Here is a 57,345-nt window from a genome sequence, read left to right as displayed (position 1 = left end):
CTCGATCATGGCGGGATCTGGACGCGCAGCTGAGCTGGGTATCCTGTTCAAAGGCGGGGAGCATCTGGAGACGGCTCACCACCTGGATACGATCGTCCTCGACAAAACAGGGACCGTAACCAAAGGCGAGCCAGAACTGACAGACGTCATTGCGATTGATATCGAAGAACAAGAGCTGCTCTCTTTGGTCGGTGCGGCTGAGAAAAATTCCGAGCACCCGTTGGCTCAAGCCATCGTTCGCGGTATTGCGGATAAAGGAATCACTCTGTCCGATACAGCTTCATTTGAAGCCATTCCTGGTTTCGGTATCCGGGCAACCGTCTCTGGCAAAGAAGTACTCGTCGGTACTCGTCGCTTGCTGGAAAAACATCAAATTTCGTACCAAGCAGTGTCTGATACCATGCTGGCACTGGAGCGCTCCGGTAAAACGGCGATGCTCGCAGTCGTCGAAGGCAAGCTCGCTGGCTTGATTGCCGTAGCGGATACGATCAAACCAACCTCCAAGCAAGCTGTTCAGCGCATGAAAGCAATGGGATTGACTGTAATCATGATGACCGGTGACAACCGTCAAACTGCCGAGGCCATTGCCCGTGAAGCAGGAATCGATCACGTCATCGCAGAAGTCCTGCCTGAAGGCAAAGCCGCAGAAGTGAAAAAACTGCAAGCACAAGGAAAAAAAGTCGCGATGGTCGGCGATGGTATCAACGATGCACCAGCACTCGCTACCGCTGACGTCGGTATGGCAATCGGTACAGGTACAGATGTGGCTATGGAAGCAGCAGATATTACGCTGATGCGTGGCGAACTGACCAGTGTCGCAGACGCCATCGAGATGAGCAAACGCACCATCCGCAACATCAAGCAAAACCTGTTCTGGGCATTGGCCTACAACACCTTGGGCATCCCGATTGCCGCCATCGGCTTCCTCGCTCCATGGCTTGCCGGTGCCGCAATGGCCTTCAGCTCCGTATCCGTTGTACTCAACGCACTAAGACTGCAACGAGTGAAGCTGTAACAACAGTAACAAGCGGCTTTGTCCGCCTTACCTATACAACATAAAATGTAAGGAGAGATTGATCATGACAAATATCACATTGAACGTAGAAGGTATGTCTTGCAACAAATGCGTAGCCCGCATCGAGAACACATTGAAAGATCTGGGTGCAGAAGGCAAAGTAAACCTGGCTGAAAAAAAGGTTGAGGTTTCCTACAACGAGAGCAACTTGACTCTCGATGCAGTAAAAGAAGCAATCGAAGACCAAGGCTACGACGTCGTTTAATCGTCGTACCTTTGAAAAAGCTCCTGCCTGATTCATTGAGGCGGGAGCTTTTTTCAATTGTGATTGGAGTAGCTGTAGTGGAGGGGAAGAAGCCCATTTCCAGTCTACGCTTCGGCCTACGCCCCGCAAGGGGGGGAGACTGTTCGCTCCGAATTGAACGGCGGGAGCGATTCAAAACTGAAAACGTTACAACGTTTTTGTATGTGATAAAAGCTGAAAACCCCCGCCATTCATTTCTCCGCTAGGTAGGGCTCCAGAGGCGCTAGGACTGGAAATGTTCTTCTTCCCAAGCAGCTTTTTACTACATTTTGAAAGCAGCATTCAAGCTGTCTTTTAAAAAGTATGTAGAAACACAACAGCTCGTAGAGGAAACAGGAGAAATAAGCGAAGATCTTTGGACACACCTACCGAGGCGTAGTGAAAAAAAGAGAAACTGCTTTTAGCGTCCACCTCTGAGGCGCATCCTGAACAGTCAACTTTGGACGCGGTTTCGCTTTTTTTCACGGAGCCGGGCACCCCCTGCTCCCTCGCAGGGGTTCCAAGAATCTGAGCGTTTTCTCCTGTTTCCTCCCCACCACAACAGCGAGTATAGCGCACTAATCTTTCAATCGAATAAGCAACCAACAGCTAATTCAATCCGACTTATAAAGAAAGCCGTAATCCGGTTAAAACCGTGCTAAACGAATGTTCACAATAACTGGAAGCGAGCGTATAATTCAAATCACAATCACGATTCAATAGGAAACAACACATACGGCCTAGTTCCGAGATTCTCGGAAGCGGGGGAACCAATCTTTTGGGGTTAATCCTGAGTGATCAGGAGGGATGAGGAAATGTCTTCTCTGCCATCCTACCCGTCAGCTAACCTCGTCGGCCAAAGCAGGGAAGGTCATGGATGGATAAAGTCTAGGCATATAATGCGCAACAAGGGGATTCCTTGCGGGCGTGTGATAGGCCGATGCAGGCTTTTTCTTTGGGACCTTTGTTCTGGAGAAAAAGGATGGATCGGCCTATTTTTTTATGAAAATACCGACGAGCAGCTTACGCCGATACAGTCGTGAAGGAAATGCTGTGGATCGCTGGGAGGCAGTTGGTACGACATAAACCGCTGACAATCGAAATCAGGAAGACAGAGTACAGGGAGTCCCGAAAATGGACGCCAGGTATTACGTAAGCCTGCGGATTTTCAACACGAGTAAAAATCAAGCGTGCCTTGGTTTTGCTGGGGTGTGGAAACTTCGCGGGCTTTTTACATTTACGAAAAAACGAAGGATGAGGGATACCATGCCCAAAATGAAAGTCCATCAACTGACAAAAGTGTTCGGTAAGCAGCCCGAGCTGGCCTTGAAGCTGCTGGCGGAAGGACGTACAAAAGAACAAATTTACAAGCAAACGGGCCAGTCTATCGGGGTAAATCAGGTCAGCTTTGAAGTCGAGGAAGGTGAAGTCTTCGTCATCATGGGCCTGTCCGGCAGTGGCAAATCCACCTTAATCCGACTGTGTAATCGACTGATTGACCCAACGAGCGGAAGCATCGAGATCGATGGGGAAGAGATCGTGGACATGAAGGCGACAGCTTTGCGCGAGGTGCGGAGGAGGAAGCTCGGGATGGTTTTCCAAAATTTTGCCCTGTTTCCGCAGCGGACGGTACGGGAAAACGTGGAGTTTGGTTTGGAGATTCAACAAGTACCACCAGGGCTCCGGCAAGAAAAAGCACGGGAAGCGCTCGCGCTCGTTGGATTAACCGAGTGGGAAAATGCGTACCCGGATCAATTGAGCGGAGGGATGCGCCAGCGGGTCGGATTGGCGCGGGCGTTGGCTAATAATCCAGATATTCTCTTGATGGACGAAGCATTCAGTGCACTGGACCCGCTCATTCGAAAAGACATGCAGGATGAACTGCTGGAGCTTCAGATGACGATGAAAAAGACGATTCTGTTCATTACACATGACTTGCACGAGGCGTTGCGGCTGGGCGATCGGATTGCCTTTATGAAAGACGGGCAGATCATTCAGATCGGCCGCCCGGAAGAAATCATGGCAGACCCAGCGGATGAATTCGTGCGGAAGTTCGTGGAGGATGCCGACCTGTCCAGGGTCCTCGTTGCTGAAAATGTGATGAAACGGGCAGAAGCAATCACTCCTGACAAAGGGGCGCGAGTGGCGCTGCAACTCATGATGGATAACGGCGTGTCCAGCTTGTACGTCGTGGACAAAAAGCGCACACTACTCGGCTTGATTACGGCGTATGACGTTTCACTCGCGATCGGTACGGGAGATTCGCTGGAGACGATCATGAAAACCGACCTCCCTACCGTTTCACCTGACGCACGTCTGCACAGTTTGTTCCCGATGATGGCAGATCTGCACGTCCCGATTGCTGTAGTGGGCGAGCAGAAGCGTTTGTTGGGTGTCATCGTAAAAGGAGCGGTGTTAGGCGGGCTGGTAGGCAAAGTCAATGTCCAAGAGCACCAGAGAGCAGAGGTGATGAGTGATGGACGTCGTGCCTAAGCTGCCAATTGGCGAATGGATGGAAGGGTTCGTGGAGGTGCTGGGCCAGTACAAAGGGGTATTGTTTGATCCAGTGTCTATCGTCATTTCCACGATGGTGACTTACTGTTCCACGGTTTTGGCAGAGATACCTTCGCTGATTCTCATCTTGCTGCTAGGGGCCTCTGCGTGGGTTTTTGCAGGGAGAGCGTCCATGGTCTTTACGGTTATCGGATTTTCTCTCATCCACAACTTGGGGTACTGGGATGAAACGATGGAGACATTGGGACTCGTCCTCACTGCCACCATGATTTCGATCGTCATCGGGATTCCGGTGGGCATTCTTTGCGCGAGACACGATACGTTTCGCAATCTGGTCACACCAGTACTGGATTTGATGCAGACGATGCCAGCGTTCGTTTATTTGATTCCCGCGATCTTTTTCTTCGGCTTGGGCGAGGTGCCGGGAGTCATTGCCTCCGTTATTTTTGCTTTGCCGCCAATCGTGCGTCTCACGAACTTAGGCATACGTCAGGTCCCAGCGGAAATGGAGGAAGCGGCGGACGCCTTTGGCGCAACTGGGTGGCAAAAGCTCGTGAAAGTACAACTGCCGTATGCGAAATCGACGATCTTGGCGGGAGTTAATCAGTGCATCATGCTCGCCCTGTCGATGGTGGTCATAGCGGCTATGATCGGGGCGAAAGGCTTGGGTGCAGACGTATATCGTGCCGTTTCGCAAGTGGATATAGGAAGAGGATTCGAGGCGGGGCTGTCCATCGTGATCATCGCTATCGTCTTGGATCGGCTTACTCAACATGCAGGAAAAAAGGAGAGAAATACATGATGAACAAAACGGTTCCAGCTTTACTGGCAGTGATGATGGGAGCGACAGCTTGGCTCGCAGGCTGCTCCAGTCAAAACACAAACACACAAATACCGACAGCAACGATGATTGGTCCTATCCCTTCCGAGACGTCGGACAACGCGCTAGGAGAAAAGCTCGACTACAAAATCATCGGAATCGACGCAGGAGCAGGCTCGATGGTGAAGACAGAGGAAGTCATGAACCTGTATGGCTTGGATAAATGGCAGCTTGTCGAAGGCTCAGATGCAGCGATGACAGCAGCTTTGATCAAGGCGTACGAAGCAAAGGAACCGATTATCATTACAGGCTGGACGCCGCATTGGATGTTTAAAAAGATGGATTTGAAATACTTGGCAGACCCGAAGAACGGCTTTGGCGGAGCGGAACAAATCCATACCATTGTGCGCAAAGGGCTGAAAGAGGATCAGCCTGCTGCCTATCAATTTCTGGATAAGTTCTGGTGGGAGCCAGCCGATATGGAGTCAGTCATGGTCCAAATGATTGACGGAAAAGATCCGGAAGTGGCCGCTGCGGAATGGGTAAAAAACAACGAAGCCAAAGTAGCGAAATGGGTAGAGGGCATCCAGCCTGTCCAAAAAGAGAAGCTGACTCTCGCTTATGTAGCATGGGATTCCGAGATTGCCAGCACGCACGTCGTAGAGCATGTGCTGGAGCAGAAGCTGGGGTATGAAGTCGAATTGAGTCAGGTGCAGACTGGACCGATGTGGGCAGGAGTGGCCATTGGGGATGTAGATGGGATGGTTGCGGCTTGGCTGCCGTCTACAGATACGAGCTATTTGAAAAAATTTGGTGGGCAAATCGAGGATTTGGGCCCGAATCTCGACGGAACCAAAATCGGACTCGTGGTTCCTTCGTACATGAACATCTCGTCCATTGAGGATCTCCAATAAGGAAGGGGAGGCGCTGCTATGAAGCATTATCTCGTAATTGGCAAGGGGGAAGCATTCACTTCTTTTGTCCGGACACTATGCTGCGACAGTTTGCCTGCTTTTTGGGGAAGGAATCCCGGTGCCTTTTCATTGACAGCGGGGCCTGGAGACAAGACGATTCAGCGTTTTTTGCCCATCTCATTTGACGAGTGCTACCGCGATCAGGAATCCTTGCTGCTCTACCATTCCGTCTACATCTTTCCCGATGAGTGGGCGGAGGGACGTGACTTGCTGACACTGTTCAAGCAGCTAGGCACCTGCCGGATTTTTGTGATGACGCAGGAGCATCGGAACGCGATGTTATACAAGGCGCTTGGGGCGAATCACGTCATCGTGAGTCAGCCCGGGTATAAAGGCTACGGTTGGTTGGCTGAACAGATGAGTGGGTAAGAGAGGAATAGAAATGGCTCCGCCTGCAAATGAGGCGGAGCCTTGTTTTCGTGAAATTAGCCCAACATTTTTTCGAAGTCCTTGTCCAATACATAAACTTCGATTCGTTCACCCATTTTCGTGCTGATGTCGCTATGACTCGATAGTACCTTGCAGCTTGTCAGCTTTTCTACGATTTCTTCTGATTCTTCACTGTACATCTCACGGAGAACCTCGCGCATTTCTTTTACGATGCGGCGACCTTTATCGTGACTGGACAGATGCTTTTCTTCGACGGTGAGAACACCCTTGAATCTGACAATGACCATATCACCGACGATGTAGGTCTTCGCTTCCTGTGGACCTCGTCCAATCAGATCGCGCTGAAATTTTATGAATGCTTCGCTGATTTCGGCTTCCAGCTTTTTTTTGTTAGAGATGGCCAAACGCCATACCTCCCATAATTTATCATTGTGCCTAATATTACTCAGCAGTCTTGGGGCTGTCAAACAAATAGGCTGATAATGTGAAAACGCGAGAGAATCGATGAAATATCATGATCGGATAAGGCCTGATAGGTTTAAATCGCTTACACGGATAAAGAATGCAGAAATCGTGTGAAAAAGACTGAAATAGGACATTAACATCCGATTATGCCGGACGTATAATGAGACTCGTAACCAACAATTGCAAATATGGCCAAATCCCGAGGCACTCGGGAACGGAGGACCCAATCAGTAGGGGTTAATCCCACGAATGAATCGTGGGAGGGATGAGAAACTCTTTCGCCATCCTACCCGTCAGCTAACTTCGTCGGCTAAAGCGAGGGAGGTCTAAAGACCGCCTGTTTGAGGAGGCCTTTTTGTTATCCTTATGGGACGACAAAGGTTGACTCGAAACGTAATGCAGGTCTTTTCGTTTTGCTCAAAAACGGTCAATGACCGTTGTTACTTACAAGTAAATAGCTGTTTTTTTGAAAAAGGAAACGGGAGACAAAACGCAAAGAAGGCAACTTCAAGTCGGCTGGGCGTTAGGTAGACCAATGAGTACTTTTTCTCCGATACAAAGGATCGTTTTATTTGCCGCGGAAGCGGGCGACTTCGTTCGTCTGTTCATCTTCAGCTCGGTCAAATACGGCGGTCTTTCGGGGAAATCGTAAGCATTGGTCTATTTTTTATCCCAAATGGCAGGTTTTCTTCAAAAAAGAAATCTTGTACAGGGGATAGCGAGAGAGACGAGTCGGCCAGACTTCACGGAATAGTTAGTACGACAAAAAAGGAGGGACATTGCATGGACGTGGTTTCCATACTGCTCTTGGCGCTTTCATTCGGTGTATTTTTTGCACTCATCAAGTTTTGTGACGCCGTGGTAAGAGAACAGGGAGGGAAAGAGAAATGATCTGGTTGCTGCTGATTGTGGCAGGGCTTGCGTTGTACCTGTGCCACGCATTGATTTACCCGGAAAAATACTAGGGGTTACCCGAATCATTCGTTTATTTGGAACCATTTTTTAGAGGGAGTAGGAGGAACTGTCGTGGACTTTATACAAATAGCGTTGGTTTTGGTGGTGCTTTTCGTGCTCGCCATACCAATGGGAAAATATTTGGCACGCTCCTTTTCGCTGGAGACGACCCGATTGGACCGTGTTTTTGGTGGGTTGGAAAAAGCGATATACAAGCTGTCTGGCATTCGCGTAGCAGATATGACCTGGAAGCAGTACGCAATGGCTGTTCTGGTCAGCAACATTTCAATGGTAGCTATTGCGTATCTCTTGCTTCGTTTGCAAGGGATGCTGCCCGGAAACCCAAGCGGTATTGCAGCGATGGAGCCGTTGCTTTCCTTTAACACGGCTGTCAGCTTTTTGACGAATACGAATCTTCAGCATTACAGCGGGGAGAGCGGATTGTCGTATCTATCGCAGATGCTGGTCATTATTTACCTGATGTTTACGACGCCAGCGACAGGGATCGCGGTCGTGATGGCCTTCATGCGAGGGCTGACCGGACAGCGCAGCATCGGTAACTACTACGTAGACTTGGTGCGTGCTCACACACGGGTGTTGATTCCACTGGCGATTGTCGTGACACTGCTCTTGGTATCCCAAGGCGTGCCGCAGACGATGGAGCCGACGGCAACAGCGACAACCATTAGCGGAACGGAGCAACAAATAGCTCGCGGTCCGGTTGCTTCACTCGTATCGATTAAGCATTTGGGAACAAACGGAGGCGGATTCTTTGGGGTAAACTCTTCACATCCATTTGAAAACCCAACACCGCTAACAAACGTGATCGAAATTTTGTCGATGTTCTTGATCCCAGCGGCACTGCCATTCGCATTCGGCTTCATGGCGAAGAGCCGCAAGCAAGGCTGGGTTATTTTTGGAGCGATGTTCGTGATGTTCCTGGCGTTCCTCATTACGGCGTATGCCAATGAAGTAAGCGGCAACCCGGCGCTGGAGCGGGCTGGCCTGTCACAACAAATGGGCAGCATGGAAGGAAAAGAAGTCCGTTTTGGTATCGCACAAAGCGCCTTGTTCACTGCCGTGACAACAGCGGCAACAACAGGAACCGTGAACAACATGCACGATACATTGACTCCACTTGGCGGCTTGGTTCCGCTCGGTGAAATGATGCTCAACTGCGTATTCGGCGGAGATGGCGTCGGGACGATTAACATTTTGATGTATGCGATTTTGGCTGTATTCTTGGCGGGCTTGATGGTAGGGCGTACGCCTGAATTCCTTGGCCGCAAGATCGAAGGAAAAGAGATGAAGCTGATCGCCATCGCGATTCTCGTTCATCCCCTGATTATTTTGGCGCCAACCGCTATTGCATTGGCGACAGAAATGGGTTCGTCTGCAGTGTCGAACCCAGGTTTCCACGGTATTTCACAAGTGCTGTACGAGTACACTTCTTCGGCAGCCAACAACGGTTCTGGTTTTGAAGGATTGGGCGACAACACGCCATTCTGGAACATTTCTACCGGACTCGTCATGCTGTTCGGTCGATACGTCTCGATCATTACGATGCTGGCGGTAGCAGGCTCCTTGCTCGCAAAAACGCCGGTACCGGAAACGATGGGTACACTGCGCACAGACAATAGTGTATTCACCGTGATTTTGATTGCGACTGTGGTGATCGTAGGCGCACTGACATTCCTGCCTGTGCTTGCGCTCGGCCCAATCGCCGAGTGGCTAACGATCCGTTAAAAGAGGAAGTTCAAAAGCCGACTTTTTGAACAACGAATGAAAAATGAATACTAGAGGCAAAGGAGTAATTTTCCATGAGTAGAACGCGCACGGTTGCGCTTCCTAAAGATTTGTACCAGAGGGCCTTTGTCGAGTCTTTCAAAAAACTGGACCCGCGTGTAATGATGAAAAATCCAGTCATGTTCGTGGTAGAGATCGGGTTCTTCATTACGCTTCTCCTGACGTTTGTACCCCATTTGTTTGGGGGAGCTTCGGACCCGTTTTACAACGGGGTCGTCAGCTTTATCCTGTTCGTGACGATTTTGTTCGCCAACTTCGCAGAAGCCTTGGCGGAAGGTCGCGGCAAAGCACAGGCAGAGAGCTTGAAAAAAACGAAGCAGGACACGCAAGCAAAAAAAATGGGGAAAGATGGTCGCATTCAGGTTGTCAGTTCCACAGAATTGCGAAAAGGCGATCTTGTTATAGTGGAAGCGGGCGAGCTGATTCCATCTGACGGGGAAATCGTCGAGGGTGTCGCCTCTGTGGACGAATCAGCAATTACGGGTGAATCTGCTCCGGTCATTAAAGAAGCAGGTGGCGATTTCAGCTCTGTCACAGGAGGTACGCGTGTAGTCAGTGACCGCATCCGCGTCCGTGTGACGACTGATCCCGGCGAATCGTTTTTGGATCGCATGATTTCGTTGGTAGAAGGTGCGAAGAGACAGAAGACTCCGAATGAAATCGCGTTGAATACGCTGTTGGTCAGCTTGACGTTGATTTTCCTGATCGTCTGCACGACCTTGCAGCCGATAGCCAACTATGTAAATGCAGCCATTCCGGTTGCGACACTGATTGCTTTGCTCGTCTGCTTGATTCCAACCACCATTGGCGGACTCTTGTCAGCGATTGGGATTGCGGGTATGGACCGGGTCACACAGTTTAACGTCATCGCCATGTCTGGTAAAGCCGTTGAGGCATCCGGTGACATCAACACCATTATTTTGGATAAAACGGGAACGATCACGCATGGTAACCGGATGGCTGCCGAGTTTGTCACCGTAGGCAACAGCAAGAGCACGGAATTGAACCGAGTAGCTGCACAAAGCTCGGTCCATGACGAAACACCGGAAGGACGCTCTGTTGTAGAGCTGGCGAAAAAACAAGGTCTGGCACCTGCTGAACTCGAATTGCCCGGTTCCGAAGGCGTGGAGTTCCGCGCTGAAACAAGAATGAGCGGGACGAATCTGACAAGCGGCGTCCTCATCCGCAAAGGGGCCGTCGACGCCATCAAAAAATACGTGATAGAGCAAGGGGGCAACATCCCTACTGATCTGGATGAAAAAGCAAACCGGATTGCAACGGCGGGCGGCACGCCATTGGCTGTAGTAGAAGGCAATACGATTCTCGGTTTGATTTACTTGAAAGATACCGTAAAGCCAGGGATGCGCGAACGCTTTGAAGAGCTGCGCCGCATGGGAATTCGTACGGTCATGTGCACGGGAGATAACCCGCTCACAGCAGCGACGATTGCCCGCGAAGCAGGTGTGGACGATTTCGTAGCCGAAGCCAAGCCGGAAGATAAGATTGCGCTGATCCGCAAAGAACAAGCGGCAGGCAAGCTGGTCGCCATGACAGGTGACGGTACGAATGACGCGCCAGCTCTCGCACAAGCCGATGTTGGTTTGGCGATGAATACGGGTACAGTAGCGGCGAAGGAAGCAGCGAACATGGTCGATCTGGATTCTGACCCGACCAAAATCATCGAGGTCGTGGCGATTGGCAAGCAGCTTTTGATGACACGCGGTGCATTGACGACGTTCAGTATCGCCAATGACGTAGCAAAATACTTCGCGATCATTCCTGCGATGTTCATGCTGGCGATCCCACAAATGAGTGCGCTCAACATCATGAGCCTTGCTACACCGCAAAGTGCGATTTTGTCCGCGTTGATCTTCAATGCGATCATCATCCCGATCCTGATTCCGTTGGCGATGAAAGGTGTAAAATACACGCCAATGAGCGCGACAAAGCTGCTTAGCCGCAACCTGGTGATTTATGGCTTGGGAGGAATTATTGTTCCGTTCGTGGGCATCAAGCTGATTGATTTGATTTTGACCGGATTGAATTTGATTTAATTTATATTGAAAAAAGAAAGCTCAGGTGAACCGATATGATATTGAAAAATTTGCGTCTCAGCCTCGTTTTGCTGCTGATTTGCGGTATTGCCTACCCGCTGGCGATGACAGGGGTTGCACAGGTTGTCATGCCTGCACAAGCAAGTGGTAGTCTCATCACCGATGCGAGTGGCAAGGTGGTTGGCTCCGAGCTGATTGGGCAGACCTTCACCGATCCGAAGTACTTCTGGGGACGCATTTCTTCTATTGATAATAATGCGTCAGGCTCTGGCTCGAATAACTACGCGCCATCCAACCCGGCCCTGATCGAACGTACGCAAAAGGATATCGCCGCATTTCTGGCAGCGAATCCTGGCGTGAAGCAGGAAGACATCCCGGCTGATTTGCTGACTAACTCCGCTTCCGGTCTAGACCCGCATATCTCTCCAAAGGCTGCCCAGATTCAAGTAGAGCGTGTAGCCAAGGCGCGCAATCTCGAGCCGGCACAACTACAGGCTCTGATTGAAGCGAATACAGAGGGAAGAAGCTTGGGTGTATTCGGAGAGCCGCGTGTCAATGTAGTGAAGCTGAATTTGGCTTTGGACGAATTGAAGAGGTAAAGATAGAAGGAGGGCTGCGAGATGGTAGAGCAGTTTCGGCGAAAGTCCCCGGATGAAATCTTGCAGTCCATCTCCAGAATGCACCGGGGCAGGCTGAAAATCATTCTGGGGGCAGTCAGTGGTTCAGGGAAAACCTATCACCTGCTAATGGAAGGGCAGACGCTTAAGAAAAAAGGGATTGATGTGGTCGTAGCTGGCTCAGGTGAGGCCACTCATCCCAAGCTGGCGCAAAAGCGGGAGGGCTTGGAACAAATCCAGCCAATCATCTGGTATTCCCTCGGGGAAGCGAGACATGATCTGGACGTTGCAGCCATTATCGAACGAGATCCGGAAGTCGTGCTCGTAGACGGTTTGGCTCATCGCAATCGTCCAGATGCCCCTCGTCCAACCAGGCTCGACGATGTTCAGTACTTGCTAAACCACAATATTAGTGTGATTGCGACGGTCAACATTTACGAATTGGCCGGGATGAAAGAGATGGCGGAGCGACTGACGAAGGCAGAAGTGCGGATTGACCAGTGTGTCCCTGAGGATACGCTTGCCATGGCTGACGAGGTGAAATTGCTCGACGTCACGCCAGAAGCCATTCTGAAACGGCTGCAAGAAGACGATCGCAACCCGACTCGAACCAAACACCCATTGTTTCGCAGAGACAATCTGCATATGCTACGAGAACTCGCTCTTCGGTTCGTAGCTACGGGCGTAAACGAGGATTTGGAGGATTATCGGGAGAAGCACGGCATGGTGGGGGCTTCAGGCGCCACAGAGAAGGTACTGGTTTCTGCCCAGTATCATTGGAACGGCTCAATATTGGTTCGTCGCGGACAACAGGTTGCCAAGAGGCTCGGCGGAGAGCTTTTGGTCGTCTGTTTTCTCCCTTTATCTAAGAAGCTGACGAAGGAAGAAGCGACTTTTAAGAGATCCATCGGAAAGCTCGTGGACAAAGTCGGAGGTACCTTTGAAGAGCAGATGCTTGCACGTGAAAAGGACGTGGCAAACGAGCTCGTCGCTTATGCGATGGAGAATAATGTGACCCGAATCGTCATGGGGCAGTCCAAGCGTACGCGCTGGGAAGAGATATGGTACGGCTCCATCGTCCATAAGATTCTTCGACAAACGAGAAATATCGATATCTTGATCGTGGCGGATCGTTCCGAGCGGGACGGTGAGCGCGTCATGCCGACCAAGCGAGAACAGGCGGTAACGGCCAATCCGTACCGACGACTCTCCGATGAGGAGATGCAGCAGGAAATCGGGAAAATCAAGCGCGGGACGTTAAAAGTATATGTAGGAGCCGCACCTGGTGTCGGCAAGACGTACACGATGCTGAGGGAAGGCAACGAGCTCGCCGAAAATGGCATCGACGTGGTGATTGGGCTTTTGGAAACGCATGGACGAAAAGAAACCATTGAGCAGGTAGGGGGACTTCCTCTGATCCCGCGCAAGCGCATCCCGTACAAAAACGTGACCCTGGAAGAAATGGACACGGACGAAATTATCCGGCGAAATCCGGAGGTCGTACTGGTGGATGAGCTGGCACATACGAATGTACCAGGGAGTGCCTATGAGAAGCGATACCACGATGTCGAGAAGATTTTGGCTGCGGGTATTTCCGTCATATCCACGATGAATATACAGCACCTCGAGAGCTTAAACGACAGCGTCGAGCAAATCACGGGAATCCGTGTGCGAGAGACGGTGCCGGACCATATTCTGCATCAGGCAGATGAGGTAGAGCTGATCGATATTTCACCCAAAGCACTGCGTCAACGGATGCGGGAGGGCAATATTTACGCGATGGAAAAGGTGGAGCAATCACTGACCAACTTTTTCAAAACAGGGAATTTGATCGCGTTAAGAGAATTGGCCTTGCGTGAAGTGGCGGACGACGTCGACGAACGCTTGGAGGCGTGGGAGCGACGAACGCTGCGCGGGCCTTGGCGGCAGCAGGAAGTCATTTTTGTCTGTGTGAATTTGCGGGCAGACAGTGAACGTTTGATTCGCCGAGGGTTTCGAATTGCCTATCGGTTGAAGGCGTCCTGGCATGTAGCTTACGTGCAGGATCATCCGTCGCTGACAGAAGAGGAAGAGACACAGCTGGCGAAGCTGAAGGCACTAACAGAGCGGCTCGGAGGTCGTTTCGAACGATACGAAGCCCCTTCCAGACGCAAGGTTTTCACCAAGCTGGTTTGGCATATGAACGAAAAAGGAACGACGCAGGTCGTCATCGGGCAGTCGGCGCGAACCCGCTGGAAGGAAATTCTCGAGGGTTCGGTCATTCAGCGTTTATTGCGGGAGGTTCGACACATGGATGTGCTGGTCGTGGCCGATCACGCACCCGAGATGATGTGAGGGAGGGTAATGATGGGCACAGAAAAAGAAGGGCAATGGGACCAAAGCGTGGCAGACGCCTATAGCCGTTTGGAGTGCCTGATACTAGAGCCAACTACGGAGGCAGATTTGTTTTCCAGGCTGATACGGGTCTACCTGGAGGAAGAAGAGGTGCGCATACGGCAAAAGCTAAAGCGCAAATCCTCACAGCGAATCTCTCGCGTCATGCATGAGCGGGTGGGTGAGTTTTTGTCAGGACAGTTGGCCGGGCTTTCGTTTCAAGTGATCGACGGTCTCTTGTTTATAAAGAGGGAGGAACAGTTAGTCGCGGCACTCAAATGCATTCCTGATCTCGGCAGCTACGATACGCCGTCCTGGAATGCGACACTTGCTCGTTTTGCCAAGCAGTATCAAAAACGGTTCAAGCTGGCGCCAGAGAAGCTGTTGTTCGTTGTATGCTCGCTCGCAAAAAGCTTGGATGCAGCTCATGCCAAGGCGTTGACCGGAATTGACGTGTGGTGTGGCGCGGCGCTAACAACTCCAGCCTATCGCGATGCGCTGCAAGTGTACGTCAACAAATATGTGGAAGTCATGGACGCGCTCCCGCAGCCTGTGAACCAAGTGTATTTCTTAAGTGCAGACGTTCATCCGAATGCACTTGCTTGCCAATTGCTGCGAGGGGAGAAAGCATCTTTGCCAGATGGCTGGCTGCGACCGTCCGTCAGTGATCTCATCCAATTATTGCAAGCTAAGCCGTGATATACTTGTAAGGACATTCATACCATGAATTCCTTGGGAGGGACTTTTTATCGACGTGAAAGTGGCTGGAATTCCGCATTTCACAGGGGCGTACGTCTCTGGTACAGAGCTTGCTCCAGATGCTTTGCGAAACGCAGGATTGATTGAGCGATTGCAGCAGTTTGGCTTGGGCGTGCAAGATGTAGGAAATCTGCATCTTCCCGATGATTTGCCTCGCCATAATATTCCACCTGTTCGTAATTGGCCGGCTCCGCGTATGTTTTGGGATTTGCTGCAAAAGGACGCGCAAGAGTGGCTCGATACAGACGACTTTGTTTTGATGCTCGGTGGAGACTGTAGCTTAGTCGTTGCAACGGCACAGGCTCATCAGGCTCGGTATCAGGAAAAAGCGTATCTGCTCGTGATTGATGGTCATCTCGATGCTGTAGTTCCATCGGCTTCTCGCTGTATTGGGGCAGCAGGGATGGGATTGTGGTTTTTGCTTCAGGATCGCGGACAATGGATCGAACCAAGTGGCTGGGATGCAGAGCGAATCCGACTTGTCGGCTGCCAGCAAATGCCTGCGGAGACGTTTGGCGTAGAAGTCATGACCTTGGCTCAGCTCACAGAAGAAAGCATTGTGGAACGAGTTTCTCATACGCTCCAATCGATCCCGCCTGATGCCAAAATCCTCGTTCATTTCGACGTAGATATCATGCACAAAGACGCGATGCCAGCGGCTTATTCTCCAAGTGAGATTGGATTGTCGCTGTCCGAAGCGGAGGCATTGCTTGCGACTGTTCTGCGAGATTCGCGGGTGACCAGTCTGGAAGTGACAGAGTTTTCAGGGGCGAGGGATACAACTGGCGAATATGCACGGAGACTGGCAGAGCTGCTCGCCCGGGCACTATCTGTACGTGTTTAAAGCCCTTCCATCTATGAAATAAATTCGATAACGAGTGAGCTCGGCAGTCCTGATTTCGTTCAGGCTGTCGAGCTCTTTTTTTGGGGCTTTCTTAGTTTTAAGAGGTAGCAAAGCTGGTGAGAAGAAAAAGCACAGGACTCGCAGACCTTGACAACGCCTACCCAGTCGGAACTTTAAAAAGAGGACCACGCTTGTCGAACACTTCTTCCCTGAGAAACGTCCGCCCGTAGGGTGGCTTTGGCTTGACGGTCCTCTTTTTAAAGTGGAGACGGACAGTCAATTCCCCACGCTGGCGTGTCAGAGTCGAAGAGAACTGTGCTTTTTCTTCTCCTCCACTATGTTGACTCAACCCCCAAGCTATAAGCCTTGAATCACTCTTTTGACAGGAAAAAAAGTTTTTTTAAAAATAAGGAGAAAGGATTTCCCAGCCCAATCGTATTAGTTGTGAATCAACCAAAATGGAAGCTGCGCAGCATTCCCCACTGGCTGATCGGTGATAGATGGAGGAGTAGTAAAAATGCCGGACGATCGGGAATTGATCGAGCAAATCCAAGCTGGCAATCATCAGTTGTACAGTCAGATTATCGACAGGTACAAGGGCAAGATCGTTACCTACTTGTACAAAATGATCGGTAACATGCCGGATGCACAGGATTTGGCTCAAGACGTGTTTACCAAAACCTTTTACCAATTGAAAGACTATCGGCCTGAGCACAAGTTTTCTTCATGGCTGTATCGAATCGCGAGCAATCATTGTCTCGATGAAATGCGAAGACGCAAAAGGACAGAGCAGACCGCAATCGTGGAAGAGCAGATCATTGATCCGGTGACACCAGAAGCCGCCCTGTTAAAAAAGGAACGGGACGCCCAGCTGGAACGTAGTATCATGCTGCTAGATGAGGAGTATCGCGAGGTGTTCGTCCTGCACTACTTGCAGCGTCTGTCTTATCGGGAAATCAGGGAGCGACTGTCTCTTACCCAGAGCGCTGTTCAAATGCGACTGTTCCGTGCTCGTAAAGAGATGAAGAAAAGCCTGACGAAAACGATGGGAGGGGGAGATGTTTATGACATGCTTCATGTTTAATCAATGGAAGCTATATGCCAATGGCGAGCTCTCCCTTCCGAAAGCAAAGGATTGGAGCAGCACGCAGAATACTGCCCACAATGTCAAAGAAAGCTGCAAGAGTGGGTAGATCACATGCTGGAAGAGGAAATTTCCGCCTATCCGGAAGTTCCTGTACCCGATACGTTTACGGACGAGGTCATGAGTAAACTGTTCGAAGCAGCTCCCGCACGTATGGCACGGAAGCACTCCTCCCTAACCAGAAGACAAAGGGGTTGGGATATTGTGAAGAAGACAGGAATAGTAGTAGCAGGACTTACGGCATTGGTGGTAACAGGAACCGTTGTATCGCCAACGTTTGCGAATTATGTGAATAGCTTGTTCCAGATTGAGAAGGATGCGGATAATGGCATGAAAAATGCTGTGGATAAAGGTTTTGTCCAAAAGCTGGAGAAAAAAGTAACCGATCAAGGGATTACGTTTGAAGCAAAAGAGGTAATGGCTGACTCGATGAGAATCGCGGTTATCTATGATTTGTACGACCAAAGTGGCAAGCAAATCAGTAAAAACGATCACTTCTTGGATGCGGATCTAATCGATTCAACGGGGAAAAATTGGTTGGAGGAAGAGGGGCCAAGTTGGGGAGCTTACGGAAAGTATTTTATCGCAGAGCAACCCTTAAACACTATCTTTGAATCCGTCGAAGCTACTCCAAATCAGTTGACCTTAAAATTAGAACTGACCGAAATCGCTGGGAAAAGTGGAAAATGGTCATTGGAAATTCCGATCGACATGAAGAAAGCCAAGGAAGCGACCAAAACCGTTGTTTTCCAGGATACAGCTTTTCATTCACCACTGGGCATGGAGATTGAACTGGAAAAAATCGAATTTTCTCCTAGTGCAACCCGTGTCATGCTAGAGACAACACTTGCAAAATCAGCTTATATAGAAGTTGAACGGGAACGAGAAGAGGTAACTTTAGAAGGAGAGAAAACGAAAATAACGGAAAAATACAATGACCCCATTTTATCGGGAGACGATATTGCGTTCGAAATTACAAACGAAAAAGGCGATGTCGTAGCTGCTTGGGATAAGACGTTGTTGGATGAGGGGATTTCGAAGGAGAAGAATGTTCTTACGTTATCTGGAATGGTCGGCAAGTCGCTAGGCGACTATGGGATGAAGTGGTGGCATACGTTTGGCCCAATACACGGTGAACAAAAGTTAAAGCTTCAGCTCCAAAAAATTTATGAGACAAAACGAGCTTCTTCTAAATTCGATCTCGCTCCAACAGAACTAAGCAAGAAAGCAGCAACCTTCAAAGATGAATCAGACAGTACCTTTATGTTTTCCTCCTTTTCATTGGAGTCCGGTAGTGGCGATAAGCCAGGTATGGCTGTCTTGACAGTAGAAGGCACATTGGGAAAAGGTGTAGTCGAAGCCAGCTCTTGGAGTGTAAAGGATGAAAATGGTCAGAGCTATCCGGCCCGTTTGAAAACAAATAGCACCAGAGACAAAGATGGACGAGTGCACGTCAAAGGTAAGCTGGAAATTCTTCGTATGGAAAAACAACCGAAAAATCTCTCGGTAACCTATAAGGAATATGCAGTGGAGCACGATGTAAATTGGGAAGTACCGATTGAAATCAAATAGATGAAAGACAGACAGGGGAAGAGGCTGACAGAAGCCTCTTCTTTTTTATTTGGATAACTGATTCTAGAATTTTTTAAAAGTAGAGAAAGGTTTTTCCATTTAATCCGTATTAGCTTATGTATCAACCAAAACGGAAGCTGCGCAGCATTCCCCGCTGGCTTGACCTGTGATAGATGGAGGAGTAGCAAAATGCCGGACGATCAGGAATTAATCGAGCAAATCCTGGCTGGCGATCATGAGCAGTACAGACAAATTGTCGACAAATACAAGGGCAAGATTGTTGGCTATTTGTACAGGATGATCGGCAACATGCCAGACGCACAGGATTTGGCTCAAGACGTGTTTATCAAAACCTTTTATCGTTTACATGACTATCGGCCTGAATACAGGTTTTCTTCATGGCTGTATCGAATTGCGAGCAATCATTGTTTCGATGAAATGCGAAAACGCAAACGGACAGAGCAGGTAGAAATCGATGAGGAGCAGCTAATTGACCCATACACGCCTGAGACGACTTTGTTGAAAAAGGAACGGGACACCGAGCTGGAACGCAGCATCATGCTGCTGGATGAGGAGTATCGCGAAGTATTCGTCCTGTTTTACATCCATCGTCTGTCGTATCGGGAAATCAGCGAGCAACTGTCTCTCTCGGAGAGCTCCGTTCAGATGCGTTTATTCCGCGCCCGCAAAAAGATGAAAGACAGCCTAGAGAAAACGATGGGAGGGGGAGCTATTTATGAAATGCTTCATGTTTAATCAATTGAAGCTATACGTAAACGATGAGCTGGCCCCTGCCGAGAGCAAAGGATTGGAGCAACATGTGGAAAATTGCCCACAATGCCAGAAGCAACTGCAAGAGTGGGTAGAAGGCATGCAGGAAGAGGATTTTTCCACCATTCCGGAGGCTCCTGTACCCGATGCGTTTACAGATGAGGTCATGGATAAGCTGTCTGATGCAGTTCCTCCACGTTCTAAGCAAAAGCGCTCCTCCCGAACCAGAAGACAAAGGGGTTGGGATATTGTGAAGAAGACAGGATTGGTAGTAGCAGGACTAACGGCGTTGGTGGTGACAGGAACGGTTGTATCACCTACGTTTGCAAACTACGTGAACAGCTTGTTCCAGATGGAAGAGAACTCGGATAATGGGATGAAAAACGCTGTCCATAAAGGCCTTGTCCAAAAGCTGGAGCAAAAGGCGACGGATCAAGGAATTACGGTTGAAGCAAAAGAGCTTCTGGCAGACTCGATGAGGATCGCCGTTATCTACGATTTGTACGACGAGAGCGGTAAAAAGATTGAGGATCATCTTCTGGAAGCGAAGCTGATTGATTCGAACGGAAAAGATTGGTTGGAAGAAAAAGGAAATGGTTGGAAAAGTTATGGACCGTTTTTCATCACGGAGCGGTATTTGAACGAGATTTTCGAATCACCTGAAGCTACTCCCGACCAACTGACCTTGTATTTGGAACAGACAGAAATTGCAGGTAAGACAGGAAAATGGTCTTTGGAAATTCCGATTGATATGAAGAAAGCCAAGGAAGCGACGAAAACGGTTGTCTTCCAGAATACGGCTTTTCAATCGCCACAAGGTCTAGGGATTGAATTGAAAAATATCGAATTTTCCCCAAGCGCGACACGGATCATGCTGGATACTATTTCTCCAAAATCAGCTTATTTGGACGTTGAACGAACGTCGATCCTGTACGATCGGAAAAATCCGCGAGGGGGCCATATCACAGAAAAAGAGCGAGATCCTGCTTTTTCGGGAGAGAATATGATGTACGAAATCACCAATGAAAAAGGGGAAGTGGTAGCAGCTTGGGATTTGAAATCATTGGATGATGGGCTTAATAAAAAGAAGAATATTCTTCGGACACCGAGAACAGAAGAAGAAGCGGAAGAAGGACCAGAGGGCGATGTTTTGAATTGGTGGCATACATTTAGCCCGATAAAGGGCGAACAAAAATTAAAGATTGAGCTTCAGAAGATTTATGAGAAAAAACTGGCTTCGCCTAAATTTGATCTGGTTCCAACAGAACTAGACAAGAAAGGTGCGACTTTCAAGGATGAGTCAACAGGCAGTACCTTTACATTCTCTTCTTATGCATGGAAGCCAGGTAACGGCGAAGATCTAGGTGAGGCCGTAATGACCATAGAGGGTACATTAGGACAAGGCATAGTCGAGAACCAGGATTGGTTTGTAAAGGATGAAAATGGGAAGGCTTACTCTGCGTCAGTGAGTACTGAAAGCACCAGAGACAAGGACGGACGGGTACAGATCAAAGGTGAGATCTCGATTCCGCTCTTGAAGCAAGAACTGAAAAAGCTCACGGTATCCTACGCTACCTATATGGTGGAACATGACGTTAAGTGGGAAGTACCTTTTGATATCAAATAGTACAAAGAAAAGGAAGAGGCCGACAGGGGCCTCTTCCTTTTCTTTACAGGAGCTAGTTTTTTTATGATTTGTGTACGTAAGGCCCCAACTGTTGTCGAGTAAAGGTATAACGGGAACTTTCGTCCTTTAGCCACATATTCCCCTTCACAATGAGAATGTACACCGCAACGATGAAGTAGCCCGTCCCAATGATCCAGTCTGATGTGGTTACCATGCCAGTGGAGATGATGTGCAGGATATACCATACCCCGATCGGGATGTGGAAGAAGATAACGGCGAACAAACCCGGATTGTAGAGCGTTTTCGCTTTTAGATTCGCAAAAACTCCATGCCAGATAAACTGGAAGAAGCCCATGAGAATTGGTGCCAAACCGAGCCAGATGACCGTCGGGAATAAGAGGGGAACCAGATAAAAGACATAGGCAATGACGAGGTTGATGATCATCGCAGACTGTGGATTCAGCGGGTATCGCTCTGGATGGCTGCTTTTGAAAATCAAACCGTTAAACAGGCCGGCAAAATATCCGGGCCAACGATACTCTTCATACTGATGAACAAGGATGGCGATGAAGCTCAGCCACAACAGCCGCTCAATAGCAAGAATGGTGCCCCATTGCAGCATGACATACAGACCCACACCTACTGCCACCAACAAACCGAGATCAGACCAATATTTTCGCAAAAAGCCCATTTGTCTCTCCCCCTATTTCCTATTTTTTATGAAAATAGCGTGCGAATAACAAATCAATCTGTTGTTCAACCGAAGCGACCTCGATGCCAGCGCCTGTAGACAATATCGACTTGAGCAAGGCTGGCAGAAAAATCGCTCCAAACAGCTGCATGATCATCATCATGAGAACCTCATGGTCTTCTTCGTGGGTAATTTCCTTCAAAACTCCCTCAATTTTCACAAACCCGATGCTTTTGAGAAATTGGCCGTACTCATATTGCGAGGTAAATACAGCGCCACCCAGCGAAAAGATTCGCGAAACCAGCTCGGGATATTGCTGGATGATCTGCACGTAGCTCATTAAAAACTGCTTGAGTCGTTCTTGGGGAAGCAGAGATGTGTTATCCAAGATACCAAATGTAGTTGTAAAGCTGCCTAGAAAAGCACTGAGGGCTTCATTGATGAGCCTATCCTTGGAACCGAAATAGTAGTTAACCAAAGCTACGTTAGTACCGGAATCCGCTGCGATTTTCCGCACCGTCACATTCTCGAAGCCCTCCATCTTGATCAAATCCAGTGTCGATTGCAAAATTTTCGCTTTCGTTTCGCTGTTTTTATCTACCTGTGACATGACCAACCTCCTTTTTATTGGAAGCAAAACGTTTCTATTAAACAACGCTTTAAACATTGTTTAATTTAATGGTATCACTTTCTATCTGGGATGGCAATGATTCGTTGGCACATCAGCTGAGCTTTTCGCGTATACCTAATAGGCAATGGGAAAGAGGTGACCACATATGAGCGGATGGCTCGCACTCCTGCTCGTTTCCCTGGCCATCAGTATGGACAGTGTCAGTGTAGGATTGACGTATGGTTTACGGAACATGAGAATGCCCTTTTTGTCGCTCGTCGTCGTTTCCGGTTGTTCGTTTGCTGTTGTATATGGTGTCATGCTCGTAGGCTCATCCCTCACCGAATGGTTAACCCCCGAGATCGGCAAGTATATTGGTGCCGCGGTCTTGATCCTCATGGGTTTGTTTACTCTGTGGCGGCTCATTGCGACACGGTCGGGGACAGAGGCTCAGGAGTCTACCACTGCGAGTTGCAACGCCGTTGTAGCCGCAGAAAAACAGGAAGAGCAGGAGCCTATCGTATTATTGTCGCAGTTCCGCATTTTTGGTGTCATGATCCAGATTTTAAAAGATCCGTCCAAAGCCGATGCTGACCGTTCTGGGCATATTATGGGCTGGGAAGCCGTCATGTTGGGGCTTGCCCTGTCTTTGGATGCTTTCGGCGCAGGCATCAGCCTTACGTTCTTGGGATACTCGCCACTGCTCGTCGCTCTCTGTATCGCAGTGATGAGTGCTTTGCTTCTTGTGGTAGGAATTGCCCTCGGCAGGCGCGCAGGAAAAGCTAGCTGGTTGACGCGACTCACCTGGCTGCCGCCGATTTTGTTGATTTGCATTGGTGTAGCCAAAAGCTTGAAATAACCGACAAACTAACCACAGACCCGTCCAGATAAATGGACGGGTTGTTTTATTTTCTAGCTCGTCTGCATACACATGAAAATGAGTGAGAAGTGGATGGAGGAGATGTAGGTGGATACACAGCCAATTCGAAAATGGTACACGCTGGCGGCGGCCGACGTGACCGAAGCCCTTCATAGTGATGCTGCGCAAGGGTTGACTCAGCAGGAGGCGGAGCGGCGACTGGCTAAACAAGGTGCCAACCAGTTGGCTGAACAAAAGCGAAAGCCTCTCTACTCGGTCTTTGTTGATCAGTTCAAGGATTTTATGGTACTCATCCTGTTCATCGCAACACTGATCTCGTACTTCCTCGGAGAGTACTTGGATGCGATTGCGATCATCGCGATCATCCTCATTAACGGCATCCTCGGTTTTATTCAGGAGGCCAAGGCTGAGCGATCCTTGCAAGCGCTAAAGGAGCTGGCATCCCCGATGGCGCGCGTCATCCGGGGCGGGCACATTTCCATGATACCGGCTTCGCGGCTGGTACCGGGTGATCTGGTTCAATTGGAGGCCGGGGACCGTATTCCCGCAGATTTACGGTTGCTTTCGGCCAATCGGCTAGAGGTAGAGGAGTCTGCGTTGACAGGAGAGTCTGTTCCCGTCGGGAAAAACGTGAAAAGACTGGAGACAGCCCAGGCCTCCACTGTACCGCTTGGCGACCAAAAAAATCTCGCGTTCATGGGCACGATGGTGACCGGAGGAACAGGGAGCGGCATCGTCGTAGCGACAGGGATGAGCACGGAAATCGGGAAAATCGCGCACTTGATGAATACAGCGGAAGAAGCAGAAACCCCATTGCAGCTGCGCTTGGAGCAAATGGGCAAAATTCTCGTGGTCGTCGCACTGCTGTTGACGATTGTGGTCATCGCTGCTGGTGTCTGGCATGGTCATGAGCTGTTTACGATGTTCCTCGCCGGGGTCAGTCTCGCAGTGGCGGCGATTCCGGAAGGCTTGCCGGCGATTGTGACTGTCGCGCTAGCGCTTGGCGTCCAGCGGATGATCCGGCGTAATGCGATCGTACGCAAGCTCCCATCAGTCGAGACATTGGGCTGCGCCTCTGTCATTTGCTCTGATAAAACAGGGACCCTGACTCAAAATAAAATGACCGTTACGCAAGTGTGGCACAGCGATTCCACGTATGAGGTGAGTGGCAGCGGCTACGCACCAGAGGGAGCCTTTCACTATCTAGGGAAAATGGTATCTCCCGCCCGTGACGGAGCGCTCTCGCAAATGATCCGAATCGCAGACCGATGCAACAACGCTCGCTTGACATGCGAGGAGCAAAGCACACGCAATCTGCTCGGGATGGGCAAGACGTCACGCTTTTGGCAAGTCGTAGGCGACCCGACAGAAGGTGCTCTCAAGGTACTTGCCGCGAAGGCATTGGGCGGCAATACGGAGCGTAGCAACCAGAAGAATCAGGGACAGCGTGTGGAGGAGCTCCCCTTTGATTCTGATCGCAAAATGATGTCGGTCGTCGAAAAGGGGACGGACGGCGTATATTCCCTGCTGACCAAAGGCGCGGCGGAGGCATTGTTGGCGAGATCGACGCACATTTTGTGGAAGGGAGAGCTCATTCCACTCTCCGCGACGCTTCGTCACCAAGTACTGGAGCAAACGGAACGGATGGCAGGCAAAGCGCTGCGTGTACTGGGCTTCGCGTATAAGACACTGCAAGGCTATCGCCCGGGACAGCCGATCGGCACCCTGGAAAACAATCTCGTCTTTGTCGGAATGGCAGGGATGATCGATCCACCGCGTGAAGAGGTGCGTCCAGCGATCAATCTGTGCCATCAAGCAGGAATTAAGACGGTCATGATAACAGGTGACCACAAGGTAACAGCAGAAGCAATCGCCCGGCAGATTGGTTTGATGCGTGGCTACGGAGAAGTATTGGAGGGGCGGGAGCTGGATGGCATGTCAGATGAGCAGCTCGCAGAGTATGCGGAGCGCGTCACCGTCTATGCCCGTGTGTCTCCTGAGCACAAGCTGCGGATCGTCCGTGCCCTGCAAAGCCAAGGACATGTTGTTGCTATGACCGGAGACGGTGTCAATGATGCTCCTGCGATCAAGACCTCAGACATTGGGATCGCGATGGGGATTACCGGTACAGATGTGACGAAGGAAGCGGCCGATCTCGTGCTGCGCGACGATAACTTTGCCACGATTGTCGCCGCCGTCGAGGAAGGGCGTAACATCTATGACAACATTCGAAAATTCATCCGTTATTTGCTCGCGTCCAACGTAGGCGAGATTCTCGTCATGTTTTTTGCGATGCTCCTCGGGCTTCCTTTGCCTTTGGTGCCGATCCAGATCTTGTGGGTCAATCTCGTGACGGATGGCTTACCGGCCATGGCGCTGGGCATCGATCAGGCGGAGAAAGATACGATGTATCAGAAGCCGCGCAACAAGGCAGAGAACATATTCAGCCGAGGATTGGGCTGGAAGATTATTAGCCGAGGCTTTCTCATCGGGGCGATGACGCTCTTGGCATTCTGGCTGACGCTCAAAGAGAATCCGAATGACTTGGTGCATGCCCAGACTGTTGCTTTCGTTACGTTGGTTATGGCGCAGCTGATTCACGTTTTCGATTGCCGGAGTCAATATAGCGTTTTTCACCGCAATGTATTTGAAAACAAGTACCTCGTCTGGGCCGTGCTTTCGTCGATCGTGCTCGTGATCGGTGTCGTATACATGGAGACACTCCAGCCGATCTTCAAAACAACGGATCTGAATCTGCGCGATTGGGCATTAATTTTGGTCGCGGCAGGAGTTCCTACGTTTGTCGCGGGAATCGGTGGGGTGCTTACCAGCGGCAGACAGCGCACAAGCAAAGAAAAACGTCCAGCTATGCGTACGGTTCGTCCTGACTAATCGAGCCACCAAAGGGGAGAGGGAGCCATTGTGCGCTTGAGAAGGGGAGGATGGAAAAGACGTAGAAGGAGAATTTTCGCTGGGCTCCTACTGATTATTGTGGTATTTATCGTTTTGTTTATCGTTGTGGAACGCAGGGTAGAGCCGACGTTGATGTTGATCGCCCAGGCCAAGGCAGAGCAGGTCGCCAAGCTCGCCATTACCGATGCAGTCACCAAACGCATGTCCCAGCAGGGTGTCGACGTCAACGAAGTTGTCATTATGGAGAAAGACGAGAATGGCAGCATCAAAGCGGTGAATTTTAATTTCAAAGAGTATTCCCGGATTGTGGGTGAAACGACAGCTCGTATTCAAAATCGCTTGAAGGAATTCGAGCAGGAGCACGTCAAGACAACCATACCACTAGGCTTGGCTACCAAAAACGTTTTTCTGGAGCACTTTGGGCCTGATATTCCGGTGTCGTTCGTTCCAATTGGCGCGGTCAAAACCAAGCTGGAAACGAAGCTAAAGCAAGCGGGAATCAACATGGTGCTGGTGACGGTCTACATTTATGTGGAAGTCGATCTGCGGGTTATTATTCCATTTGCAACCAAACAGCAAACAGTCACCACGGAAATCCCGGTCTCCGAGGCGTTGATCGTCGGCAAAGTGCCAACCTATTTGTACGACAATCCATCCGGGAAGCCCGATGTGCCGATGCCGCGAACGAACCAAGTCCCAAGCAACCCGAACCCAAGCCAGCCGTGATGTTTTTCGCTTATACGGGAACGATTTACACATCTATGAAAATTTATTTGAAACGTTTCTGAAATGGTGCCGTCCAATGAATAGAGACACACAAAAACAAGCAAGAACATTGGAGGCATAAACAATATGAAAACAATCCGTACAGGTATGATGACAATCGCGGCACTGGCCGTTTTGGGAACTAGCGTGGTATCTGCAACCTCCGAACCAGTAAAAGAACTTTCTGTTAACATAAACGGTCAAGCAATCGCACAAGATGCGATCTTCGATAAAGGTCAACAAACCGTGCTGGTTCCACTTCGTCCTGTTGCTGAAGCCCTCGGTTTCAAAGTAAGCTGGAACGACAAGGAAAAAGCAGCAGAAGTGCAAAGAGGCGCCATCACCAGCTACGCAAAAGAAGGAGAGGATCGCTATCCTTTCGCAAAAATGTACAAAACATTGGGAGCAGAGCCTCGCGTACTGAATGGCAGCACCTATGTGCCAGTCGCATTCGTTGACGAAATCCTGCAAGCAGAAGTGAATGTAACAGATGATGCAGTGACAGTAGTTGAGGACGAAATCGCTCCTATGCGCACAGGTACCATTACGAACATCAACAAATCCGATAAAGGCTACTCGGTTACACTGAACATCTATGAGTCTGGCATCATCCTGCACCTGACGGAAGACACCAAAATTACGGATGAAGCTGGTAAAGTGCTGAAGCCAGAAGACTTGAAGCTGGGTATGGCCGTAGATGCTACAACCGAAAAATTCATGGCGATGAGCATGCCGCCACAAACGAGTGTGCTCAGCATCACGGTAAAAGGCGGCCTGGAGACTCAGGACGTCCTGGGAACAGCGGGAAAAGTAGCGAGCATCTCTGCTGACAAAGATGGCAACTACAAAATGCTCGTAGAGGGTCGCGGTATTACCGAAACCTCCCAAGAAAAAATCAACCTGAACATTACCGAGAAAACGGTGATCATCAACGCGCGAGACAACAAAGTACTCTCGCCAGCTGAGCTGAAAGAGGATATGCAAGTCGTAGCCTTCTACGGCCCAATGATGACGAAAAGCCTGCCGCCTATCGGCACTGCTGAGAAAATCGTAGTAGAGTAAGAGAAAGAACGGGATGGCATTTGCTGTCCCGTTTTTTGCGTTCATGACTAGATTGTGTATTTCATACAGATGACGCGACCGTGTTTTTCCGTCTCTCTTTCCTCGTAGACAACAAAACCATATTTTTCGTAAAAAGGCACGACCCGGCTATTCTTCTCCAAAACGGCCAGATGCAGAGAGGTGTAGCCGTTTTCCTGGTACCAGGCGATTAACGTATCCAGGAATTCTCTAGCGTACCCGTGACTCTGGTAGGCGCTGTGCAGCATGATGAGGCCGAGCCAAGGGTGGCCATCTCGCGGATTACGCAAAATGAACTGGGCGATTCCGATGATCTCGGCACCGTGTACTTCTCTTATCGAAAAGCTGTAGGAGTCCGCAAACGCCAGACTATCTTGATGGTCATCAGCTACTGTCTGCAAAGTGACGACCCGTTGTCCAAATGCAAACTCCATATAATCGGGGTTTGAATTGTACACCGTTAGCAGTTCGGGGAAATCGTGTTCCGTGACGGGATGAAAAACCAATCGAGCGCTATGGGCTGGGAAGGGAGTAGTGCTAGGCATGTCAAAAGCTCCTTTCAATTAATTTGTTATTTATCTAATTAGATGATATTCTAATTTTATAAAAAGTCAATCTGCATGATGTTCAGGGAATTCCCTGATACACTTTCTTTTATGGAAACTTTACAATAACGTTAGAATGATTGTCTCAAAAGGAGGAGCGCATGGGTGCGTCGAGTGAAGTGCTCTCCCTGATGCAGTCCATCTTTGCCAACGCTAGCGATGCGATCCTGGTGGTTGATCAGGAGGGACGAATCGTAAAGGCCAATGTTGCGTTGGAGCAGATGACGGGCTGGACAGAAGAAGAGCTGATTCGAGATAAACATATTTGCGAGCTGTGTCTCGGAATGGCAACGTGTATGGAAGAAACGAGCTGCACGGATTGCTTTTTTAAGCGCGTGCAAATGCCTTCATTCGAGATGAGGCTCCGAACGAAATCAGGTGTGGATTACCCTGTCGCTGCCAGCTCAGCGAGACTAGAGGATGAACCTCAGGGGAAGCTGGTCATGATTTTGCGTGATATGTCTGCGCAACAGCGAGTGGAAAAAGAGCGCTACCAGTACAAGCTGACGAATTTTGCGATCCAAGCACAAGAAGAAGAACGAAAGCGCATCGCCCGGGAGCTGCATGATGGCGTAGGGCAGGCGCTTTATAGTATTTTAGTTGGACTAAACGTAGTCAGACAACGAGAATTGAGCGAGCCAGTTATGCAGCATGTCTCGGAATTGGTGAATATGACTTCCAAGGCGATGGAAGAAGTGAAGCGCATGGCGCTGGAGCTGCGTCCGTCTGCACTGGATGATCTCGGTTTACTGCCTGCGTTACGTTCGTTGATGAAACGGGTGGAAAAGACGTTTCATATCCAGGTGGAGCTGCATGTTCAGGGGGAGAAACGCAGATACTCCGCTGCGATGGAAACAGCACTGTACCGGATTGTACAGGAAGCCATGACCAATACGGCAAAATACGCAAAGGCGAGCCATCTGGGAATCATGTTCGAGAATAGGGAGAAGGAAATTGTCGTCACGATTGTGGATGACGGCGTAGGGTTTGAAGTAGAGAAAACATTGAAAATCGGCAAAGGTCTCGGTGTGTTTGGCATGAAGGAGCGTGCCCAGCTGCTTGGTGGTACCGTTGATATTCGCTCCGCACCCGAGGAAGGAACGACGGTGATCGTCCGAATTCCGGTGCCGAAGGAGGGGGTAGAGGATGACCATTCGCGTCTTGATCGCTGATGATCATGCGATTGTACGCTCTGGGCTGGGGATGCTGATCAACGCCCAGGAGGACATGGAAGTCGTCGGTTATGCAGCTGACGGAAAAGAGGCATGTGAAAAAGCATGGGAAGTCCGGCCCAACGTCGTCCTGATGGATTTGAGCATGCCGCCTGGGGAAAACGGCTTGACGGCAACTGCCAGACTGAAGGAAACGGCACCAGACATTCAGGTGCTTGTACTTACGATGCATGATGACGAGGAATACTTGTTTCGGGTACTGCAAGCCGGTGCTGCCGGCTATATTTTAAAAAGCGCCCCTGACCTCGATTTGATCACGGCGATCCGTTCGGTCAATCAGGGCATGGCCTATTTGTATCCATCTGCGACGAAATCTCTGATCGAGGAATTTCTGCAAATGGTCAAGAACGGTGAGGAGCAGGCCAAGTACGACATCCTGACTGATCGGGAAAAAGAAGTGCTGGTCTTGATTGCCAAGGGCTTTAGCAACAAGGAAATTGCCGAGCGGCTCACTGTTTCCGTCAAGACGGTAGAATCGCATAAAGCCCATATTATGGAAAAGCTCCACCTGCGTACGCGGCCTGATTTGGTGCGGTATGCGATTAAGAAGGGCTGGCTGGATTTTGAGTAGCGTACGATCTGTTGTATATAGTCAACAGCAAAACCATATGTTATGATAAAGCTAAGAATTTAAGGCTAAAATAAATAGATCAGAGTGCTGGAACACTCTGATCTATCGTACAGTAGACGGTACCCTGTAAGGGGGATCGGCTCAGCAGAATTTAAAACGGGGATGACCGCTCAGGCCTGCTAGCTCAAGAGCGGTCATTTTTTTTGGTCAAGGCTACAACGATTGCTACAATAAGTCCAAGAAGGGCAACGATGAAGCTGCCAAATTGGAGCATGAGTGTAAACATTTCGCTAGTAATTGCCATAATCTCACCCCCCTTCCGTTTCCGACATGGGAGATGAGCCGACCACCCTTGAGAGCCGTGTCTATGTACTTATCTTAATTTTACTACTGTTCTGTGAAAGGCACTAGCTTTTAATAGAAGATATTTTTAGTGGACGATCCCAATACGGGGTCGTCTTTTTTTGTGTCGAACTTGTGACCGAAAATGGTCATAAAACGGTCGAAATCAGGGGTTTCCCGGAACATTTTAGGGGATTTCCCCGAATTACTTCCAAGGGGTTCCAGCGGTAGAATGAAGGCGTGAAAACTACTCCGCGCCCATGAGGCACGTAGGAAAGGAGAAGAGCGCGATGGAGACGCAAGTAGACAAAGCGGCGAAAGACAAGAAATCAAAATCCAGCAAGCTGCAAACGGGCCAGGAAGACTTGAAGGGAACGTTTGTCGCGGTTCTGATCGTCGGAGGTATTATTCTAGTCGGTTGGTTGGGTGTATTCGGGCTTTTCCTGGATAGGGCGTAATAAGGAAGTAAAGGAGGGTACTTATGCATTTGCATCGATATGAAAAAATCTGGTTGATGCTTGGCGCAGGCGGTTTGGCCTTATTTATTGTATTGTTGTGCGTCAATGCGTTTGCCATGGGGATGGCTCCGCCAAGTAATATGGAAATGATTGATCCGGAGAAGGTTACGGAGACGCCTCCTTTTGATAAACCAGGCTTGAAACAGGTAGGAGACAACGAATACGACGCTTACATGACAGCATTTGCGTTCGGCTTCTCTCCAACCAAGATGGAAATACCAGTTGGCGCAACGGTGAATTTCCACGTCACGAGTCCAGACGTTATTCACGGATTCCAGATTCCAGAGACCAACATTAACTTCATGGTTCTGCCTGGACACATCAGCTCGGCGACACACACTTTTGACGAGCCAGGCGAGTATTTGATCCTTTGTAACGAATACTGTGGCGCAGGTCATCAGGTTATGGCGACCACGATTATTGTGAAATAAAGGTAGGTGAATCCTATGGTAATCGCACGGAAGATCGACGATACACTCCCTCATGTTCCGGTTCAGCGTTCTGCGGCAAGACTTAGTTTGGCCTATGTGTGGGTGGCTTATATTGCATTCGGATTGGCAGCTGTGGCAGGGATGGTACAGGGCATGGTTCGCGGTGGAATCATGGAACTGCCGAGCTGGACAAATTACTATCAAATTTTGACTGCCCATGGCGTGTTGATGGCACTTATTTTTACCACGTACTTCATCGTCGGATTTATTTTCTCAGGAGTCGCCCGCACGACAGGCGGTTCCCTGCATGGAGCTGCTCTGAAATTTGGATGGGCAGGCTGGATTCTCATGACGGTAGGGACATTGATGGCTGTTGTCACCATTCTGCTGAATGAAGCCTCTGTCCTTTATACGTTCTACGCACCACTGAAAGCATCTCCGTACTTTTACATTGGTTCTGCCTTGCTCGTAGTAGGCAGTTGGCTAGCGGGATTCGGGGTTTTTGCCAGCTATCGCAAATGGAAACGCGAAAATAAAGGGAAAATGTCCCCGTTGTTCGTCTTCATGGGTGTGACTACCTATGTCTTGTGGATTACAGCGACAATTCCTGTAGCGGTTGAGGTTCTGTTCCAACTTATCCCGTGGTCACTCGGGCTGGTTCCAACGATTAACGTCATGCTCAGCCGTACGCTGTTCTGGTTTTTCGGTCATCCACTCGTTTATTTCTGGCTACTGCCTGCTTATATGGCGTGGTATGTATGCTTACCAAGAATCATTGGCGGTCACGTCTTCAGTGATTCGCTCAGTCGACTTGCCTTTCTCTGCTTGCTCTTGTTCTCCATCCCAGTCGGGTTCCACCATCAATTGATGGAGCCAGGAATTTCGCCAGCATGGAAAATGATACACGTGACATTGACGCTGATCGTCGTTATCCCGTCGTTGATGACAGCCTTCTCGATGTTTGCGGTTTTTGAAACGACCGGACGTAAAAAAGGTGGTGTTGGTCTTTTCGGATGGTTGAAAAAACTGCCGTGGACAGATGTACGCTTCTTCGCCCCATTTGTTGGGATGCTGTTCTTCATTCCTGGCGGAGCTGGGGGAATTATTAACGCAAGTAACCAGATTAACGCGGTCGTTCACAATACGATTTGGGTTACGGGTCACTTCCACATCACCGTAGGAGCTGCGGTGGCGCTCACTTTCTTCGGCGTCAGCTTTTGGCTGATACCTGCATTGACTGGACGTCAGTTGACCAAGACTGCGAATCGCATGGGAATGGTACAAACGGTATTCTGGGCAGTAGGAATGTTCCTGATGTCGCTCGCCATGCACGCAATGGGCTTGCAAGGGGCTCCGCGCCGCACAGATTACACGACGTATATGGACCACCCATTAGCTTTGGGCTGGATGGATTATCAACGTGTAATGGCGTTTGGTGGCGGACTGCTGTTCGTATCCGCGATTCTCTTGATCGCCATCTTGCTGTATCTGACTTTCTACGCACCAAAGGGAAAAACGGAATATCCGATTGCCGAAACAGAGACAACGCAAGAGGTTCCAAAAATTTTGGAGCGTTGGCCTGTATGGATTGGACTCGTTGCCTTCCTGATAATTCTCGCCTACGGTTATCCGATTTTGCAACAAATTCAGCACCAGGCACCAGGCTCGCCGCCTTTTGTGACTTGGTAAGACGATACGTACGAAAAAAGCCGCTCATTCCGTTTGGAAGCGAGCGGCTCTCCTTTTTTAAAAAAAATCTAGCGCTGCCAGTTCGGTAAAGGCAAGAATCAGATACCCGATTGCCAAAAGCCATAGGGCGAGAATTCTGAGGTCTTCCTCTTCAAATGGCATACAACTCCTCCTTTTTCTCTTGTTAGCACAACATATTCAAGAGGGAGGACATTGGTTTAGCTTATGGCTTGTATATCATCTTGCGGGTCATACCGCCATCTACAATTAGCTTAGTACCTGTGATGAAATCATTGTCCTTTTGCGTCAAAAATAGGCAGGCACGGGCAATATCATCGGGTGTACCTACGCGACCTGCCGGATGCTGGGCATGATCCCCGGGACGAAGAGCGGCATAATCGCGGTGTTCAATCCAGCCGGGAGAGATCGCGTTGACACGAATCCCATCGGGGCCGAGTGAGACACCAAGCGCATGTGTTAAGGATAAAATGCCTCCTTTGGAAGCCGCGTATGCCTCCGAGTGTGGCTCGGACATGTGCGCCCGCGTCGAACAAAGATTAAGGATAGCGCCTCCACCATGGCGACGCATGATTTTGGCTGCTTCTCTCGATGCGAGAAAGACACTGCGCAAATTCGTGTTCAAGATATGGTCCCAAGCTTCAACGGTCAGTTCATAGGGAGATTCCCATACGGACAAGCCCGCAAGCCGATTCCTTGGCCACCGCCAGTGACGATGACAATGTTATCCGTGTATTTCATCGAGAGTGCCTCCAAACAATAGGGTATGAAGCGAAATGTAAAAAGTAATTGCAAAATGTTTGTAACGATAATAAAGTAAGTATTATCTTTTTAACAGCGTACTATACAGTCTGGAGGAGATTCAATCATGAATACAGAACTGAAAATTACCGCTGAACAGGTAATGGAAGCCCGTCACAGCGTGCGTAAATACGATCCGAATGAAAAAATTCCACAAGGCGAGCTGAACGAAATCCTGCGTCTTGCAGCAAGTGCTCCATCGTCCTGGAATTTGCAGCATTGGCGTTTTCTCGTCGTGACCGATCCTGCTATCAAAGAAAAACTGCTCCCAATCGCATACAATCAGCAGCAGGTAGTGGATGCTTACGCTACCATCATCATTCTCGGCGATCTGGAGGCTTATAAGTCTGCTCGCCCTGTTTATGATGAAGCATTGGCAAAAGGTTACGTTACAGAGCAAGTGCGTGAGACCATGATCGCGCAAATCGAAGGGGCTTACAATAACAACCCGGAAATCGCGCGTGATGAAGCAATCCGTAACTCGTCCTATGCAGCGATGCAACTCATGCTGGCGGCAAAAGCAAAAGGATACGACACGTGCCCGATGGGTGGCTACAACCGTGATGCGCTCATTAAAGAGCTGAACATCCCATCCCGCTATTTGCCAACACTCATGCTGACTTTGGGGAAAGCAAGCGTGCAAGCCTATTCGACTTCACGTTTTGGTCTGGATGAATTGGTCATTCAAAACAGCTTCTAATAACGTGTTCCAACAGCAAAAAACTCACCCAAGCCTCATATTAATGCGGCAAGGGTGAGTTTTTTTGTCATATCTTCTCCAGGAGAGCTATTCGCTCTTCCTGCCTTATTGATTCGCCAACAACGGTAAATCCACCATAATCGATGTTCCTTGACCAAGGGCGCTGCTGACCGAAAACCGTCCGGCATGGAGTTGAATGATCTCTTTGCAGATCGCCAATCCCAGACCACTGCCGGAAAGCTTGGAGCGTCCCTTGAAAAACTTTTCTGTGACATGCGGCAGGTCTTCCGGGTTAATGCCTTCACCAGTATCTGTGACGGTGACAAGCAGCCTATCGCCTGACAAGGAAGCTGCGATGACGATCGAGCCGTTTTGTGGCGTGAATTTCAACGCGTTGTCCAATAGATTCACAAATACTTGCTTCAGCCGATTCGGGTCTCCCATAACCATGAGTGGGGTAGGGGGAGTCTCCAGCTTCAACTCGATTTGTTTCGCATTGGCACGTACTGAAAATTGAAGATGCAAATCATGGAGAAGATCCTGGACATCCATGCGTTCGCGAGATAATTTCATCTCACCAGATTGAAACTTCGAGAAATCGAGCAATTCCTCGACGAGCCCGATCAAACGATCTGTCTCCTTGGAGATGACTTCCAGACCGAGCAGCGTCTCTTCAGGCTCTTCCAGACCACCCGAAATGAGCGTTTCGCCCCATCCCTTAATCGACGTAAGTGGGGTACGCAACTCATGGGAGACAGAGGAGATGAAGTCATTTTTCAGCTTTTCGTTTTTCCCGATCTCCGCTGCCATGTAATTGAAAGTATCTGCGAGGGTTCCTACCTCATCATCGAATCGTTTTGGCGCCCGGACAGCGAAATTTCCTTCCGCCATTTGTTTCGCCGCATTCGTTAAATCTTCGATAGGGTCGACGATTCGTTTTGCCATGAGCAGGCTTAGCGCAAATGCGAGGACGACTACGCCTGTCCCAACGCCAGCCCCGTACAAGGCAATGCGATTTACTGCTTGATAGAGCGGTTCAGCGGAGATCGTGTACCGCAGAACGCCTACAAATTCTCCGCTGTACGTAAGCGGATTGGACACCGCGATGACACGCTCCCGCGACTGCGGACTTTTCCCGATGTACAAACCACTTTGTCCCTTGAGGGCATCCATGACGTCAGGAGTATTGATGATTTCGCTGGTCTGAAAGCCGTAGGAGTTGAGAATGACTTTTCCTCCTGGGTCCAAGACCTCAATTTTGGCGTATTCCTGATTCGAAACATTCTCCAAAATGTAGCGTGCCTTGTCTTTTAACCGATAGCCAGTGGCGTACTTGTTAATAAAATTGGTGAAGGTCGTGCTGCGGGTCACTAATGCTTCGGTCGCAGTCCCGATGTAATACGTATGAACGGCCCAATAAAACAATCCTTCCAAGAGCAGTACGATCAGAAGGAGGATTAGGCCGAAATGAAGAACCAGCCTACTCTTAATGCCTTTCATCTGGGACGTCCTTTCGCCACAGGTAGCCATACCCCCAGACTGTCTCCAGGAAAGCTGGATGAGCCGGATCGTCCTCGATTTTTTGCCGGATTCGGCGAATATTCACATCAACGATTTTTAAGTCCCCGATAAAAAATTGACCCCAAACTGCTGTCAAAATCTCGTCCCGACTGATGGCTTTGTTCGCATTTTCAGCGAGTAATTTGATGATGGCAAATTCTTTTGGAGTGAGGTCAATTTCTTGATCCAACCGAATCAGCTTGCGTTCATCGAGCAACAGCGTGAAGGGGGCAATGTTAATTTCATTTTTGTCCTCAGCCTCAGGAATGGGTGTCAATCTGCGGTGTAACGCTTTGACACGTGCCAGCAGTTCCGCAGGGCTAAACGGTTTGGAGACGTAATCGTCTGCTCCGAATTCGAGACCCATGACTTTGTCTAGCTCCTGGCTTTTGGCCGTCAACATAATGATTCCGAGGCGCGGATATTTTTTTCGCAGCTGCCCGCATACTTCGAAGCCATCAATGCCGGGGAGCATGACGTCGAGAATCGCAATGACGATGTCCGATTGTTGATCTGCGAGATCAAGTGCCTCTTCTCCGGTCCCAGCCTCGATTACCTCATAGCCCTCGCGCTTGAGATTGATGCGCACAAAATCCCGGATGGATTTCTCGTCTTCCAGTAATAGAACCTTCATAGGGCAAATCTCCTTGATAAGGATTTACTATTTCACTTTATTCCCGGTTCGTCATCGGTTTGTAGAGCTGACGAACCTCCTCTGCGGTCAGCTGCATCGATCGATATTCCGCGAGAGCAGCTTTTCCAAGGGTAGGTGTCGTTTGCGGTAAAATCGCGATCAAGACTTGTTTTCCCTCTTCCTTCAGCAAAATGTAGGGAACTTGCTTTTGCTTCAATCCGCTTTCAAATTTGATCCATTCGTTTTGTGGAATGCTTTGCAGCGTTAGTAATTCCGCCTTATTTTTTCCATTCGCACCGTAATAATGGAATCGGACTAGTAGTGGATTCGTATCATGGTTGATGGAGATGGTGTATTTTTCGCCCCATTTTGCCGGAATCTTGAGGTCAAAGCCTTGTGTGTAATTTTGATAATGATCTTCGATATGTTTCAAGCCCGTTTTCCCGTCCCATTGGAAGTAGGAGGAGACCCAAGGGATTTCTGCCATGGCCAAATCCTCTGTCCCAGCGGGTTGTATCTTCGTACCGATCTCGATGATGCCATCACCGTTGATATCTTCACTTTCCAAAGAATACGGCTTGAAGGTCAGGTCCATCTCTCCTTCTATTTTTGCCAAAGGGTTGGACAGTTGTCCATTGTCCCAGAGGAGTAGTTCAGTGGAAGCAGAGTGAGCCCCTAATCCAGCATCAATAAATAGTCCGTTTCGGGTTGGCGATGCTTTTCCGATGATAGCCTGATAGTAACCATTCACATATCCGTCAAGGGCTAGCTCCGTCTTTTTTGCGATTGTGCCGTTCCCTGCCCCATACAGCTCGGCTTTGGATGTGAAGTTATTTTTATCGAGAACAACGAGAGCGAGATCCGCGTGATCATCTCCTGTCAAATCGCCTACTGCCATAATGGAATAGGGCTGCTTCATCAATTCCTGGGTCATATTGTTCGCTAGCGAATAAACGGAAAGCTCCTTGTTCAAATCTTCGCCGCCTCCCATTCCAATCAGCATTTCCGGAATTTTGTCCCCAGTGAGATCTTGAAAGGAGACGTAATCCAATTCGCTGCCGACACCAGTAAAGGAGGAGAGCTTTTCCCAGTTTCCTTGCTTTTGGGTAAGCACAAGCACACCGATTTCGTAATCGGTTTTTTCGGTTTTGTAAAAAGCGACGACCTCTGCAACCCCATCCCCGTTTAGATCCTGTAGGGAGACGGCACTGGCTTCTGCGGGATGAAGAGGAACAGATAACTGTGACCCAGCCGGCAAAAATTGCATGACGGCCTGATTGATCGATTTTTGGTCGCCGTCTGCTGATGGGGCGCGCATCAATTCATTGGGTGTATCTGTGAGTCCGCAACCGCTAATAAGCGAGGCGCAGAGTGCTGTCGTTACGAGCCAAGCCTTTTTCATTTCAAATGTTCCTTTCTGTTGCTGCATCCATTTGACTATATTGTAGCTTGCCCATCCCGCAAAATTGTTGCAAAACGGTAAAAAAACCCGTTTTCGAGCTTTTCAAGAACAAGCGAACGTGTTCTAAGCTTCCTTATACAGGAAAAAAGTGCGAGAGAACAGGGCATATTTTACTAGCAACAATTGACCTAGCAATTTCGTTTAAAAATGTAGGATAGGAGTTGGATGTTATCTATACGAAGGAGGAGAAAAGGATGAAAGCATGGCACAAAACGATGGCGGCAGTTCTTTGCAGCGGCGCAGTTCTCATGGCTTCGAGCGTTGGGGCTGACTCGGTTCAAGCGAACAGCACCCAATCGCAAGAGTACGCGCCGGTAGTCTTATTACAACCAGAGCAAAATATCCCGTTCACCATACAATTTGTCGATGGATTTGTGGCAAAAGTAACGAATACAAAGACAAAAGCGACGAGTACTGTAGATATATCGGACAATACGGCTACGTACGTGAAGCAAGGAATTTATCATGCCAATGGAAAGCTGCAAAAGGCAACCAATGGATATACGCAAAAGCTGGTGGAGCTGGTACCATTCCGGGATGCGAAAGGCAATCTGCGTTATATGGGCAAGCAAACCTTGTATGGGCTGAATACGCAGGATCGCCTGGCAGTGGCGACCAGTGTGTGGAACGTCGTCAATAAACAGCCGCAGCTTTTACAGGTAACGGTTCAAAAAGCAGACTGGGACAATATGCCGTCACCAGATGTGACGATCAATAGTGGCTTCAGTATGGACAGCGATAGTACCTTTGTCCTTGATACGAGGTATGCAGACGTGACCGGAGACAACATCAAGGATCTTATTTTGCTTGTAGGCGATAAGATGGGCGTATCGATGAATCAGACAGCCCATAACCTGCGTGTCGTGGTTCGCGAAGGGAAGGATAATCAGCAGACGTTTATCTCTGTAGGGAAACGCGACAGTGGTATTCTTCCGAAGCTCGCTATCACGGATGGCAATGCCGATCAGGTAAAAGATATTCTCGTCACAATGCCGACTGCGACAGGTCATGTGTACAGCCAGCTTACGTGGAAAGAAAATCGCCCGCAGCCCGTGGTCGAGCAGGGGAAATTGAATGATCGTCAGGCGTACCAGCCGGTCATTGGGGTTTATGGTGAAGCGGTTGGAATGAACAAGGCGAAAAAACAATAGTGGAGCAGGCGTGGAGGAAATCAGTCAGAGTGAAATCTGGCTGGTTTTTCTTTGGTTTTTAAATCGTAATAATTACGCTTTATATTGACTTTGGATATTTCGATACGTTATGATAACTAACAAATCGTAATTATTACGTTTTAAGAAAGTTGAAAAGGAGAATCAAGCATGAACATGATCGAAAATAAAATCCCTGTCACAGTCCTGAGCGGGTACTTGGGAGCGGGTAAAACGACGTTACTGAACCATGTCCTGAACAATCGGGAAGGGCTACGAGTCGCCGTAATCGTCAACGACTTGAGCGAAGTAAACGTAGACGCCTCTCTTATTCTCTCGGGCAGTGGTCTTTCACGCGTGGACGAAAAGGTCGTGGAGCTGTCGAATGGCTGCATTTGCTGCACCTTGCGAGAGGATTTGCTGACGGAGGTAGAGCGTCTGGCTTTGGAAGGACGGTATGACTACATACTGATTGAATCGACGGGAGTAGGCGAGCCGGTTCCTGTTGCCCAGACTTTCACATACGTAGACGAAGAAAATGGCATCAATTTATCGTTGTTGTGCCGCTTGGACACGATGGTGACCGTAGTGGATGCATACCGCTTCTGGCATGACTTTTCGTCCGGGGAAAACCTTTTGGACAGAGGGCAGGCAGTTGGCGAAGAGGATACGCGTGAGGTCGCGGATCTTTTGATCGACCAGATTGAATTCTGTGATGTGTTGATTCTGAACAAATGCGATCGTGTCGCTCCAGATGATTTGATACAGCTGGAAGCCGTTCTGCGCAAGCTACAGCCAAATGCTCGCTTCATCCGCGCTGTTCGTGGGCAGGTAGACCCGCAAGAAATTTTGAATACCAATATGTTCGACTTCGAGACTGCCAGTCAATCAGCGGGATGGATTGCTGAGCTGCAAAAGGAAGTGCATACACCTGAGACGGACGAGTACGGAATTTCCTCCTTCGTTTATCGCGGTCGCAGGCCGTTTCATCCAGCTCGTTTTGAAAAGTGGTTGGAGGATTGGCCAGAGGAGGTCGTGCGTGCTAAAGGATTTTTCTGGTTGGCGACACGAAATGACGTGGCGATGTCACTCAGTCAGGCGGGGCCATCCATCGAAATCGGAACAGCTGGCTATTGGACAGCAGCGTTATCGGCAGAAGAGCAACAAGCCATTCTGGTAGAAGAGCCGGACTGGCAGCAAACATGGCATCCCGTACATGGGGATCGAACCACAGAGCTCGTCTTTATCGGGATTGATCTGAACCAGGAGCAAATCGTGAAGCATCTCGATGCATGTCTCCTGAACGATGAGGAATACGAGGCGGACTGGAGTAAGCTGCCCGACCCACTCCCGACAGCAGATGCTGTAATCGAGACGACAGTGTAACCACAAAAGAGGAGGCTGACATCCATGCGCGTGAACGTTACCCTGCAATGCACTGAAACAGGAGATCGCAACTATATCACATCCAAAAACAAGCGGAATCATCCCGAGCGATTGGAACTAAAAAAATACTCCCCGCGCCTAAAGCGCTATACCCTTCATAGGGAAACAAAGTGATTTCAAAAAATGTCTGAAGACCATAGGTACCGTGCCCAACACCTTATTATCAACCGGACATAAAATATACTTGTGTCTATCGAATGATGAATTCTTCCCGGATGCGCGATGCGTTAAAAGCGAGTATACGAGGAGGGTACTATTTGGAGAACGAAAACAAGCTGAAAGTGTTGGTCATGACGAATGAGTATCTGCCCAAAATAATCGGAGGGCTAGGGATCGTCGCTACTCACTTGTCTAGAGCATTGAGTCAGAGTGGTGTGGAGGTAACGGTTTTATGCGTCGGAAATTCCAATCAATTGAGGATATCAAAACCAAACGACAATTTGCGCATTCTTCGATTTCCAAAAAGTACTCTTTACTTTCATCGCACGAAACAATCGTTCAAAGCGAAAGCAATCTTGAACACGGTGTCTAGCAAGGGATTCACCAAACCGGATATCATTCATGTGCATAGTACAGATTTTGCAGATACTGCCAAATTGGCGAAAGCCCGGTTTCATGTGCCGATCGTCTATTCCTGTCACTCAATGGCCTCTCAAGGTGCCCTTTCTGCGCCTGGAAAAAACCAAGCAAAATTAATTCGCAGCGCAAGTCGAATCATTGTGCCGAGCAAGTGGCAAATAGGTGCAACAAGGAGACGTTACCCCAATACAAATATCAATAAATTTTCTGTTATCCCGCACGGTGTTAACCCTGGAACCAGCGAGTCAAAGGCTGCCCCGACTAATTTACTGTACGTAGGTAGACTGATTCCTTCAAAAGGGGTCGATGCTTTAATAAGAGCCATTGGCCTCCTTTCACGAACCCATAAAGATATTCGCTTAACCATTGTAGGGAGCGGCCTTATCAGCTATCAAAGAAAAATCAGAGCCCTTACAAGACAAATGGGCCTCACGAAGCGAATTCGCTGGGTCAAAAAGAGCAAATATGGAGCGGTGCAACGAATGTACACTTCGTACGGTGCCGTTATTGTTCCAAGCAAAAAAGAGTCGTTTTGCCTGGTTGCATTAGAAGCGATGGCAAATGGCGTCCCACTTGTTTCGACCTTGTCGGGAGGATTAAAGGAATTTGTAAACGACCAAAATGCCCAAATCATTTCCACTGTAAATAGCCCAGATATAGCCCGAGCCATTAGAGCGTTCTGGAATAATCCTTCCCTAACGAAAAATAGAGTACGCAATGCCCACTCGACTGCCGCACGATATAACTGGTCTTCGATTACGCTTCAATATGAATCGTTGTTTACAAACCTAAACAAGGTGGAAGGACAATGAGCAAACACTCCATTAATGGTGTAGCCAAACAGTTTGGGGTCCGGGTACGCCAACAAAAGAAAATTCGGGCAGGAATCTATCGGATTGTAACGCCAGACGGCCGTACGCTCAGTTTAAAGCGGATGCCAAAAGGAGTTGGCCGAGCACGGTGGATCGACCGAATGCTGTTGCGGGTCCGGCGAAGCGGATCGCTTTTGGCTTGGCGTAATCCAAACAGGCGGGAGGGCCGCAGAGCTTATCATCTCTCAAAGAAAGGAGAGATTTTCGTGCTAACTCCCTGGATTTCAGGGAGGAAACCCTCACCGCGTTCTTTGGCTGATATGAGAGCATGTGGTGTCGCGCTGGCACGCTTTCACGAGGCTGGATTAACTGCTCTTAAAGGAAATTTCGCGTACAGTGAGATGGGGACGTGGTTCGCCACTTTGCGTAAACGGCACTGCTATATACAAACGAAGATGGCAAACGCGAGGAGAAATGGTTTTAGCCAGCCAATTAACCGTTTTATCAAGCAGCACGGACCCGAAATCATACGGTATGCCAGACAAGCGGAAGGATTATTGAAAAGCAGCGGATATCTCAGCTACCGTCGCCATCCACGCAAACATGGAATATTGTGTCATGGAGACGGGGGACCGAGCAATTTCATTCTCAATGACGAAGGAACCTATCTGATCGACTTTGAAACCTTGCGTGTTGATCTGCGCGCCTATGATTTATACCGGATCATTTATAATTCCTGCAAAGATTATGAATGGGATTTTTCCATAGCAAAAGCCATTCTGGATGGCTATCGTCAGGTTGCCCATCTTGACAAAAGCGACTACAAACTGATGAGCGCCTGGTTGCGATCTCCGTTTTCGACGTATTTGGTAGTGTCCGGATTCAAAAGGATTCCGTTTACGATGAAGCGGTTACGATGGGCACTTGATTCAGAGAGGAGAATCGGCCCTTTTTTGCAGGAACTTGATGAGTATGCTGCCAGTCATAGCTCTTAAACAGGAGAGGGTTCGGTATGAAAATCGTCATCATCGCCCCCGAGCAAATCCCCGTCCCCCCCATTCTTGGGGGGTCCGTCGAGATTACGATTCTGGCGATTGCCAAGGAATTGAGTAAATGGCATTCGGTCTCGATTATCAGCAGAGCGCATCCTCGTTATCCGAAGTATTCTTTTATAGATGGGGTGCACATTTATCGCGTTCCTACCGGCAGTCCTGCGAAATATTTGACCCATGTGAAAAAAATCCTAATAAAACGCCGATTTGACGTTTTGCAAATCGATAATCGACCGGAGTTCGTTAGGCAGATTAAATTGATGTTTCCGAAAGCGACCGTGTCTTTGTATCTTCACTCGCTGACTTTTGTCAATTCTCCCCATACCAGCCGGGCAGAGACCTTGGCCGGATTACGAAAAGCGGACTTGATTATCACCAACAGTTCATCGCTTGAAAGTCGGCTTTCTGCTCGTTTTCCTAGCATGTCGAGAAAAATCCGGGTTGCATGGCTTGGCGTCGATACATCTCGCTTTTCCCCTATTCAAAAAACCTCTCATCCCCGTGCCTTCACCTTATTGTTCGCGGGCAGGCTTATTCCACGTAAAGGCATTCCCGTATTGCTTCAAGCAGCTAAGCTTGTGAAAAGGCAGATAGCCCAACCTGTCAAAGTAATGATTGCAGGAGGATCACCAACAAGCAAATATGCAAGGCAATTGCAGTCACTCTCTCGTAAATTTGGCGTACATGCCGAATTTCTAGGTACGGTCCCCCATCGTAGTATCCACCGCGTTTTTAGAAAAGCCGATCTGTTTATTTGTCCTTCGCAAAAACATGAATCGTTCGGCCTTGTTAACGTCGAAGCGATGTCCTCCGGATTGCCAGTCGTAGCCTCGAAAAACGGGGGCATAAAAGAAATCATTGAGCATGGCCGCACTGGATTGCTGATCAACCAATATAGAAACCCGCAAGCATTCGCGGAAGCGATCTGTTCGCTGATCATGAATAGGCCACTGTATTTGAAAATGAAGCAAGAAGCTCGTCAAATTGCCTTGGAGAAATTTAGTTGGCGTGCAACAGCTGATAGACTCAACCACATTTATGAATCTGAAAAAGCTTTACAAAAGGATGAGTTCCAAAATGGAGACCAGAACGATCCCCGAAATACCGTCCATGAGTGTGATCAAAGTTTGGGCACGATAAGCGGTGGTGGAGACCATTGCACCGCTGCCGATTGCCATGAACGTCAAGATTTGCACGAATGGCACGGTACCGAGCTTGGCGTCCAGCCCGAGCGAATACAAGAGGAGCATGACGATGGTGGAGATAATGAGGGGAGAAGCAATCCATGCTGTGATGCCATCCTGCAACCATCTGTTATCGTCCACGATTGGAGTTGCTTTGATGAAGACACCCAAAGCATCACCAGTACCGGGGTTTTTCAAAATTTTGCTGATCTATGTACCGAAAATGATTACGAGTCCGATGGGAGTGATGACTCCGCCGAAGCCACTTTCGATTTCTTTTCTGATATCGGCTATCAAAGGCTTGTCGATGCACTCATATACGGTTAACACAAGGAAGTGGCCGATCAGGATTTCAGGCTATAAATCCGCATAACCTGTTCGGCTGTCTGCTCCAAGAGCGAGGCAGCTTCACGCATCGATTGATCCAGCGTCATCGGTTTGTTGGTGATGCTGACAACGGCAGAAACGCCTTTTTCATAAAGGGCGTCGATGCCATTTCCAATGGAACCAGCGAGGACGATGACGGGAATGCCGTATCGTTGTGCGACTTGAGCAACTCCACATGGCGTCTTTCCTTGGGCCGTCTGGAAGTCGACTTGTCCCTCACCTGTGATCACAAGATTGGCTTTGTCCATGGTTTCCGCGAGTCCGGTCGTCTCGATCACAATCTCAATTCCGGAACGCAACTGACCATTTAAAAAAGCGAGAAGGGCACCAGCGACACCACCCGCAGCACCTGTCCCAGGCAAATCGTGAATGGTGATGCCGCGGGTCTTTTCGATCAAGTCAGCGAAATGGCGCAAATGATCATCCAATTGCAGCACCATTTCCGGTGTGGCTCCTTTTTGCGGGCCGAAAACGTGAGAAGCGCCATTGGGTCCAACAAAAGGATTGGTGACATCACACGCGATGACGAAGTGACAGTCAGCCAGCCGCTTATCAACCTGAATCGTATCAATACGGCTCAGTCGTGATAATTCACCACCTCCAAAAGAGAGTGGCTGATCGTCTTGATCGAGAAGCACATATCCGAGAGCTTGGAGCATGCCAGCGCCTCCGTCATTCGTAGCGCTGCCACCCAGTCCCAGAATAAACTTGCGGCAGCCTTGATCCAGTCCGGCCGTAATCAATTGACCAAAGCCATAGGTCGTCGTGACAAGCGGGTTGCGATCTGCGGTAGAAATCAAGTAAAGACCAGAGGCAGCAGCCATTTCGATCACACAGGTTACGCCGTCACCCAAAATGCCGAATTCAGCAGAAATGTCCTGTCCGAGCGGGTTTTTTACCGTGGTGGTCAGTATTCTGCCATCTGTGGCATCGACCAGGCATTGCATGGTACCTTCGCCGCCGTCAGCCATCGGTTTCAGGATGAGCTCACTTTGCGGGAGTGCGCGTCGAATCCCTGAGCGAATGGCTTCGCCTACTTGTTTGGCAGTCAGGCTACCTTTAAAGGAGTCCGGAGCGATTACAATTTTCATGACGGTGTTCCTCCTATCAGGAAAGAGGGTATTTTTTCCATAATAAAAAAGACTGTCCCCCGCGTCTATGGCGAGAAACAGTCTTGGTTGTATTAGGCGTTCTTTTTCAATGCCATTTCTTCTGGCTGTGCCGTTTTCGAGAAGAACCATTTCATCATTGGTGGAGTGACAATGGTGGTTAAGAGTACGACGACAATCAGGATGGCAAACATGTCTTGTGTGAGCAAATTGTTCTCCAGACCAATCGCGGCGATAATGAGTGCCACTTCCCCACGGGATACCATCGCTGCACCAATGGCCATCGAGTTTTTCCACGGGAAGCCTGTGATTTTTGCACCAAAAGCACCACCGATGAGCTTGGAAACAACCGCGATGACGCTCAGGAGCACAATCAGTCCGAGGTTTTCCAAGATGCCAGAGAACTGTGCCGTTACTCCGATCGAGGTGAAGAAGACTGGCACGAAAACCGCGTAGCTGATGGTTTCGACCTTGTGTGTTACTTCTTGTTTGTAATTGGTCAAGCTGATGGCAACACCGGCGATGTAAGAACCGATGATGGCGGCTACCCCTGTATATTCAGCAAAGTAAGCGAACAGGAAACAGATGATGAGCGCTGCGGAAATAACCGATTCTGTAACCTGCAACGGAGCGAATTTTTTCAAAATCCACGGGACAACCTTCCAGGAAAGAACGATGACGATGGCAAAAAACGCGACCTTTTTCAATACCACCATGCCGAGATTTACGTCGCCGCCAGCAAAGCTCATCAAGAAAGCGAGCGCCAAGATGACCAAAACGTCATCAATAACAGCGGCTCCCATGATCGTTGCGCCTTCTCTTGATTTTAGCTTGCCCAATTCCTTCAACGTTTGTACGGAAATACTCACACTGGTAGCAGAGAGCAACAGGCCCAGGAAGATCGATTCGATGTTGGAGAGACCAATCGCAATCCCGGCACCATAACCGAGTGCAAGGGGCATGACAATCCCAGCGACCCCTACGCTGGTTGAAGACTTGGCGGTGCGTTTGAACTCATCAATATCGGTCTCCAAGCCCGCGATAAACATGAGCAGGATAACCCCGATTTGGCTAATTTCCTTGAGGATTTCTGTGTCTGTGACCAGCCCGAGAACGGTAGGACCTAAAACGATACCGATGAGCAGTTTCCCCAAAACGGATGGCTGTCCCAGCCGCACGCTGATGTCACCAGCGATTTTGGAGGCGATCAAAATGACAGCCAGCTGAAAAATAAGCATGTGGTTTCCCCCTTTTTACGAAATAAAAAAGAGCCCGCGATCACAGCTTTCTTTTTGTCGGCTAAAAAAAGACAAAAAGAACCCTATGATGACAGGCTCCTCCAGTAACGAATCAAATATTCACTTACAATACACAAATATTTTAACATATGGGGCAGAAAAAGTAAACACTTGGTGACAAATGCTCCTCAGCGTGTGAAGATAGAGCAAAAAACCGGAGGAGGAGCAGGCATGGCGAAAATCAGCAAAGAGAATGCAGAGCATTATCATTGGGGCGATCAATGCGATGGCTGGCATCTGGTCAAAGGCCAAGAGCTCAGCGTCATTCATGAGCGGATGCCCGGGAATACCGCAGAAGTGCGCCATTATCACGAGCGGTCGCGTCAGTTTTTCTTCGTGCTATCAGGACAGGCTATGCTGGAAGTGGATGGCGTTCGTCATGTGTTGGGCAGGCAGGAAGGGGTAGAAGTGCCTCCAGGAGTCAAACACCAGATGAAAAACGAGGGAGCAGAGGATGTGGAGTTTCTTGTGATCTCACAGCCGACAACAAGAGGAGACCGCATCCTAGCAGATTAAAGAAAGCCTGACCGTCACAAGAAGCGGTCAGGCTTTTATATGCGTCAAGCTTATTTGAAATTGGTGAAATCGGACATTTGCGCGAAGATATCTGCCAATGCGTGCATTCCTTCGAATGTTTGATAAGCGAAAATAGGCAGACCCACAACAAACAACAAAGCTTCTCCGATATATTTGGCGATCATATGATCAACCTCCTTTTGGATATTCGTTACGCTACGCGATCCAAAACAAAGGAACCATATGTATCCATTTCGCCGTCTGTATGCTGTATGCGCCTGAATAAGCGAAGGCGCTGCGGTTGCCTTGCCGCCATAGGATAAGTTTCAACCAACAACGTGTTAATGGAAGGTCGGTACGTATCTGTGACGTTCTGATGTAGAGCCCGGTTTTGCAGGCAACACTGTCTGAGACAAAAAGCAGAAGTGAAGCATCCTACAAAAAGCGCGACCAAGGCGAAGAAATCCTCCAGCGAAAACAGCAGCAATAGCATATCTTCCATGGCGACTCTCCTCCCTTCGTATTCATCATTCTACTTTTGTTCACAATATCGTGCAACCCCGAAAAATCATGAGAACGGATACATTGCCAAACCTCCAATTATTTCAATTTGTTAATCGATAGGTTGACACGGTAGTTCCCAAAAGGAAGCAGGGCATCTAAAAAATGATTGAGAGCCTCTTGATCTGGAACATGTACGACCATGGTATAGCAGCCTTCTCCGCTGATGCGGTGCGCCTCGACGATTTCGCTGCGACTTTTGATAAAACGAGTGAAGAGAGAATGATCAGTAGTGGTCATGAACATGGTAACCAGAGCAGTGAGGACTGGGGCGATTTTGGCTTCATCAATGAGCATTGTATAGCCTTGAATAATGCCTTGCTCCTCCATTCGTCTAATGCGGTTTCCGACGGCTTGACCGCTTAGATGGACCTGTTCGCCAATGTCCTTCCACTGCAATCGGCTGTTTTTGCGTAGCAAGGCAAGGATGGAGAGATCAATTTGGTCTAGCATATGTATCTCCTTTCACGGCGAAAGTCGGTAGCCAGCAATCGTTTCGCGGCAACCGTTCAGGACCTTATACAATAAATGTACATCCATTATAACGATAACGAGGAAAGGAAGAAATGACATGCAGATTCAGCTTGTACGACATGCTACCTTGCGTGTGGAATATGCAGGGATGACGTTTTTGGTTGATCCGATGTTTAGCTCCAAGGGCGAAATGCCAGCAGTACCAAATACGCCGAATCAGCGCCCGAATCCAGGAGTAGAATTGCCCATATCCGTGGAGGAGGTACTCGCTGGCGTGGACGCTCTCTTGGTGACGCATACCCATTTCGATCATCTCGATGAAGCGGCCATACGCCTTCTCCCGAAGCATTTGCCTGTATTTTGCCAGCCACCGGATCTGGATAAGCTGGCGCAGCATGGCTTCGAACAAGTCATTGCCATCGAAGCGGAGTATACATGGCAAGGGGTTCACCTGCATCGGACAGGTGGTCAGCACGGAACAGGGGAAATCGGACAGCAGATGGGGCCCGTATCTGGCTTTGTCTTGAAGCAAGCTGGTGAGCGGACGTTGTATGTGGCGGGGGATACGATTTGGTGTGAGGAAATGGAGCAGGCTATCGTTGAGTATCGTCCAGATGCGATCGTCGTTTTCGCAGGTGCGGCCCGGTTCTTGACGGGAGACCCAATCACGATGACGAAGGAGGATATCGTCCATGTCGCAAATGCCGCGCCCGACAGCCGTATCCTCGTAGCTCATATGGAGACATGGAACCATTGCTTGCTCAGCCGCCTGGAATTGAATGAATGTTTGGAGGAAGTACAGTTGTCCGGTCGCGTGCATGTTCCGAAGGATGGCGAAATCATCTCTTTTTCATGAGTGAACCGAATAGTAATGAAAAACAAAGCTCCGCGGGTCATAGCGGGGCTTTTTGACGTTGTCGAAAAAAAGGCTTATCCATCATTTGACAAACAAAAACGAACGTAATAAACTATTTTTACGTAAATGATTAATGTCATGAGGTGTTGTTGTGGCGCACGAACAACTGGAAACATATGTAGTCGAGAAGCCGGAACAGGCGATGGCACTATTGAACCCGCTCCGTGCCGAGATATTGAGCCGTTTGGCAGAGCCTGCTTCAGCAGCAGAAGTCGCACGTGGTATCAATGAAATCCCGCAGCGTGTCAATTATCACTTGAAGGCCTTGGAAAAGGTCGGATTGGTCAGGCGGGTAGGGAGTCGACAGGTGCGCAATCTCGTCGAGGTGCTTTATTTGGCAATTGCGCGGACGTATGTGCTCTCGGAAGGACTGAACTGGGGCAACGATACTGTTCAGCAAATGAAGGATCAAGGATCGTTGTCTCATCTCGTCCAGACAGCAGAACGAATCAAGCGGGATGCCATGCTCTTGCTGGAGCGCTCCGATCAAGAGGTGGAGGTTCCGAGTGCCTCACTGAATGCGAGTATTCAGCTTGCCAGTGCGGAACAGCGCAGTGCTTTTGTAGAGGAATACGTCCAACTGGTGAATCAGCTTGTGGCGAAGTATCAGCCAAAAGAAAAAGGACAAGAGACGTATCAGGTCGTTCTTGCGGTTTATCCAAAACAAGGAGGAGACGAGGCATGAAGGCACACGCTGTGGAGTCAAACAAGTCCAAACCCGTAATCGTTTGGGAAAGCCGAGTCCAGCCACAAACCGATCAGGTTATTGCCATGCCTGCCCGAAACGGAAATGGAGTTGCGGTCGAAAGAGAAGCAGCTGTTCAGACATGGTCAGTGGGCCCGGCGAGTAATCCGGCAGTGGTGACGCAGGTTTCATCTGGATTTAACAAAAAATCAGTGGCGGTGCCGCAAGCAACCAGCATGCGAATGGCCGCGTAAAAAGTCGAGCGTAAACAAGCGAAGGAGGGTTTTTCATGAATCTCATTCCGGTAGTAGTCGAGCAAACGAGTTATGGAGAGAGGTCCTATGACATTTACTCCCGGTTGTTGAAGGATCGTATCATTTTTCTCGGAAGTGCCATCGATGATCAGGTAGCCAATGCAGTCGTAGCTCAGTTGCTGTTCTTGGCAGCAGAGGACCCGAAAAAAGACATTCACCTTTATATCAATTCGCCCGGAGGCTCTGTCACCGCAGGGATGGCGATTATTGATACGATGAGTTTCATTGCGCCTGATGTGTCTACGATCTGCACAGGGATGGCAGCGTCCATGGGAGCGATGCTTCTTGTAGCAGGAGCGCCGGGCAAACGGTACGCCCTGCCCAATGCAGAAGTCATGCTCCATCAGCCATGGGGAGGCAGTCAAGGACAGGCGAGCGATATCAAGATCGCAGCAGACCGTATCATGCGACATCGCAACATGCTGTATACGATCATCGCGGAGCGTACGGGAAAGACAGTCGAGCAAATCGAAAAAGATGCAGACCGCGACTATTTCCTTACCGCCGCAGAGGCGCTCGAATACGGTTTGATTGATAAAGTGATCGAAAAATTATAGAGATGGGGGTGCCGGGGTGAAGATCCTATTTTTGGGGGGAACGCGTTTTATTGGTCCACATGCAGTGAAGCGCTTGGCAGAATCAGGTCATGAGGTTGCTGTATTTAATAGGGGGCTTAACGCCGGTGCTGCTTCTCTTCCACAAGGTGTCGTCTCTATTACGGGAGATCGTGCCCGCCTGGGTGAATACCGGGGGATTTTTCGCTCCTTTGCTCCCGATGTCGTCATTGATCTGTTTCCGTACACAGAAGCAGAAGCCCGTCTGCTGATAGAAACGTTTCAGGATATAGCAGGCCGTGTCGTAGCAATCAGTAGCTGTGACGTGTACCAGGCTTTCGGACGAGTAAACAAGATCGAATCCGGTCCGATTACGACTGAGCCACTTACGGAGCAGTCTCCGCTTTGCGAGAAGCGTTATCCGTTTCGCGGGGCCAGACCAGATCGCGAATTTTATGACAAGGTACTCGTGGAACAAGTCGTAATGGGGCAGCAGAGTATGCCAGGCACGATTTTGCGCCTGCCGATGGTGTATGGCCCGCATGATTACCAGCATCGCGTCTATCCGTACCTTCAGCAGATGCGTGACGGGCGTCCGTTAATTTTGCTTGAAGAAGGCTTTGCTTCTTGGCGGTGGGCACGTGGCTACGTAGAAGACATCGCGCATGCCATTTGTCTGGTGGCTACCGACGATCGAGCAAAAAATCAGATTTACCATGTAGCAGAAGAGTCATGCCTGTCGATGCGAGAGTGGATTGAACGAATCGGCGTGGCATACGGTTGGGAAGGCAAAGTGATCACAGCGCCTTCTGTTGAGTTGCCGACCGAATATGTCCTGCAAATCGAAACGAAGCAGCATATTCAACTGGATTCGGCAAAAATCAGGAGAGAGCTGGGGTATACGGAACAAGCTACCGCAGAGGAGTCTATGCGACGTACGATTGCATGGGAGATTGATCATCCTCCCGAGAACGTTTTGCAAGGAATTGACTACAGCATAGAGGATAAAGTGGCTGCGAAGCTCGGAGTTTAGCGTACCGAATGTTTGAACCGTCAGGGATTTTGCCTGACGTTTTTTTCTGCACACGAACGTGTTTTAAGGATTAAGTTTTATCGACTTGTTCCAGGTAGTTGTTCAATTGCTCCATAGCGTTGTTAACATTCATAAAAAAGATATCGATATCCGTAACGGTATGCTTTTCAAGTAATTTCTCAGGTTTCGTAATTAATGTGTATAGATTTATACCTGTCTCATCCTGCTATTCCCTTGTTTATACCCACTAACATACATTTGAAGTGATTCCAATGTGATTTCTTTTCCATTAGCATTACCTAAAAAATCACTAATAGATCCTACGTATCTGTAGTTATTAAATACATTTTCTGAGTAGGTGTATGCAAGCATTCGGATTTCATCTTCACTGATATCGGCTGCATCCTTATTGCATCCAGAGGTCAACACTAGAATCAAGGATAGCATGATTAGTATCTTTTTCATTATTACCGCCCCTTTCATTTAATTATATAATAAATACTGAATTTTCCTACTTCACTAAGAAAACAGGTGTCCACCATAAAGGGGGACACCTAAATTTTAACATTACCCTTTCCAATATTCACCTGTAGAGGTGAGTGGATTTAAATACTTCACACCCGTGTTCCAAGTTATATTAAAACCTCCACCGCCACCTGATACGTTACCACCTATCCCAGTAATTGAAGTGCTTGTCCAAGAATGGTCATATTGTAAATTACCGCAATTTAATCTGGCGGTTTTTTGTTTGCACATCAAAGTGTTTGAAGGAAGGAGGAGTCGGGTATGAACAAAAGTATCAGATGACGGGAGGCACATCTTGTGAAAATCAGAACAAAAATCATCCTGGCTTTTGGTGTCATATTGGCTGTCATGTTCGGTTCAGGTACGTATATGCACCTGCAAATGCTAGCAATGAAGGCATCCTACACCCAGATTATCGAAGAGGAAAAATTATTGACGGACCTGCGTGAAATGCAGTTTATGATGACGGGTCGAAATAATGACGAACGAGCCTACTTATTAACAGGCGATGAAGAATTTCGGAAGGAATTGAAGGGAAAGGCAGCAAAGGTGGACAGCCTGTTTGCCAAAATGAACAGCTCTCTAGAGTCTTCTCACCATCGTGAAAAAATGGAGGAGGCAATGGGACTGTACAAGTCCTTTCTGGAGTCGAGTGATAAAGCGGTAGAGGCACAGGATAATGGGTTACATGAAGAAGCCATCGCTCATCATTTCGGCCAGGAGCGGCAATCGAGAATAGCACTGGATTCGGTTGTGAGTGGATTGGTCGAAGAGGTGCGTAATGAAATCGAAGTAGATCAACAGGAGCTGGCGGAGAACGAAGGAATTTCGGCCATAATCCAGTTGTTTTTTAATGCAGTGGGAATTCTCGTCGCGATTGTCGTTGGCGGTCTTCTGATTCGCTCGATTGTGGCACCGCTGCATCGGGTGAACAAACAGCTTCATGATATCGCAGAAGGAAAAGGAGATTTGACGCAAGAGTTGACCGTCTTTTCAAAAGACGAGATTGGACAGTTGGCAGGCTCATTCAACAGGATGCTAGCCAATTTACGAGAGTTGATTTCTCAGGTTCGCGAGCATGCCCAGCAGGTTGCAGCCGCAGCTGAACAACTGACAGCGAGCTCGAAGCAAACGAGCCAAGCTACAGAACAGATCGCCATCACGGTCCAGGAAATGACGGAAGGAACGGACAGGCAATCCCAAAACGTAGAGGAGAGTCAGCAGGAAGTCGAAGAAATATCAGCAGGAATAAAAAAAATTGCGGCACGTGCGCAAAGCGTGTCTGCTGCGGCTGCCAGTACCTCACAGCTGGCGACAGAGGGGGATCGAACCATCCAGCAGTCGGTTTCCCAGATGAACGGGATTGGAGAAACGATGGAGAATTTGACTGCACTGGTAGGTGGCTTGGGAAAACGCTCCGAGCAAATCGGTCAAATCGTCGAAGTCATTACGCAAATTTCAGGTCAGACAAATCTATTGGCATTGAATGCCGCTATCGAAGCGGCGAGGGCTGGCGAACATGGCAGAGGCTTTGCTGTCGTGGCGGATGAAGTGCGAAAACTGGCAGAGCAAGCATCTGCATCGGCACAAGAAATCTCCCAACTGGTAGCGTCGATCCAGATGGAGACGACCAACGCAGTCCTCACGATGGAAAAAGGTTCTCAAGAAGTATCAGATGGAATGGGAGGCGTCGCAAGAGCAGGAGAAGCGTTCTCTCAAATTCGCGATGCTGTTGTGGGCGTGACGAATGAAATTCAAGAAGTATCGACTGCTGCACATACCCTTACGGAAAGTACAGGCAAGGTCGGACAATCGATGCAGATGATCGCGACTGTCGCGCAATCGGCAGTCTCTCACTCGGTGGAAGTCTCGTCTGCTTCAGAAGAACAGCTTGCTTCGATGGAGGAAATCTACGCCTCGGCTGCATCACTTGCGAGCCTCGCGGATGATTTGGAAAAACTGATAGGCCATTTCAAGGTATAAAGCTTCGTCACAAGAAACACCCCTTAGAATCGACAGAAAGATTCTGAGGGGTGTTTTTGATGGAGAAGACAATCCCGAGCTTGAAAATAGATCCGGTGATCCGGCTAATTCTTCCGATCATGTGGGCAGGGAGCACTTTTTTGATTGGCACCCCGGGCTAGCTTGGCGAAAGTGGGGGAATCTTTTTTGGAACATACGTTCTTGTTGTGGTAAACTTTTCCTGTGGGGAGGTGAATCGCGATGCTCCGTAAAAAAGCGTTTCATTTTCGAATTTTCCCTAATCAAGAACAAGCCGTACTCATCTCGAAAACATTGGGGTGTAGTCGCTTTGTGTTCAATCGATTTCTTGTACGCTGGAACGAAACCTACAAACAAACGGGCAAAGGGTTAGAGAGCACCGTCCTTCAATCCTCCCTCCAAAACCTCGCAGATACATTCACCCGATTTATATGAATGCAAGCATCCGAATCGACGGTAACCAAATCAAGCTGTCAAAGCTTGGCTGGGTGAGATTCGCAAAATCCCGAGAAGTAGAAGGGCGGATTCTAAACGTCACGGTGCGAAGGAATCCGACTGGAAAATATTTGGTTTCAGCAGTAATCGTGGAAGATGAATCTATCACAGCGCCTCTAGTTGCGCTATGATAAGGCTTACATGTCAAAAGGTGGAGGTAATCAATGGAAATATATAACATTAAACAACTTTGTACAAAAATAAACCTATAGTACAATGTAATCGGTGATGAAAAATGTACGCTATAGGGAAGTTTGCAAAGATGATCGGTGTAACACCTAAAACGTTAAGGGAATGGGATAAGTCAGGAAAGCTAACCCCAATTCTAGTAAAAGAAAATGGGTATCGTTATTACTCGGATGAACAGTTGTATGAGTATCTACGAAGACCTGCTGTCGAGCAGGAAAGAATAACAATTGGCTACTGCCGAGTATCAAGTAACAAGCAGAAAGATGACTTAGAACGTCAAGTGGAGAAAGTAAAATCCTACATGATTGCGAGAGGTTACTCTTTTGATGTGATTACAGACATCGGCAGTGGTATTAATTATGAAAAACGTGGGTTGCTTCAACTCATGGATTTCATCATTCAAGGTAAGGTTGATCGCGTTGTTGTTCTTGACAAGGATAGGTTACTAAGCTTTGGCTTCGAACTCTTTGAGAATCTATGCAATAGATTCAGCGTTGTTGTTGAAATAATAGACAACTCCGAGAAAACAGAAGAACAGGAATTAGTTGAAGACCTTATCCAGATCGTAACGGTGTTTAGTTGTAGATTGCCAGGAAAGCGAGCAAACACAGCAAAGAAAATGATAAAGGAGTTGGCAGAAAATGATTCTAGCGAAGAAAGTTAGGCTCAAGCCAACTCCTGAACAAGAGCGACAACTTTGGAAATCTGTCGGTACTGCTCGTTGGGCTTACAACTGGACGCTTGCAAAACAAGAAGAAAACTATCGTAACGGTGGAAAGTTCTTGCTAGACGGTGATCTACGTAAGGAACTGACGCAGCTAAAGCAATCGGAAGAATATTCTTGGTTGTATGAAGTATCCAATAACATCACAAAGCAGGCGGTCAAAGACGCCTGCGATGCTTACAAGAAATTCTTCAAGAAGTTAGCGGAAAAGCCAACCTTCAAGAGCAGAAGACGCTCTATGCCGTCTTTCTACAACGACAACGTGAAGCTGAAAGTTAAGCAGAATCACGTTCTCATTGAAAAGGTCGGATGGGTAACGACATCTGAACAATTGCCAACAGATGTGAATTATACGATGCCTCGAATCTCTTTTGACGGGAAGTATTGGTACTTATCTGTGGGTGTTGAACAAGAATTCATTCAGCCGGAGCTGTCAGGCGAGAGCCTTGGAATTGACGTAGGCGTAAAAGACCTTGCGGTATGCTCTAACGGAATGACTTTCAAGAACATTAACAAGACTAAAGTAATTAAGAAAGCAGAGAAACGCTTGCGTAGGTTGCAACGTAAGGTTTCTCGAAAATACGAAATGAATAAGGAGGGAAGCCGTTTCGTCAAAACTTGCAACATTGTAAAGGTCGAGAAACACATTCGTTTGCTTCATCGGAGATTAACGAATATCCGTACCAATCACAGTCACCAAGCTACTAGCGCTATCGTGAAAACCAAGCCTAGCACAGTAGTGATGGAGACATTGAATATCAAAGGCATGATGAGGAACCGCCACCTATCAAAAGCTATCGCACAGCAAAAACTTTACGAGTTCAAGCGACAGTTACAGTACAAGTGCGAGAAATATGGT

The 57,345-nt window shown here is 48.8% G+C and carries 56 protein-coding genes, 2 pseudogenes and 2 riboswitches (1 of these 60 only partly in view); of the genes and pseudogenes, 43 read left to right on the top strand and 15 right to left on the bottom strand.

Annotated features, from left to right (window positions below):
* The 6 genes from ACM6JA_RS06370 to ACM6JA_RS06345 all read left to right on the top strand — a co-directional run.
* Positions 1-1,015 carry the final stretch of a heavy metal translocating P-type ATPase gene (locus ACM6JA_RS06370; RefSeq protein WP_414851640.1) on the top strand. 1,406 nt of this gene lie to the left of the window's left edge, so the window shows 1,015 of its 2,421 coding nt (coding positions 1,407-2,421); its start codon lies off the left edge, out of view; its stop codon occupies positions 1,013-1,015.
* 64 nt (positions 1,016-1,079) lie between these two features.
* Positions 1,080-1,280 carry a cation transporter gene (locus tag ACM6JA_RS06365; RefSeq protein ID WP_012684125.1) on the top strand — a complete coding sequence of 67 codons (201 nt, stop codon included), beginning with the start codon at positions 1,080-1,082 and terminating at the stop codon, positions 1,278-1,280.
* 745 nt (positions 1,281-2,025) lie between these two features.
* A riboswitch (cyclic di-AMP (ydaO/yuaA leader) is annotated at positions 2,026-2,172 on the top strand.
* Positions 2,173-2,564: 392 nt separating this feature from the next.
* A complete protein-coding gene (locus ACM6JA_RS06360; RefSeq protein WP_414851639.1) occupies positions 2,565-3,791 on the top strand; it encodes a quaternary amine ABC transporter ATP-binding protein in 1,227 nt (408 codons plus the stop codon).
* Positions 3,775-4,614, top strand: coding sequence for an ABC transporter permease (locus tag ACM6JA_RS06355; RefSeq protein ID WP_414851638.1), 840 nt, complete (start codon positions 3,775-3,777; stop codon positions 4,612-4,614). The genes ACM6JA_RS06360 and ACM6JA_RS06355 overlap by 17 nt, the downstream gene beginning before the upstream one ends.
* Positions 4,611-5,546, top strand: coding sequence for a glycine betaine ABC transporter substrate-binding protein (locus ACM6JA_RS06350; protein WP_414851637.1), 936 nt, complete (start codon positions 4,611-4,613; stop codon positions 5,544-5,546). Before ACM6JA_RS06355 ends, ACM6JA_RS06350 begins: the two co-directional genes overlap by 4 nt.
* Positions 5,547-5,564: 18 nt before the next feature.
* Positions 5,565-5,975: a hypothetical protein gene (locus tag ACM6JA_RS06345; RefSeq protein ID WP_414851636.1), complete on the top strand. Its 411-nt coding sequence runs from the start codon at positions 5,565-5,567 to the stop codon at positions 5,973-5,975.
* 56 nt (positions 5,976-6,031) lie between these two features.
* Here ACM6JA_RS06345 and ACM6JA_RS06340 read toward each other — a convergent pair whose 3' ends face one another.
* The gene (locus ACM6JA_RS06340; protein ID WP_007728893.1) at positions 6,032-6,400 is read right to left on the bottom strand and encodes a DUF2294 domain-containing protein; all 369 of its coding nucleotides are present in this window, start codon (positions 6,398-6,400) and stop codon (positions 6,032-6,034) included.
* Between the two features lie 241 nt (positions 6,401-6,641).
* A riboswitch (cyclic di-AMP (ydaO/yuaA leader) is annotated at positions 6,642-6,788 on the top strand.
* A gap of 560 nt (positions 6,789-7,348) precedes the next feature.
* Here ACM6JA_RS06340 and kdpF point away from each other — a divergent pair.
* From kdpF to ACM6JA_RS06285, 11 genes are all read left to right on the top strand, one after another.
* Positions 7,349-7,426, top strand: a complete 78-nt coding sequence (gene kdpF, locus ACM6JA_RS06335) for a K(+)-transporting ATPase subunit F (protein WP_081496885.1) — start codon at positions 7,349-7,351, stop codon at positions 7,424-7,426.
* A gap of 61 nt (positions 7,427-7,487) precedes the next feature.
* Entirely contained in the window at positions 7,488-9,161 is a 1,674-nt protein-coding gene (kdpA, locus tag ACM6JA_RS06330) for a potassium-transporting ATPase subunit KdpA (RefSeq protein WP_414851635.1), read from the top strand.
* Between the two features lie 74 nt (positions 9,162-9,235).
* Positions 9,236-11,275, top strand: coding sequence for a potassium-transporting ATPase subunit KdpB (gene kdpB / locus ACM6JA_RS06325; RefSeq protein ID WP_414851634.1), 2,040 nt, complete (start codon positions 9,236-9,238; stop codon positions 11,273-11,275).
* A 35-nt stretch (positions 11,276-11,310) separates the two neighbouring features.
* Entirely contained in the window at positions 11,311-11,874 is a 564-nt protein-coding gene (gene kdpC, locus ACM6JA_RS06320; protein WP_414851633.1) for a potassium-transporting ATPase subunit KdpC, read from the top strand.
* A 21-nt stretch (positions 11,875-11,895) separates the two neighbouring features.
* On the top strand, positions 11,896-14,226 hold the full coding sequence (locus ACM6JA_RS06315; protein ID WP_414851632.1) for a universal stress protein: 2,331 nt from the start codon (positions 11,896-11,898) through the stop codon (positions 14,224-14,226).
* A gap of 12 nt (positions 14,227-14,238) precedes the next feature.
* Positions 14,239-14,964 (top strand): hypothetical protein, encoded by a 726-nt coding sequence (locus ACM6JA_RS06310; RefSeq protein WP_414851631.1) that lies wholly within the window; start codon positions 14,239-14,241, stop codon positions 14,962-14,964.
* Between the two features lie 61 nt (positions 14,965-15,025).
* Complete coding sequence (locus ACM6JA_RS06305; protein ID WP_414851654.1) at positions 15,026-15,868, top strand: arginase family protein; 843 nt, start codon at positions 15,026-15,028, stop codon at positions 15,866-15,868.
* A gap of 517 nt (positions 15,869-16,385) precedes the next feature.
* Positions 16,386-16,952 (top strand): RNA polymerase sigma factor, encoded by a 567-nt coding sequence (locus ACM6JA_RS06300; protein ID WP_414851630.1) that lies wholly within the window; start codon positions 16,386-16,388, stop codon positions 16,950-16,952.
* 3 nt (positions 16,953-16,955) lie between these two features.
* A complete protein-coding gene (locus ACM6JA_RS06295; protein WP_414851629.1) occupies positions 16,956-18,584 on the top strand; it encodes a DUF4179 domain-containing protein in 1,629 nt (542 codons plus the stop codon).
* A 189-nt stretch (positions 18,585-18,773) separates the two neighbouring features.
* A complete protein-coding gene (locus tag ACM6JA_RS06290) occupies positions 18,774-19,340 on the top strand; it encodes an RNA polymerase sigma factor (protein ID WP_414851628.1) in 567 nt (188 codons plus the stop codon).
* Positions 19,321-20,982: a DUF4179 domain-containing protein gene (locus ACM6JA_RS06285; RefSeq protein WP_414851627.1), complete on the top strand. Its 1,662-nt coding sequence runs from the start codon at positions 19,321-19,323 to the stop codon at positions 20,980-20,982. Before ACM6JA_RS06290 ends, ACM6JA_RS06285 begins: the two co-directional genes overlap by 20 nt.
* 61 nt (positions 20,983-21,043) lie before the next feature.
* Here ACM6JA_RS06285 and ACM6JA_RS06280 read toward each other — a convergent pair whose 3' ends face one another.
* A complete protein-coding gene (locus ACM6JA_RS06280) occupies positions 21,044-21,673 on the bottom strand; it encodes an HXXEE domain-containing protein (RefSeq protein ID WP_414851626.1) in 630 nt (209 codons plus the stop codon).
* A gap of 19 nt (positions 21,674-21,692) precedes the next feature.
* Entirely contained in the window at positions 21,693-22,283 is a 591-nt protein-coding gene (locus ACM6JA_RS06275) for a TetR/AcrR family transcriptional regulator (protein ID WP_414851625.1), read from the bottom strand.
* Between the two features lie 166 nt (positions 22,284-22,449).
* On the opposite strand from ACM6JA_RS06275, the gene ytaF reads away from it, so the two are divergent.
* From ytaF to ACM6JA_RS06255, 4 genes are all read left to right on the top strand, one after another.
* The gene (gene ytaF, locus ACM6JA_RS06270; protein WP_414851624.1) at positions 22,450-23,142 is read left to right on the top strand and encodes a sporulation membrane protein YtaF; all 693 of its coding nucleotides are present in this window, start codon (positions 22,450-22,452) and stop codon (positions 23,140-23,142) included.
* A 108-nt stretch (positions 23,143-23,250) separates the two neighbouring features.
* On the top strand, positions 23,251-26,055 hold the full coding sequence (locus ACM6JA_RS06265; RefSeq protein WP_414851623.1) for a calcium-translocating P-type ATPase, SERCA-type: 2,805 nt from the start codon (positions 23,251-23,253) through the stop codon (positions 26,053-26,055).
* 30 nt (positions 26,056-26,085) lie between these two features.
* A complete protein-coding gene (gene yunB / locus ACM6JA_RS06260) occupies positions 26,086-26,802 on the top strand; it encodes a sporulation protein YunB (RefSeq protein WP_414851622.1) in 717 nt (238 codons plus the stop codon).
* 126 nt (positions 26,803-26,928) lie between these two features.
* Positions 26,929-27,903 carry a copper amine oxidase N-terminal domain-containing protein gene (locus tag ACM6JA_RS06255; protein ID WP_414851621.1) on the top strand — a complete coding sequence of 325 codons (975 nt, stop codon included), beginning with the start codon at positions 26,929-26,931 and terminating at the stop codon, positions 27,901-27,903.
* A 47-nt stretch (positions 27,904-27,950) separates the two neighbouring features.
* Here ACM6JA_RS06255 and ACM6JA_RS06250 read toward each other — a convergent pair whose 3' ends face one another.
* A complete protein-coding gene (locus tag ACM6JA_RS06250) occupies positions 27,951-28,466 on the bottom strand; it encodes a GNAT family N-acetyltransferase (protein WP_414851620.1) in 516 nt (171 codons plus the stop codon).
* A 161-nt stretch (positions 28,467-28,627) separates the two neighbouring features.
* On the opposite strand from ACM6JA_RS06250, the gene ACM6JA_RS06245 reads away from it, so the two are divergent.
* Together ACM6JA_RS06245 and ACM6JA_RS06240 are read left to right on the top strand one after the other, a co-directional pair.
* Positions 28,628-29,698: a histidine kinase gene (locus tag ACM6JA_RS06245; protein WP_414851619.1), complete on the top strand. Its 1,071-nt coding sequence runs from the start codon at positions 28,628-28,630 to the stop codon at positions 29,696-29,698.
* Positions 29,673-30,329 carry a response regulator gene (locus ACM6JA_RS06240; protein WP_409176815.1) on the top strand — a complete coding sequence of 219 codons (657 nt, stop codon included), beginning with the start codon at positions 29,673-29,675 and terminating at the stop codon, positions 30,327-30,329. The genes ACM6JA_RS06245 and ACM6JA_RS06240 overlap by 26 nt, the downstream gene beginning before the upstream one ends.
* 184 nt (positions 30,330-30,513) lie before the next feature.
* On the opposite strand, the gene ACM6JA_RS06235 is transcribed toward ACM6JA_RS06240, so the two are convergent.
* Positions 30,514-30,633, bottom strand: a complete 120-nt coding sequence (locus ACM6JA_RS06235; RefSeq protein WP_228088406.1) for a putative holin-like toxin — start codon at positions 30,631-30,633, stop codon at positions 30,514-30,516.
* A 328-nt stretch (positions 30,634-30,961) separates the two neighbouring features.
* On the opposite strand from ACM6JA_RS06235, the gene ACM6JA_RS06230 reads away from it, so the two are divergent.
* Genes ACM6JA_RS06230 through ACM6JA_RS06220 form a run of 3 tightly spaced genes read left to right on the top strand, consistent with a single transcriptional unit; the run spans position 30,962 to position 33,309 of the window.
* Entirely contained in the window at positions 30,962-31,129 is a 168-nt protein-coding gene (locus tag ACM6JA_RS06230; protein ID WP_007726118.1) for a hypothetical protein, read from the top strand.
* A gap of 23 nt (positions 31,130-31,152) precedes the next feature.
* Positions 31,153-31,620 (top strand): cytochrome c oxidase subunit II, encoded by a 468-nt coding sequence (locus ACM6JA_RS06225; protein WP_144618062.1) that lies wholly within the window; start codon positions 31,153-31,155, stop codon positions 31,618-31,620.
* Between the two features lie 15 nt (positions 31,621-31,635).
* Positions 31,636-33,309 carry a b(o/a)3-type cytochrome-c oxidase subunit 1 gene (locus tag ACM6JA_RS06220; protein WP_414851618.1) on the top strand — a complete coding sequence of 558 codons (1,674 nt, stop codon included), beginning with the start codon at positions 31,636-31,638 and terminating at the stop codon, positions 33,307-33,309.
* A 223-nt stretch (positions 33,310-33,532) separates the two neighbouring features.
* On the opposite strand, the pseudogene ACM6JA_RS06215 reads toward ACM6JA_RS06220, so the two are convergent.
* Positions 33,533-34,012, bottom strand: a pseudogene (locus ACM6JA_RS06215) (SDR family oxidoreductase); the annotation flags it as partial.
* 183 nt (positions 34,013-34,195) lie between these two features.
* Here ACM6JA_RS06215 and ACM6JA_RS06210 point away from each other — a divergent pair.
* Complete coding sequence (locus ACM6JA_RS06210; RefSeq protein ID WP_017247204.1) at positions 34,196-34,828, top strand: nitroreductase family protein; 633 nt, start codon at positions 34,196-34,198, stop codon at positions 34,826-34,828.
* A gap of 105 nt (positions 34,829-34,933) precedes the next feature.
* Here ACM6JA_RS06210 and ACM6JA_RS06205 read toward each other — a convergent pair whose 3' ends face one another.
* Genes ACM6JA_RS06205 through ACM6JA_RS06195 form a run of 3 tightly spaced genes read right to left on the bottom strand, consistent with a single transcriptional unit; the run spans position 34,934 to position 38,424 of the window.
* Positions 34,934-36,328 carry an ATP-binding protein gene (locus ACM6JA_RS06205; RefSeq protein ID WP_414851617.1) on the bottom strand — a complete coding sequence of 465 codons (1,395 nt, stop codon included), beginning with the start codon at positions 36,326-36,328 and terminating at the stop codon, positions 34,934-34,936.
* Positions 36,315-37,022, bottom strand: coding sequence for a response regulator transcription factor (locus tag ACM6JA_RS06200; protein ID WP_414851616.1), 708 nt, complete (start codon positions 37,020-37,022; stop codon positions 36,315-36,317). The genes ACM6JA_RS06205 and ACM6JA_RS06200 overlap by 14 nt, the downstream gene beginning before the upstream one ends.
* A 37-nt stretch (positions 37,023-37,059) precedes the next feature.
* Entirely contained in the window at positions 37,060-38,424 is a 1,365-nt protein-coding gene (locus ACM6JA_RS06195) for a VCBS repeat-containing protein (RefSeq protein WP_414851615.1), read from the bottom strand.
* 254 nt (positions 38,425-38,678) lie between these two features.
* Here ACM6JA_RS06195 and ACM6JA_RS06190 point away from each other — a divergent pair, with 254 nt between their 5' ends.
* The 6 genes from ACM6JA_RS06190 (at position 38,679) to ACM6JA_RS06165 (ending at position 45,032) form a co-directional block, all read left to right on the top strand.
* A complete protein-coding gene (locus ACM6JA_RS06190; protein ID WP_414851614.1) occupies positions 38,679-39,635 on the top strand; it encodes a hypothetical protein in 957 nt (318 codons plus the stop codon).
* A 168-nt stretch (positions 39,636-39,803) separates the two neighbouring features.
* Positions 39,804-41,018, top strand: a complete 1,215-nt coding sequence (locus ACM6JA_RS06185) for a GTP-binding protein (RefSeq protein ID WP_414851613.1) — start codon at positions 39,804-39,806, stop codon at positions 41,016-41,018.
* A 24-nt stretch (positions 41,019-41,042) separates the two neighbouring features.
* Positions 41,043-41,192, top strand: a complete 150-nt coding sequence (gene rpmG, locus ACM6JA_RS06180) for a 50S ribosomal protein L33 (protein ID WP_007726139.1) — start codon at positions 41,043-41,045, stop codon at positions 41,190-41,192.
* A gap of 143 nt (positions 41,193-41,335) precedes the next feature.
* Positions 41,336-42,469, top strand: coding sequence for a glycosyltransferase family 4 protein (locus tag ACM6JA_RS06175; RefSeq protein WP_414851612.1), 1,134 nt, complete (start codon positions 41,336-41,338; stop codon positions 42,467-42,469).
* Positions 42,466-43,464, top strand: coding sequence for a phosphotransferase (locus tag ACM6JA_RS06170; RefSeq protein WP_414851611.1), 999 nt, complete (start codon positions 42,466-42,468; stop codon positions 43,462-43,464). Before ACM6JA_RS06175 ends, ACM6JA_RS06170 begins: the two co-directional genes overlap by 4 nt.
* A gap of 17 nt (positions 43,465-43,481) precedes the next feature.
* Positions 43,482-45,032, top strand: a complete 1,551-nt coding sequence (locus ACM6JA_RS06165; protein WP_414851610.1) for a glycosyltransferase family 4 protein — start codon at positions 43,482-43,484, stop codon at positions 45,030-45,032.
* 17 nt (positions 45,033-45,049) lie between these two features.
* On the opposite strand, the gene ACM6JA_RS06160 is transcribed toward ACM6JA_RS06165, so the two are convergent.
* Both ACM6JA_RS06160 and ACM6JA_RS06155 read right to left on the bottom strand, forming a co-directional pair.
* On the bottom strand, positions 45,050-46,183 hold the full coding sequence (locus ACM6JA_RS06160; protein ID WP_414851609.1) for a glycerate kinase: 1,134 nt from the start codon (positions 46,181-46,183) through the stop codon (positions 45,050-45,052).
* Between the two features lie 92 nt (positions 46,184-46,275).
* Complete coding sequence (locus ACM6JA_RS06155; protein WP_414851608.1) at positions 46,276-47,439, bottom strand: cation:proton antiporter; 1,164 nt, start codon at positions 47,437-47,439, stop codon at positions 46,276-46,278.
* Positions 47,440-47,670: 231 nt separating this feature from the next.
* Between ACM6JA_RS06155 and ACM6JA_RS06150 the strand changes: the two genes are divergently transcribed.
* The gene (locus tag ACM6JA_RS06150; protein WP_414851607.1) at positions 47,671-48,015 is read left to right on the top strand and encodes a cupin domain-containing protein; all 345 of its coding nucleotides are present in this window, start codon (positions 47,671-47,673) and stop codon (positions 48,013-48,015) included.
* Between the two features lie 50 nt (positions 48,016-48,065).
* Here the strand turns inward: ACM6JA_RS06150 and ACM6JA_RS06145 are convergent, their stop codons facing one another.
* The 3 genes from ACM6JA_RS06145 to ACM6JA_RS06135 form a co-directional block, all read right to left on the bottom strand.
* Positions 48,066-48,200: a hypothetical protein gene (locus tag ACM6JA_RS06145; RefSeq protein WP_007726154.1), complete on the bottom strand. Its 135-nt coding sequence runs from the start codon at positions 48,198-48,200 to the stop codon at positions 48,066-48,068.
* 26 nt (positions 48,201-48,226) lie between these two features.
* The gene (locus tag ACM6JA_RS06140; protein ID WP_414851606.1) at positions 48,227-48,517 is read right to left on the bottom strand and encodes a hypothetical protein; all 291 of its coding nucleotides are present in this window, start codon (positions 48,515-48,517) and stop codon (positions 48,227-48,229) included.
* Between the two features lie 98 nt (positions 48,518-48,615).
* Positions 48,616-49,029: an Lrp/AsnC family transcriptional regulator gene (locus ACM6JA_RS06135; protein ID WP_414851605.1), complete on the bottom strand. Its 414-nt coding sequence runs from the start codon at positions 49,027-49,029 to the stop codon at positions 48,616-48,618.
* A 118-nt stretch (positions 49,030-49,147) separates the two neighbouring features.
* On the opposite strand from ACM6JA_RS06135, the gene ACM6JA_RS06130 reads away from it, so the two are divergent.
* From ACM6JA_RS06130 to ACM6JA_RS06110, 5 genes are all read left to right on the top strand, one after another.
* The gene (locus ACM6JA_RS06130; protein ID WP_414851604.1) at positions 49,148-49,906 is read left to right on the top strand and encodes an MBL fold metallo-hydrolase; all 759 of its coding nucleotides are present in this window, start codon (positions 49,148-49,150) and stop codon (positions 49,904-49,906) included.
* Positions 49,907-50,057: 151 nt separating this feature from the next.
* Positions 50,058-50,651, top strand: a complete 594-nt coding sequence (locus tag ACM6JA_RS06125; protein WP_007726169.1) for a winged helix-turn-helix domain-containing protein — start codon at positions 50,058-50,060, stop codon at positions 50,649-50,651.
* Positions 50,648-50,905, top strand: a complete 258-nt coding sequence (locus tag ACM6JA_RS06120; protein WP_414851603.1) for a hypothetical protein — start codon at positions 50,648-50,650, stop codon at positions 50,903-50,905. The genes ACM6JA_RS06125 and ACM6JA_RS06120 overlap by 4 nt, the downstream gene beginning before the upstream one ends.
* A gap of 35 nt (positions 50,906-50,940) precedes the next feature.
* The gene (gene clpP / locus ACM6JA_RS06115) at positions 50,941-51,522 is read left to right on the top strand and encodes an ATP-dependent Clp endopeptidase proteolytic subunit ClpP (protein WP_007726172.1); all 582 of its coding nucleotides are present in this window, start codon (positions 50,941-50,943) and stop codon (positions 51,520-51,522) included.
* A 16-nt stretch (positions 51,523-51,538) separates the two neighbouring features.
* Positions 51,539-52,552 carry an NAD-dependent epimerase/dehydratase family protein gene (locus tag ACM6JA_RS06110; protein WP_414851602.1) on the top strand — a complete coding sequence of 338 codons (1,014 nt, stop codon included), beginning with the start codon at positions 51,539-51,541 and terminating at the stop codon, positions 52,550-52,552.
* A 207-nt stretch (positions 52,553-52,759) separates the two neighbouring features.
* Here the strand turns inward: ACM6JA_RS06110 and ACM6JA_RS06105 are convergent, their stop codons facing one another.
* On the bottom strand, positions 52,760-53,017 hold the full coding sequence (locus ACM6JA_RS06105) for a hypothetical protein (protein WP_414851601.1): 258 nt from the start codon (positions 53,015-53,017) through the stop codon (positions 52,760-52,762).
* A gap of 357 nt (positions 53,018-53,374) precedes the next feature.
* Between ACM6JA_RS06105 and ACM6JA_RS06100 the strand changes: the two genes are divergently transcribed.
* From ACM6JA_RS06100 to ACM6JA_RS06085, 4 genes and pseudogenes are all read left to right on the top strand, one after another.
* The gene (locus tag ACM6JA_RS06100) at positions 53,375-55,060 is read left to right on the top strand and encodes a methyl-accepting chemotaxis protein (RefSeq protein ID WP_414851600.1); all 1,686 of its coding nucleotides are present in this window, start codon (positions 53,375-53,377) and stop codon (positions 55,058-55,060) included.
* 240 nt (positions 55,061-55,300) lie between these two features.
* Positions 55,301-55,662: pseudogene (locus ACM6JA_RS06095) on the top strand (helix-turn-helix domain-containing protein); the annotation flags it as partial.
* 146 nt (positions 55,663-55,808) lie between these two features.
* The gene (locus ACM6JA_RS06090) at positions 55,809-56,426 is read left to right on the top strand and encodes an IS607 family transposase (protein WP_414851599.1); all 618 of its coding nucleotides are present in this window, start codon (positions 55,809-55,811) and stop codon (positions 56,424-56,426) included.
* A partial coding sequence (locus ACM6JA_RS06085; RefSeq protein WP_414851598.1) for an RNA-guided endonuclease InsQ/TnpB family protein occupies positions 56,404-57,345 on the top strand: 942 nt, incomplete at its 3' end. The genes ACM6JA_RS06090 and ACM6JA_RS06085, both read left to right, overlap by 23 nt.

This window comes from Brevibacillus sp. IT-7CA2 (assembly GCF_949767855.1).
Taxonomy (GTDB): Bacteria; Bacillota; Bacilli; order Brevibacillales; family Brevibacillaceae; genus Brevibacillus.
This window is presented reverse-complemented; position numbering and strand designations above follow the sequence as displayed.

Coding starts and splice junctions, on each gene's coding strand:
- ACM6JA_RS06130 (WP_414851604.1), top strand. CDS start 49,148: ATGCAGATTCAGCTTGTACGACATGCTACCTTGCGTGTGGAATATGCA.
- ACM6JA_RS06210 (WP_017247204.1), top strand. CDS start 34,196: ATGAATACAGAACTGAAAATTACCGCTGAACAGGTAATGGAAGCCCGT.
- ACM6JA_RS06190 (WP_414851614.1), top strand. CDS start 38,679: ATGAAAGCATGGCACAAAACGATGGCGGCAGTTCTTTGCAGCGGCGCA.
- ACM6JA_RS06255 (WP_414851621.1), top strand. CDS start 26,929: ATGAAAACAATCCGTACAGGTATGATGACAATCGCGGCACTGGCCGTT.
- ACM6JA_RS06155 (WP_414851608.1), bottom strand. CDS start 47,439: ATGCTTATTTTTCAGCTGGCTGTCATTTTGATCGCCTCCAAAATCGCT.
- ACM6JA_RS06290 (WP_414851628.1), top strand. CDS start 18,774: ATGCCGGACGATCAGGAATTAATCGAGCAAATCCTGGCTGGCGATCAT.
- ACM6JA_RS06230 (WP_007726118.1), top strand. CDS start 30,962: ATGGAGACGCAAGTAGACAAAGCGGCGAAAGACAAGAAATCAAAATCC.
- kdpF (WP_081496885.1), top strand. CDS start 7,349: ATGATCTGGTTGCTGCTGATTGTGGCAGGGCTTGCGTTGTACCTGTGC.
- ACM6JA_RS06250 (WP_414851620.1), bottom strand. CDS start 28,466: ATGCCTAGCACTACTCCCTTCCCAGCCCATAGCGCTCGATTGGTTTTT.
- ACM6JA_RS06105 (WP_414851601.1), bottom strand. CDS start 53,017: ATGAAAAAGATACTAATCATGCTATCCTTGATTCTAGTGTTGACCTCT.
- ACM6JA_RS06120 (WP_414851603.1), top strand. CDS start 50,648: ATGAAGGCACACGCTGTGGAGTCAAACAAGTCCAAACCCGTAATCGTT.
- kdpC (WP_414851633.1), top strand. CDS start 11,311: ATGATATTGAAAAATTTGCGTCTCAGCCTCGTTTTGCTGCTGATTTGC.
- rpmG (WP_007726139.1), top strand. CDS start 41,043: ATGCGCGTGAACGTTACCCTGCAATGCACTGAAACAGGAGATCGCAAC.
- ACM6JA_RS06165 (WP_414851610.1), top strand. CDS start 43,482: ATGAAAATCGTCATCATCGCCCCCGAGCAAATCCCCGTCCCCCCCATT.
- ACM6JA_RS06300 (WP_414851630.1), top strand. CDS start 16,386: ATGCCGGACGATCGGGAATTGATCGAGCAAATCCAAGCTGGCAATCAT.
- ACM6JA_RS06205 (WP_414851617.1), bottom strand. CDS start 36,328: ATGAAAGGCATTAAGAGTAGGCTGGTTCTTCATTTCGGCCTAATCCTC.
- ACM6JA_RS06295 (WP_414851629.1), top strand. CDS start 16,956: ATGGAAGCTATATGCCAATGGCGAGCTCTCCCTTCCGAAAGCAAAGGA.
- ACM6JA_RS06245 (WP_414851619.1), top strand. CDS start 28,628: ATGGGTGCGTCGAGTGAAGTGCTCTCCCTGATGCAGTCCATCTTTGCC.
- clpP (WP_007726172.1), top strand. CDS start 50,941: ATGAATCTCATTCCGGTAGTAGTCGAGCAAACGAGTTATGGAGAGAGG.
- ACM6JA_RS06235 (WP_228088406.1), bottom strand. CDS start 30,633: ATGGCAATTACTAGCGAAATGTTTACACTCATGCTCCAATTTGGCAGC.
- ACM6JA_RS06285 (WP_414851627.1), top strand. CDS start 19,321: ATGAAATGCTTCATGTTTAATCAATTGAAGCTATACGTAAACGATGAG.
- ACM6JA_RS06355 (WP_414851638.1), top strand. CDS start 3,775: ATGGACGTCGTGCCTAAGCTGCCAATTGGCGAATGGATGGAAGGGTTC.
- ACM6JA_RS06345 (WP_414851636.1), top strand. CDS start 5,565: ATGAAGCATTATCTCGTAATTGGCAAGGGGGAAGCATTCACTTCTTTT.
- ACM6JA_RS06280 (WP_414851626.1), bottom strand. CDS start 21,673: ATGGGCTTTTTGCGAAAATATTGGTCTGATCTCGGTTTGTTGGTGGCA.
- ACM6JA_RS06160 (WP_414851609.1), bottom strand. CDS start 46,183: ATGAAAATTGTAATCGCTCCGGACTCCTTTAAAGGTAGCCTGACTGCC.
- ACM6JA_RS06200 (WP_414851616.1), bottom strand. CDS start 37,022: ATGAAGGTTCTATTACTGGAAGACGAGAAATCCATCCGGGATTTTGTG.
- kdpB (WP_414851634.1), top strand. CDS start 9,236: ATGAGTAGAACGCGCACGGTTGCGCTTCCTAAAGATTTGTACCAGAGG.
- ACM6JA_RS06195 (WP_414851615.1), bottom strand. CDS start 38,424: ATGAAAAAGGCTTGGCTCGTAACGACAGCACTCTGCGCCTCGCTTATT.
- ACM6JA_RS06315 (WP_414851632.1), top strand. CDS start 11,896: ATGGTAGAGCAGTTTCGGCGAAAGTCCCCGGATGAAATCTTGCAGTCC.
- ACM6JA_RS06170 (WP_414851611.1), top strand. CDS start 42,466: ATGAGCAAACACTCCATTAATGGTGTAGCCAAACAGTTTGGGGTCCGG.
- ACM6JA_RS06275 (WP_414851625.1), bottom strand. CDS start 22,283: ATGTCACAGGTAGATAAAAACAGCGAAACGAAAGCGAAAATTTTGCAA.
- ACM6JA_RS06090 (WP_414851599.1), top strand. CDS start 55,809: ATGTACGCTATAGGGAAGTTTGCAAAGATGATCGGTGTAACACCTAAA.
- ACM6JA_RS06240 (WP_409176815.1), top strand. CDS start 29,673: ATGACCATTCGCGTCTTGATCGCTGATGATCATGCGATTGTACGCTCT.
- ACM6JA_RS06140 (WP_414851606.1), bottom strand. CDS start 48,517: ATGGAAGATATGCTATTGCTGCTGTTTTCGCTGGAGGATTTCTTCGCC.
- ACM6JA_RS06220 (WP_414851618.1), top strand. CDS start 31,636: ATGGTAATCGCACGGAAGATCGACGATACACTCCCTCATGTTCCGGTT.
- ACM6JA_RS06145 (WP_007726154.1), bottom strand. CDS start 48,200: ATGATCGCCAAATATATCGGAGAAGCTTTGTTGTTTGTTGTGGGTCTG.
- ACM6JA_RS06225 (WP_144618062.1), top strand. CDS start 31,153: ATGCATTTGCATCGATATGAAAAAATCTGGTTGATGCTTGGCGCAGGC.
- ACM6JA_RS06365 (WP_012684125.1), top strand. CDS start 1,080: ATGACAAATATCACATTGAACGTAGAAGGTATGTCTTGCAACAAATGC.
- ACM6JA_RS06185 (WP_414851613.1), top strand. CDS start 39,804: ATGAACATGATCGAAAATAAAATCCCTGTCACAGTCCTGAGCGGGTAC.
- ACM6JA_RS06310 (WP_414851631.1), top strand. CDS start 14,239: ATGGGCACAGAAAAAGAAGGGCAATGGGACCAAAGCGTGGCAGACGCC.
- ACM6JA_RS06350 (WP_414851637.1), top strand. CDS start 4,611: ATGATGAACAAAACGGTTCCAGCTTTACTGGCAGTGATGATGGGAGCG.
- ytaF (WP_414851624.1), top strand. CDS start 22,450: ATGAGCGGATGGCTCGCACTCCTGCTCGTTTCCCTGGCCATCAGTATG.
- ACM6JA_RS06360 (WP_414851639.1), top strand. CDS start 2,565: ATGCCCAAAATGAAAGTCCATCAACTGACAAAAGTGTTCGGTAAGCAG.
- ACM6JA_RS06135 (WP_414851605.1), bottom strand. CDS start 49,029: ATGCTAGACCAAATTGATCTCTCCATCCTTGCCTTGCTACGCAAAAAC.
- ACM6JA_RS06150 (WP_414851607.1), top strand. CDS start 47,671: ATGGCGAAAATCAGCAAAGAGAATGCAGAGCATTATCATTGGGGCGAT.